The sequence below is a fragment of the Aliikangiella marina genome (assembly GCF_007004765.1).
Taxonomy (GTDB): Bacteria; Pseudomonadota; Gammaproteobacteria; order Enterobacterales; family Kangiellaceae; genus Aliikangiella; species Aliikangiella marina.
In genome coordinates, this window is record NZ_VIKR01000001.1 from 343,886 (window position 1) to 401,556 (window position 57,671).

Here is a 57,671-nt window from a genome sequence, read left to right on the forward strand (position 1 = left end):
GGTTGCAGTATCAAGCAAAACCCTGCGACTGTTACCTTAGATGGTACAAAAGGAATTGGTAGTCCCGACCATGGGCCAATGAGAATTGCGCGTCCTGCTAGATTTAATATTCAAGATAATGATTTATTCAATAATGCGGGATGGTCAAGCGGTGGCCTAGCTCATCAACCTTGTATTCGCATTGGTACGAGTGCAACGCCTGTTAATACAGTTGTATCAGATAATATTTGCGAGGGTGGTTACAACAATATGGAGCTTGTTGTCGCCAATAGTGGTGTCACTGCCAATGGTGCGACGTCATTAATTATTGAGCGAAACAAGTTCAAAGCTACCGCTAACACAGAAACAGCTTTCACGACGTGCTATGGCGGCTATGTCTTCAGAAATAATCTGATGATTAAATCAGATAACGGTGGACCGCCTTTAGGAACTGGAAGTTATTCAGCGGGAATTATGGCTTACTCTGTGGCCATTAACGATCCGTCGAATCTTTCCGCTGTATCGAAGATCTATAACAACACTTTAATCTCTACGGCGACGACGGTGAACGTAGTCGATCAACTTTCTTTTGTTCGAGTGAACACCGTCTTCACTCAATTCGATTTGAAAAACAATATTGTTTATATCGCTAGCACTGACCCAGCCCAGAGCGGGGGCTTATTCAAAATGCGACACGCTGGCGGAATGGCAAACGTCAGTGAAGATAACAATATTCTTTACGCGCCAGACATAACAACTTTTGTTGATGACAATGGAAGTTTCCAAACACTTGCAGCCTGGAGAACAGCATCTTCTCAAGGTGCTAGTTCCAGCACCGCCGATCCTTTGTTTGTTGATCCAGCGAATGAAGACGGCGCACTTCAAACGACAAGTCCGGCGAGAAATTCAGGCTTAGTTCTAGACGGACTAATCAAAGATTTAAATCAGGTTAACCGGGACAGTCAGCCAGACGTCGGCGCGGTTGAGTATGTTTAATTTTAGAGGGTAGGAAAATGTTTAAACCTTGGATTGCAGAAACTTTTACCGGTGATGGCGCGACTATAACTTTAACCGGTGCGCTGAGCGCTCGGCATATTACATTAGCTCAAGCAGGCTTTGGCCAGGATGATATTTTTGCTTATTCGATAGTGGACAATAATGAGGTCATTAAAGCCGAAGGTATTGGGTCATTTGATCTAGCGAATAGCCGAGCTGTTCGTAATGACATGATAACTTGGGACGGCACCGTCTATGACGAAACACCAGATGGTCCAGTTCCTTTAAGTAGTCCGACTAATCCTCACACGATTTATGTGACGCCAATCAGTCAGTCTATTTATCAGACTCATGGGTTGGCGCTCGATAAATATATCTTAACCTCATCAATCGGTGCTCATAACGCTGCTTATGGCTCATGGGTCGCAAACACAGTTTTCTTTACTCCGTTTTTTCCCAAATGTCATGAGCGTTTTACGACTCTCGGAACTCGACTACGTGCGGTAACGGCTGGTGCAAACATCAAGCTAGGTGTGTGGAGAGAAAAGAACGGCTTACCTTTTGGCTTACCCATTGTGACAACAGGCGATTTGTCTGGCGCCACGTTAGGAGATGTTGAAGGAATCATTTCTGGAGGTTTTCACTTTACTCCGAGAAATCACTTTTGGGGTGTCATTGTTGATAACGCTGGTTGCCAAGTTGAATTTGGGACTTCGATTTCAGAACAGCTCATTGGCAGTGAGGACACATATAGCAACGGAACTACACCGGTTGCGTTCTTAACTTGGGCGCCAACTTCATATGCAAATGCATTTACTGAAGCACCGCCAACAACCAAAGCAGGATTCGGAGTCGGCGGAGTTGTTCGAGTTCCATTCGGTTACGCGAAGAAATAAAAAATGAGTATAGGATTATTTTCAATTGGATTAACTGCTATCGGTTTAGGTGTCGCTCCGGCACCACAAACACCAACAGTTAATGGCGTTATCGACGTAGCACTAGATGAAGTGCAAGCTTCATTCAGTGGCACTGTTACGCAATCGACACCTGCTATCAACTCATCATCTTCAATCGGATTGAGTTCAATTGGTATGCAGGCAATTGGTGTACCTGGCCAACAAGCGGCACAACCTGGTAGTCATACAATTGATACTTATCCAACCGATATCGAATTCAATGGCGTTAACTACAACTATTCGACATCCGGACTCGGTGCTATCACTTCATTGACGCTTGATGATAGTGGCGGTAATGGACCGATCGCATTAACAACTTTTACTGACACGACTTTCAACGGACCAAGCCTAGCGGATGCAATCAGGCCGTTGGTTGGTTCGGTAACTTTGACGGCTTCTGATGGTACGAACTCAGCGAGCCAATCAATCAATTTGAATCCAGCTTCATCTTATACGCTTGTGACTATTCAAGCGGGATTCTCAACAGATCCATTGTCTTGGATATATGACTGGCAAGGTACGCCACAAGTCGGCATGCAAGCCCAATTTGTGACAGCGGATTTTAATTCGATTGATGGTCTTGGCAACTTTGAAAAAGTTGGACCTGGTGCATCAACTGGTTACTTGACCGATCCCGCTGATAACCAAATGTATTCGTTCGACATCATCACCGGTCCGTCTGTTGAAGGTGTTATTGATGTCAATCTCGAAGAAATCCAATCTTCTTTTACTGGCAATGTTAGCGGCATCACCCCAACGGTATCTGGTGCCATCAGTGTGGCGTTAGAGGAAATACAGGCGTCATTCGCCGGTTCGGTTTCAGGCGTCTCTCCGACTGTGGAAGGTGGCATCTCTGTGACACTCGATCAAGTTCAAGCGAGCTTTACTGGACAGGCGAGAGGGCCAGCTACAACAGTCTCCGGAAGCTTCAATATCACCTTGGAAGAAGTAACCGCCAGCTGGTCAGCAGAATTCGAATTCCAAGACCTAGAGATTGTTGGCTGTGTCAATTTTAGCGAGGACATGAATTCATGATCATTATGGATGAAAACAATCAACGTTTTGTCGTTCTCTCTAAAAAGCGATTAGGTGGAACAGTAGAACTCGAGTTCTTTACACCAAACAGCTGGCAGTTTACTCGACCGGCTAGCAAGTTGAGTCAGTCAATCGAGCAAGATGGCGTCACTTATGAAGGTGACCAGGTTATCTATTTCGATCGAGGACCAACCGATTTTGAAATCGCGGGGGTCTGGCGAGTTCGAATTATTCATACGCAGGGTTCCAAAAGAACCAAATCCGAATTTATTAACTTTGTTGTAGGGGAATAACATGAGACTTTCAACAGCATGCAGAAACGACGGAATCGCTGCAATAGGCGCGCGATTCAACAACGGTACTTTACAGTTCAGAGTAGGGGCTGCACCAGCTAATGTTGGCGACCCATTATCAGGTGTTTTATTGGGCACTTGTGGCTTTCAAGCAACGGCTTTTCAAGCGGCTGCGAATGGTGGTATTACGGCCAATACAATTTCAAGCGATGTCGACGTTGACGCTACGGGCACATGCGGCTATGCAGCAGTGCTTGAATCTGATGGAACAACCGTTGCAGCACTCTTAAGTGTCGGTTTGACGGGCTCTGGCGCGGACATTGAGCTAGATAGTTTAAGCTTTGAAGCAGGTGGAGTAGTCAACATCACGGGCGGTAATTTGACGCTTCCTATTGGCTCTTGAGATTATCCATTAGTTTTATGAGCTAAGCCCCTAATATAACTGGGGTTTGGTGATAAACTCAAAAGAGCTGCTAGTTAAAGCGGTGTATAAAATACAATCAATTTATTATTGCAAAGTGAGATTAAAAATGACTACAATTCTATTATATATAACATTATTATTTGGCTATAACGCGGATGTTCAAGCAGAAGTTAAAAAAGAAGATCCTGTCATTAGCACATTAGGGAGCGCTGGAGGCGGTTGCCCCGGTGGTCGTACTTGCGACAAAGACGACGGGTAGCAACATGGGGATTGAATGGAATCATATATTAATTTAGGACTATGTTTCTTGCTCGGCTTAATAGCCGGGCTTTTTGTTTGCCGCGGCTTCGGTCGTCGGCAGCTTATCATTTCTTTTATTCTCCTTCTCTGGACACCCTCATTCATAATCTATGAAGACTTTTACAATGCTCCTAAGAGCTGGTGGTCTTGGTGGCCTTACTGGATCGTCTATTCTGGCGCTATCATGGTATTTATCTGGAAGTTAGAGCAGATATCTAAGGCATTTGAGAATTTTGTAAATAAAAAACTTATAAAGTCAGGGAAAAAGTGGAGGCTCAATAAGTACAAAGTCAACCGTCATCAAATCATGCAAGAGCGAGTTTTGGTTGCATTATGCATGGTTAGTATCAGCACTGTTTTTATTCAGATGGTTTTGGCTACTGGGTTCGAGTTCTATGGCTACTCAGTGATTCATGACTTTGTCGAAGGTGCTGTTCTGATAATGATGGTTTTCTTACTAGCGAAACCTGGTGTTGATTTGTGGGCCTCTAAAATAGAAAGTAAAGGAAAAAATAATGAAGAAGGTCGGGATTTGGGCAGTACTCACGCTCACCGTTCTATCTCTGGCAATAATCGCTGAGCTAACTATTTTAAATATCATTGCGACAGGTTTTGGCCTGGTGATGCCTATATTCTATTTAGGCTACATCCTGGTTAAGTACCATGGCGCGCAGTATGAATTTGAAACGGTTACCGAAAATGACAAGAATTTCGAACTCATTGTTAATGAGGATTTCGAAGATCGACGGGTCGAAAAGTTACCACCAAAAGAGCTTTTAATGGAGTTACTTAAACTTGATCAAGAAGCCTCAGAAATTAACGCTACAGATCAAAACGACTTTGTGAAAGCAGGTAAGATACTCGATCTAAAAGTTAAGCGCAGAGAACTCCGGAGCCAGTTTCCAGAGTTCTATCAAAATGAAATTGAATTTAAAAAGAAAGAAGTTGAAGAGAAGATCACGAAACAACGCGAAGTATTTTCTTGGCGAGATCATGAACGCGGCGAGTGATTACGTAACCTTCATTCACAACACCTCTATATAATTCAACTGTTAGTTTTCGTCTTTGCTCTGGTGTGATATCGGTTAATCCTTCCTCAAGTATCGCATCATCGACCATCTTGATTACTTCGTTAACCATTAGCTCATCACGGCTACCGGTGTATTGCTCGAAAATGTTCTCGAGTTCTTCTTGGGTTGCTTCATGAGAATTTTCTAGCTTGCCCCCGTGGCCAAGGTTTTTGATATCTAGAATGTCTGCAGAGCCGAACAGCTCAAACGTTCCCATGTGGCCAAGCGATAGTTTTTCAGCGTCTTCATAGCCCAATTGGCAATGGTAAACTTTATAATCGCGCAGTAGGTTAAGAGCTGATTGGCCAACCGGTCCGCTAACAACTTCACAGCTTATATATTTAAGAATAACGCCGTTGCTGTTTTCTCTTTCCATATCAATGGCAAATATAAAGGTAATGACATCATAGCCAGAAACTAGAAATATTTCGTAGCCGCCGTCTTCTAAATGTGTATTGAGTTCTTCGTAGGTATCTTTGGGGGAGGTTGTTCTGAGGACGTTATAAGGAGAGCCGTAGCCACCATGTAACCAAGTTAAGCTGCAATTTTCTTTATGCATTATCCTGGTGAGGATGTCATTGTTAATCGGTTTGCCCGAAAAAATTCTGGACGTAGTTCCTCTATTCAACCCCAAAGAGTCGCCAAATTCGGTTTGAGTTCTACCTTGCAATAGCTCAGTTAGACGCGATTTTGTCATGTTTGAGTCTTTTTCGTCGTTTTTTATCAAATTATGTTGCATATATTAACATGTTAATATAGGATGCTCAACAAGACCTTAAAATATTAACATATTAATATGATTATTAAGATGTTAATAAAAATGACCTCGAATCGTTATCGTTTATTAATAAGTTAATATGATGGTCCGCTATCTGAAGGTAACTGAAAAGCTATCACAGGTGGTTAAAAGATGAAAATAAATTGTTTTCATGGCTGTTAAAAAGGATTTTGTGGCCAGAGCTTCATAGAGGAATGTATGGAACAAGATCTAATCAAGGATTATCCAGTCGATATCGGATATCAGCTGGACTCACGGTTGGGAAAGTTAGGCCAGGGACGGCGCTTTAATGAGCATGCTGAGTTGTTAGACATCATAGAAGATGTCGCAGTTTTTGAAATCGATGTGCTTGGAAGTAACGATGAAGGCTTAAAAACAATTAGAGAGATACTAAAACTTAGGAGCAAGGACCATGGAAATTAGTCAACCAGTCACAACCGCATTAACCGAGCTTGAGCGTTTAAAACATGTATGCCTCAACAAAGGATATACGAATAGATTAGACGATATAGCGTTCTTAAGAGGCTTCTTACTTGGTTTGAATAAAGGGGCAGAGCATAAGGTGTTAAATGCTCTTAAGAATGTATTGATGATCGAAGCAGAGAAAGCGATCAAACCAGAAAGTCACACAGCATTAATGATGACCGCGATTTCAAATGCATTATTTATCGACGGTTATTTAGAGCCATTGCAGGAAGCAAGCTAACCAGTTCTCACTTTGTGCCGTCGAAAGGCGGCTTTTTTTTGAGATTGACAATTCGCAGGGAAAGCGTTACTTTAAAAGTGCACTGGCAAAATCCAGTGCCGTGATTAGCCTCATGAAACGAAACTACAGAGCGCACAAGTGCTCAATCGAAGCGCTTTTTTTGTGCCCGCAATTTATGGCGGGCTGTGCGGGAGCATCTTCGGATGCGCCGGGTGCTCTGTGACCGGTAAGGCTAATCCTGTACAGTTCGCCACCCAATTTTTTAGCCTAAATTGGTTGGTGATTCCTGAAAACCAAACGCAGAGGGATCCGCCATGGATGCACAACTTCTTTTAGATATGGCAAAAGCACGCGCCAACGCACTTTCTTTCCTTACCGCTGAAATCAAAGAAAACGAGACCGTCTCAATAACTGGCTTTGAGTTATTCGCTTTAGTCGAAGCAATCAGAGAGCCTTTAGAACAGGGGATTGATCAACTCAAGCAGGAGGATAAGTCATGAACGAATTGACTTTAAACTCTGAACTTAAGATGAGTAGTAGAGAAATTTCTAAGCTTACCAATAAGCGCCACGCTAATGTGAAGCGAGACATCTTACACATTCTAGATGAGCTAGGTTTTAATGTGCTCAATTTTGAGCACATTTATTTTGATGCTAGGAATCGCAAGCAAACCGAGTATCTTCTAGATCAAGAACTCACAATGACCCTGGTGTCTGGCTACTCTATTAAACTCCGCAATAAGGTAATCAAGCGCTGGATGGAACTAGAGCAGAATCACCGCAACAATAATGTGGTGTCTGATTTCCTGATATCGATAGATAACCGCATGAAGTCACTCGAGAAGATGCAGGTTCAAATTAACGATCGAATGTCTCAAGTAAACCTTTTGAGTGACTATCAATCGATTAGAGCTTTTACTTCCAAGCGGGGGATTAAGCTCGATTGGAAAGGCTCAGTCGCTATGGCCAGAAAGGCAATGCAACTGTGTAAAGAGAAGGGCAGGGATGTTGTTAAAATACCGGACGAGCGATTTGGGCAGATCAATAGCTATCCGGTTGAGGTGCTCTATCAATTAATATGAGAAAAGCCCTTCGGGGCTTTTACTTAGTATCGTAATTTTTACTCCGACAAGAGTGTTTGAGAGAGCGCAGTTCCTTGAGTTTTTTCTTAAGTCGCTCACCTTCGCTCGTAGTGTATCCAGCTCGAAGGTCTTCTCGAACCTCAGATATCCGTTTGTCGAGGCCTTTACACTTTTTAGGTGTTACATCCGAATCATCAGCTGCGATTACTATTTGTGCAAACAGTAGGCTTGATAATATTGCAGAAGTTGTGGTTCTCATGGTTATCCGTTCCAATAAAAAACCCGCCAATCGGCGGGTTTAGAGAAATTTAGTTCTATGCAGCTTTTTTCTTTTTCATTCCGCTGCTACTTCCGTCTGGGCCATCCCAGTTAAACCAATGACACTCTGACAGTTCTTTGGTGGATTTTTCTGAGAATACCCTATTTAAAGTTTTAGTTAGATGTTCTTTTAACATCTTTTCTGTCTTATTTAGTTTTGTCATATCCGTCTCTTTTATGCTCTGTCTATTATTAACCAACCCGCTTGCCTCTTGAGAGTCATTCCTGTCTTTTTTGGGTCATTAGCCAGTATTAATGCAGGAAACAAACCTTGATTTAGTAATTCAGTGCTACCGAAAACTTTCAATTTACAGTCTTTACTATTTTGTGCCTCTCCGAAGGACTTTACTATTGCATAATTAATAGTTTCTACTATGTCTTCGAGTATATCTCGGCTTATATCATCTTTTTCTCGAATAATTAGTGGAGGTTCAAGATGAAGAGTTAAAAATTTGTATGAAGGATCTCGCCCTCTAGAAGCGTCTGATAACTCAACTAGAGCAGTAGGAGCTCCATTCTTCTTTAGAACCCACAAACTAGCTGGGTCATCACGCTCTACGATTCTTTCACATGTCATAAAGATTCGATGTTCAAGATACTCTAGAAAATCCGAATCATCAATCTCATTTAGCCAAGTATCCTTAATTTGTGATAATTCATCACCAGTGCTAATTTTAGTTAGTTCCCAATCCATGTTAACTCGTACATGTGTTCAAAAGTTTCGCTACGCTAACTTAAGAACATATATAAGTCAACAACTATGGTTATAGAATAAAAGAACACAAAAATCAATCCGTGTTATGGTTAACAAAAACCGATATCCGTTCTAAAACACCCATGTTATATAGACGTACGAGGGCGATAAAGTTTCCAGTTATAAGCGCTAAATTAAGTTAGAAAATGTTTCAAATTTCTTAATTGACAACGAATCGTAATCAAAATTGGTGGCCATTTGGTGGCCAAATCCAGTCCGACCAGTTCCTTTTGGGTCCGTTTGTAAAGTTTTCTAAATTGCCCTGAAGGCCACGGAATACGGCGGATTGAGCGGCTAAACCGGCTCTATCCGGTTGATAACAATTTGTTATCAAGTTGGGTTCGAATCCCTGTCTCTCCGCCAGATATAAAAACCCGCCTTATTGGCGGGTTTTTTGTTTCTCGAGTTCGACCATACGATCAGCCATCCCACTTCTCGCGCGCTAGTATTACACCGTCAATTAGTCTATATAAATAAGACCTATCACCCATAACCAAATGAGAAGTAGATGGAGTTTCCCGCGGATTTTAAAGGCCTAGGTTGTAATCAGTGTTTGAATGCTAATCCCTTGAGCTTCGTTATCACAATGGCATACCAGCCGATTGTTGATGTGTCGACTCAATCGATATTTGCTTATTAGGCCCTTGTCAGAGGCCGGGATGGGGCTGGTGCTGGTGAGGTCTTATCGTGGGTAGATGATAACAATCGTTATAGTTTTGACCAGACTTGCCGTGTAAAAGCCATACAAATTGCCTCGGAGCTGGGTATTCAGAGTAAGTTGAGTATCAACTTTTTACCCAATGCTGTATACAAACCTGAAACTTGTATTCGCGCTACCATTGAGGCCGCAGACAAGTTCGACTTTCCAATCGATAAGATTATATTTGAGGTGACTGAGGCCGAACCAGTCAGGGATCCGCAGCATTTACAAGGAATATTCGATGCCTATCAATCAAGAGGCTTTATTACGGCGATAGACGATTTTGGAGCTGGATTCGCAGGTCTCAACCTGCTTAGTCGATTTAAACCAAACATTATTAAAATCGATATGGATCTCTGTCGCGGCATTGCGGAAGATGAGACAAAAAAAGCAATTACAGCTGGCATAGTCAATACGGCCAGAGCCCTCAAGGTTGATGTAATCGCAGAAGGGATAGAGGAGCTCGACGACTACAAGGTACTTGCAGATTTGGGCATAAAGCTATTCCAAGGCTATTTATTCGCACGCCCCGAAATCGAGAAACTCCCGGTACCCGATTTTTCGTTATTTGAGTGACTTATTAATAATAAAATTAATTAAGAATACTTATAAATAAAATTAATGACAGGCAACATTAAGCTAATCACTCACGACCCGTTGAATAAATCTTTCATTAAACTTAATTGAATGTAGGATATTCGCTACTTGCGTTGTAGGTTAATTGTTGTATTACGCCATTACGCCTGTCTGGATTCATTTAGTTTCTAAATAATAATCTGTGGTCAGCATTAGCTGGAAAAGTCTTTGGAGGGCAGACTCTGGAGAAACTCCACGACCGTGCTTAGTATTTGCCAGACATGAGTACTCAAGGGCTTTAAGTTTATCTAGCACCCCTAGCGACGCTACTTCAATCTCATACTCAGAGTACTCTAGAGGCTCATTGTTTTTAATGTGTTGTTTATAAGCTTCAAACCTATGAAATCCATCTAATATCTTAAGACCCTCAGGGGACTCTAAGACGGTTATACGCTCCAGGGACTGTCCTTGATCCAATAAGTCGGTTAGCCGTTTTATAGAATCTAAAGATTCAGGTGAGCCAATATCAAACCGCTTTTGGAACTCTGAGTCAGCTTGAAGCTCTTGGAACTTGATTGTTAAGGTCTTTGAAGGTAACTGCATATTAAATATCCCTTGAAATCAACCTGGTGGGCTCTGAGTCAACCTTGTAATGTTATTGTTAGCAATCATGCGGCTTAGCGAGGAGAATTAGTCGGGGTTCTTGACTGATTGAGTACGACTTTTCATCTTAGCTGGGCGCTGAATTGAAGTTGATTATAGAGGGACAATGCGTCTAGTGGAATCGTCTGTGTTAATTCAATGCATTGGTTCTCATCTCATAGGTTCTTAAGTTTGCAACGGGCCTTGCATATAGAAATCTAACTATTTTGTTAAATAACGTGATCAATATGAGCGTTTTTGCTTCTAAGTGAACATAATTAAGTTATTGGATCAAATTAAACTAGGTTTAACTTACACGAATAATTAGGCTTTATGGCAGGCTTTGACTCATGAAAAGTAACCGGGTTGTAAATGTATCCAGTTTTAGCTGGTACGGCAAAAGATGATGTAAAGTGAAATGCAAACATGCTGTAAAGGTCGATAAAAAGCAGCTTGATCCGAAAAGCCTTGAGAAATATATTGAAGATATTAGGGGGACTGAACAGGTTAGGACTTTGGCGAGCACAACCTGTCAGCCACATTGTTCAAAGCAATTTTGAGTATTTACTATGAACGAAGATTTTAAAATAGAGCAAACCAACAAATTAATCAAGACCGCCCACAAATATCCAAATGGGATGAAGTGGATAATCGGCGTGATTGTATCTTTATCAATTCCAATAATGGCCTGGAAGTTTGAAAATATAGTGGCTCTAATCGAGGTTTTTAAAACATAACAATAAGTAGAACAAGAGTTTGTCCTAGTACCAGATAAAAGGTTATTCGACTTCTTTTGTTGGTATAGCTTTGTCCATTAATTCTTCAAGCAAGGTTCTAACCGACTGCTCTAGTGAGATTAAACCTTCAGGGGTTAATTTGATTCTATCAGATTTATTTTTGTAGTAGTTTGGTCGCTTCTCAATAAGTTTTAATAACTTTTTAGATTTTGACTCTTGCATTAGGGAGATTCTTCCGGCTGCATGAAGCAAAGAATTTCTGACGAGTTGAGCTTCGCTAATCTTTTGGTAAGCGTTATGACTTCCAACATCGATTCCTAATACAGATTTCATAAACGTTTTGTATTTAGATATCCCGTAGCCTTGTTCAGTACTTATATTGTTAGGATTATAAGTTTTCCAGATTAAATGAAGCATTTCTTCGAGATAACTAAATATGACTAAAAATGTTGTCTTAACTGTATGAGAAGAAAATTGGACCTTATACTCGTGATTCCAATAGTTTTTATCCGCGGCACTTAAATCGTCAAAGCTCAAGATTTCTTCCGCTCTGCCTTTGATAGCCCAGTTAATGTGGCTATGAGCGCGAACGATAAAGTTTAAGTTGGTATTAACCATCCATCTGAACGCATTATCTCTATTCGATAAATCCATCACTTCTTCTTTTTTCATATTTGGTAGCCGAGCTTTAGTTATGTAGAATGATTTGATAGTTTCCCAAAGTATAAAGCTAAGAGCCATGACTAATCTAATAAAAATAATAGCTTTAATTGTGTATGTAGGTAGCTTAAATACAGCCACTGCCGAAGAGTTAATACTTAAAACATACAAGGCTGAATGGACCTTATTTGAAGTTCATGATGAATGTAAAGGGGGAGGCTGTTTTGGTCGGTATAGACATTACCACGATATGACTGGTGGACGCTTTATAGATTTATTCCCAGACTATAAATTTATAGTAATAGATTTTTGTGATATTTGTGAAAACGAAGCGGTCGGTCATGGGACTTACGAAATCAAAGGCTCCAAGATAATCTTTAATTATAAAGTTGAACCGGAAAATAAATTACCAGACATGCATGTGCGATGGGGGTGGCAAGATAAAGGTAGCTACGTTACAGGGCATATTAAAGTTCTATTGTCCGACGAGCAATTAAGCGAACTCATTAAAGAACCTGAATCAAGCGATTATATTTATCAACTTAGACGATATTATGAATGGCGAAAGGTTCAAGGCGAATTGATGCAAAAACTTAAAAAAACGAAGTTAAGTAAAGATATACTCCCAGAGCTTGAGGAAGGTGAGAAGTTTTAGTTGTTTGTACCATTTTCTTGTACCATTAGCTGTGTTATGAAGCCCTATATGTTCGCGCTTTGTGGGGTTTGGATTAGGTTTGTTGAGAGTCCCTGTCTCTCCGCCAGATATAAAAAGTTAATAAGGGGTCAAGTTGCTCACTTAACATTTGACCGGTGATGGCGAGGTTATTCATTGTCTCGCCGGTTTTTAACTTCGTTAAATTCCCAAATAACTAATAAGTTAATAAGGGGGGAAGTTACTCCTTTAACATTTAACCAATAATGGCGAGCCGAGCATTTGACTCGTCGATTTTTTTACTTGGTCAATCTCCCACAAAAACTTCAAATATGGCTTAGTCACTAAACATTAAATCTCTGATAGTTCAACAATTCAATTTCACTCATCATAGGCATAAGTTTAATAGTTTTATGAAAGTCAATGCCAAGACCTGAGCGTATAGAATACGAGAATGCTTATTACCATGTGATGAATCGTGGTCGAGATAGAGGGCGTATCAATCTTTTTCATTCGACATTATATTTTCAAACATTCTTACAAACACTCGAAGAAGCGGTTCATCGGTTTGGTATCATTATCCATGCCTATTGCTTAATGACCAATCATTACCATTTACTCATACAAACTCCACAAGCTAATATTAGTCGGGCTATGCGTCATATCAACGGAGTTTATACTCAACGACATAATCGGCTCGCAAAGTCTGATGGTTCTATATTTCGAGGAAGGTTTAAATCGATATTGGTTGATAGTGACGCCTATTTGCTTCAACTGACACGGTATATCCATCTTAACCCACTTGAGACCAGCAGACCGATGGTTAAAGAACTATTGGATTATAGTTGGTCTAGCTATCCTGCTAATGTGAACGGAGTAAAAAAGCCCGATTGGTTAGAGTGTGAGCAAACCTATCAAATGCTTGGTAGAAAGAAACGCTATGAAGCCTATGCAAGGTTTGTAGCAAAAGGTAACAAAGAGTCGCTTACTTGTTTTTATAACCGAGGTAATATTGCATCGGTTATTGGTGATAAAGACTTTATAGAGTGGTTAAAAAGCGTCAAGATACCAGAGCTGAAATTAAGTGAGCAGATCCGCGCATCAGTTCCACAGGGAGCAACGATAGGTAAGATTGTCGATGGTACTTATGCGTATTTAAATAAGTCGTATGATTTATTCAGACTTTTAAGTAGAGAACAAGATAAGGCAATAAGTAAAAGAAACATTGCAATCTTTATTTGTCAGGATTATGGCGGGTATTCGTTAAGGAAGATAGCAGATTACTTTGGATTAGGCCATGTTGGCTCAGTCAGTCGATTGACTAGTATTATTAGAAGTGAATTAAAGCAAAATAAAAAGCTGAAATGCAAAATTAATGAAATTTGTCAGTATATTGTTAAAAGAGTGACTTGACCCCTTACTTAAAGCTATTCCAAGGCTATTTATTCGCACGCCCCGAAATCGAAAAACTCCCAGTACCCGATTTTTCGTTATTAGAGTGACGTATTAATAATAAAATTAATTAAGAATATTTATAAATAAAATTAATTACAGGCGAAATTAATTACAGGCAACATTACGCTAATCACTCACGACCCTCATTTACTTTGAGGGTCGTTGGAGGAAGTTTGAGTCAATCGCCGCTTATGTTAATCGGTCGAATTAAATCCACAAAAGACAATTCGATTGGCTGAAACATTTAGGTTTCATTGAGTAATAATTTCCATTGTTTCCCTCGGTTGTCTTTTACTAATAGCCAGTTTCGAATCGAATCTTGGGCCAGACAATGTTTTTCTTTGGCCTCTCTCACAAGCGGAATATTTCTTACTCTATTGTGAAAAAAGACAGAACGTAAAGTTCCATCGCTTGACTCTGAGATCAGTTGCCATTGCACGATACATCGCTGGTTTTTGCAGTAATTGTTTGGATTGTCTTTTAAAAACGCCTTCACATTAAAATGAGATTCGTTAGACTTGTCCAAGTTAAAATCTATAACAAGCTCTGAGGCTTCTTGAGTCGGATAGGCTTCGAAACTCGCCGTTGAAACTCGCGGCAGTTGTTGCTGCGGAACTTTGCAGTGAGTATCTTGCGGAATATCTAGATTCGACCAGTTGGTATTAACGACCTTTGCAGTATTGAGTGCTTGGCTCGAATTCGCGCTAGTACGCCATGGCTTGATAGGGTCATAGTAGCAAGCACGGTAGCCGTTTTGGCAACTTCGACCGGTACTTGAGTCTTGAAAATAACCGGATGTTCGCCGCTCAAAATGTAAATGTGCTCCACTACCGCATCCTGAACGCGGGTATTGTGAAATCGTTGCAAGTTGCTGTGATTGAGCGACTCTTGAGCCGGAACTCACGGAAGGTTGGTTCAAGTGGACGTATCGCCAGCGGGTGCCAAAATCATCTTCCAATATCGAAATATAACCGCAAGAAGCGCTAAACGTTGTGCTCACTAGCCGTCCGCTTTGAACGGCAACGGCTCGCATGCCACTGCTTCGAGCAATATCTTGTCCGATGTGAGGGCTGGTGCCGATGTTTCGACAGACACACCAACCACTGGTGTAATAACCGTTTGGCAAAGGAAACGTCCAAGTCGGCTCCGGTGGCGCAACATAGGGCTTTGCCCAGCCAGTATGATCATAGTAAACGTAACCGGAATTGAATGAGCAGTTATTGGGTTTTTCCGCTAAGGTCACTTGATAGTGAGTTGCGCCTGAACTGCTGGCGCCCGAAGCGAGCGGGTAAAGTCCTTTGGGAACTTCACAATAGTCGTTAGGCGGAAGTTGACTCGAATCGGTAGCCGATTTTTTCAATAATGTGTCATAGGTTAGTTGAATGGCAAGTGCGCCTTTGTAACTGTGACCTTCCCAAATGTATCCTTCGGTGAAACTACAACCATTAACTGGTTCTCTGAGATTGACGAAATAGTGACCATCGCTGGTTGATGGGACGTTCGATTGGGTGGCATATACGCCAGGGAAGAGATCGCATTTTTCATTTGCCGGTAATTGCGTAGAGCTTATGGCTCTCTTTTTGAAGACGCTGTTCGCATTCACAGTGATGAGACGATTTTCTCGTGTGGTATGGGGCTCATAGAAATAGCCTTCCGTAAATGCGCAATTAGTTAAATTATTTTGCAGGGACGCACTCAAATGTACGCCACTTGAGTTGATTGAAGTTGTACTCACTAGCGTATTTTTGTCGACTAAACACTTTGAAGAAGCTGGCAAAGTCGAGGCCTGTTGAGTGGTTTTTTTAAAGTAGGTCTCATGATTGATCAATAAGTCCTCGGCAAGACATGCGTCGCCCAAGGTGACTGTCAGTGCCGTCAGTATTAAATAGAGTTTTTTCATTAATGCTCTCCGAAATGTCTGTTTGCGTCACAGTTGCAATAACTACTATTGTTGTTGTCTAAGTCACAGCTAAATTGTTTGGTATGCCACCGAGTGAGTTGCGAATTCACCAGTGTGATTTGTTGGTCACCCTCTACGCCGTTAATCGATGATTCTAAAATTCTTGCTCCAGTATTAGCGCCGGCTTCATTGAAATATCGAATCAGTTGTCGAACAAAGTGGTTGGTATTCAAAACATCTTTGATGGCAGGTAATTCAACGGGCAAATCAATCGGCTCAACGCTATTCTCGAATTTAGGATCGCGTGAGCGATAAAATTCGTACCGATAAAGCGCCGGCATGTCTCTATCCCAAATAGCGACAAACTGAAAGTGTTCATCCCGAAGCTGCCAAAATTGAGTTAGCGTAAAATAAAAAAGATCTTCGGGTAATCTAGTTGTTAGATCGAGGTTGTGATGATCATAAAAATTTTGTTCAATTGAAGTACTTGCATCTAAAGCACTTCCGGAACTACATCCACTATCGAGAGTAATGTCGGTATAGCTTTCGACAAATTTGTCCTCGGTTGCTAAAACCGGTTGGCGATACCACCAGTTTCCTCGGTTCTTTTTAATCGGTAATGATGTATAGAGTTCTTTTTCTGCAAGATTGTCTTTGCTCGATTGTGGAAGATTTTTTTTGTGCTCATTGGACGGAATATTGGAAAAATGTCTAACTACTTTTTCACTGCGGCTAGCTGCAGATAAGGAAGTCTGTTCGGAACTTTGATCAGTGCCACTAGCGGGTTCATCTAAGAACAAGAAAGTCACCCAACCGCCAGTCACTATGGCGATTAACACGGAAAAAATAATCATCTTCTTTTGTGATAAAAAATGTTTTAACACGTTTATCCTCCTTGTTGTATCAATTCATACTCATTTAAAGTCGACATGAGCTGACGAAATTCGAGCGTACTATTGTTCATTTGACTGGCGGAATGGCGATAGCTCTCAATGTTCGAGTTATTGATAAAAGGAAGTAAGTTGGCACTGATAAATTGGCGAACAAAGTGCCCTCCGTTGATCATTAGGGATTGAAAAAGTGCATCAAGCTCCTGGTCAAAACCTTGCTGATGATATCGATGGAGTAGGGTCAGTGATTTCTCAAGAAGTATCGAGTCAAAGTTGTCGCTAAATACTGACTTTAGGGCGCTGAAAGACTCATCAGTAACCGGCAGACTTTCTAGTAAAGCAATCGCTTCGGATTGCACGTGACCATTGGGAATGCGTAGCATATCAAGGGCTATTATTTGCGCTTCATTATCACTAATATTGCCACTTGCAAAATTAGCTGAGGTGACTTTTAGCAAGTGCTTCATGTCGTCGCCAACAGCAAAAAAATACGACTTGGGATCCGACTGCGGGTAGTCGCAATTTACATCGTTGAAACAGTCTATCAGCCTTATTGATTCCAACTCGATTGATTGAAATGAGCGCGTCGCTGGGTTAATGGGCTGTACTATGGGCGTTAAGGATTTCGCCGCTTGCTGCTGCTGGTGAGTTGGCGTTTTTATCTTCGGTGATTCTTGGAGTTCGGCGCTTTCGTATTGACTCGACAAGATAATTACAAGCAAAACAAATAATACGCCAAGCAGGGAATATAAATATTTCATAGTAGATATTTTCTAGGTTGTTGATTCGTTGTCGAGAATTTGAATGGGGTACTCTCGTTTCATGACGCTATGTGAACCTTCGATACCAGTGACTTAATCATTTTGTATCGAAGGCCCGAAGTAGCGGATTAAGGTTGAGACCAATAGAGATATCCGGATGCAGACCAACGATTGAAATAGCACGCAGTGCCGCCGCCTTTCGCTAAACAACGGTTAACTAGTGTTGTTCCGAAAGGTCCGTAGACGTCACTAATTTCGTTTTGAGTGTTAGTCTCGACACAATGCCAGCCGTATTCAGCCTGTCGAAATGTGCCGAATGGACATTGCTTGTTTTCACGAATTTTCATAAACCACGCCGTAGACCAACGAGAAAGAGTTGTATCGCGACCGTCCAGTGTTACGTCAAATTCTGCGCTACATGCGCTACCACCACCCCATTGTTGGCAGCGATCAATCATAGTGCGTGAAAAAGGACCATAGGTGTCTTGTTGATTTTGACAGACCATAAACTGACTATTGTAATACGAGCCTTCGGGACAATAAGCGGCTTGATTAGAGTTTGGCGCAGCCGTGTTGTTCACCCAATAACTTGTGGTTGAATTGGGGATGGTGTATCCCGCATAGATGTAACCTTCATTTTGGTCGGTCTCGATATGCAGAAAACTTTTGTTGGTGGATCCTTGCGTGATCAGCCCTTTAACAATGACTGCTGTATTTTTGTCGAGAACATCAATAATTGCACCACCAGGAGTGGCTCTCAGGTTGAGCTTGTCAACATTAATTAAGACCCAATCACCGTTAACGGGTAAAGGATAGTCAGTGATTTTTTGAAAGCTCAGTTCGTACCAATTCGAAAACTCGTCTTTGTTACCGCCCCAAATGTAGCCTTCGGCATTATTATGGTTTACGCGATAAAACCGATTTAGTTTTTCGCTATCGAAAACGGCGAAATCGGTAACCTGCAAAACGCTATCCTTTGGTATTGTATGAATTAATTCTCCGTTTGGTGTTGCTCTGAGGTTAATGGCTGTTTTCAGTTTGATGAAACTGCCGACAGGCGCTAAATGAGCGACATTATCTAGACACGTCTTATGCGGATCATAAGTGATTTTATTGATACCTGTAATTTCGCTATTTGATAAGCGAGTCGTTGTACTCGTATCATAATTTCCTAAGCTCGTTAAACAAGCGGAGTGCCTCATATCACTCATGCAGTGCAACGACTCGCCATCAAAAACGCAAGCCTCATTGGTTGGCGTTTGTAATAATTTGTTATACCAGCCGCTGGTGTCGGTGCCGCCGCCCGGTGGACAGTTTGTACCACCATTCGCGAGGCAATTCACATTAATTTTCGAAGGCGCGGAGCGGTTTGCAACATAGTTTTCCCATCCACGTCCGTCATACTTTTGCTCAAAACCGCGGTCATTTCTTGCCCATCGGTGATTCGGATTCGTCCATCGGCATGATGCGCTAGGGCCGCCGTTATATTGTGAGTATGCTTCGCGAGACCGGTTTCTCCAGCTACCACCATATTGTTTAATACACCACTTCGAATCGGCCGATCGCCATGCCGTATAATATTCATCAAGCGAGTATAAAATATTCGTGATCAGCTCCCATCCTTTGCCTTGAGTTGTCGCGGTATAGTGCGCTCTGTCATCAACTTGCATTAATCCATGACCGTGGCCAAAGTCGCCACGCATCATTTTGTAACGACCGTCTTGACTGGCTTTTCGATAGTGTGACCAAAAACTTTCTTGGTGTGCTACTGCAAGCGCGGCATGTTGAAATGCGGATAGTTCGCTTTCACTCACATTGGGCTTTCTCGACTGAATATAATAAGTTGCGGCCTCCTTAATCATTGAGTAGGTTTCTTGCATGTAACGGTTACGTTCAGATGAATAGTTTTGACTTTGCTCAAAAATAACCGGTATGTAATTGTTCGTTAGGTGTTGGTCACTGCCGAATGCGCTTGCATTGCAACCATAAGGGGCGATACCGAATGTCCAACTTCCTGACACCCGGTTATAACATTTCCAGTAATCGGGGGTTTCATTCCATTCTGCTTGAATCATTGGACTTTGAATCGCAATTAATAAAATCGCGAGAGACAATGCAAAAGATTTCATGTTTTCTCCAGGTGGTGCATGGGTATAAATTAGCGTGCTGAATATTTAAGTATTTTTGCAAACCAAACTATTGGTTCATCGAGCATATTTGTTATTAATAATTGCGCTGAGCTCGTTTAAGGGAAGCGTATTATTTCGTGACTTTAAAGAGATAATCTATGTCGAAAAGCGTCTCTTCTCAGTCAACAACGGACATATGGGGTTGACTGTGTTTTAGATCACATTTGTTTATCTCATAAAGTTGATAGATTAATTTTTTAGACGTGTTTAAAAAAAATAAAAGGAGTATTAAGGCTCAAAAAAATAATTAGAGAGTTGTTATATTTTTATAAAGTGGTAGTTTATTTTTTCAGTAGAAATGAAGTGACAGCGAATTTTTAAAATTTAAACTGTGAGCCTAAAAATGAATTGGGATTTGCTCTCTTTATTGATCCAACTGGTCAACACGGATAAGCTCAATGTTTCACGACAACAAATTGAAGCTGGCTTCGTCCCCGGTAAACAAGGGACCGTCGAGAAAAATGCAATATTTAACGTTATCGGGAGTATTATTAAGCAGAAAGGACACCCTTCGATAGGCTTAAATGTTGGAAAATTGATCAATCCGAATTCATTTCATGGACTGGGGTACTTGTTCATGACCGCGAGAGATTTAATGCAAGCGTGCGAAAGAATTTGTGAATTCCCGCTGTTTTTTCACAATATTGTCGACATCCGCACCAAAACGACCAATGACAAGTTCCTATTTTATGTTGATAATCAGGCGAAAAACTCGCTTGTTCAAGCGGTTATCAATGAAGCGACATTAGGCATTATTTATCAATATACCAACTGGTTGAATCAACACAAAATACATGTAAATCGAGTAAACTTGAAAAGTGCGCCCTTAAGTGGCGATGAAAAGTATTTAAAGCATTTTGATCAGCGCCCCAATTTTAATTCAACCGAAAATGCCATTGAATTTAGTCATGTTGATGCGAAAGCGCCGTTAATTTCGAGTGAACCAGAATATCATCACGCGCTATATTCTAAATTAAAAGAAAAACATGATTCAATGTCTCATGGATTAATTGCAAGAGCGAGACAATTTATTCGAGAATCATTAAGTAATGGTTTTATTTCTCGTCATGTTTTAGCTAAAAAATTGAGTATTAGTGAGAAGACACTCGAAAGACGACTGGGGCAGCACAATTGCTCCTACCGTGAATTGATTGATACGATAAGATTGGAACTCGCGCAGAAATATCTCTTGAATTCCAACTATTCCATTGAAGACATCGCACGAAAACTAGGATACTCCGACCGAAATACGTTTTCTAAGGCTTATAAAAAGTGGACCGGAACGACACCAAGATCCGGGTTGCACTTGAAAAATTTGGCCTAGAATGACATCCCTTGAGGAACTCGCCAGCGAGTTTATAATCACCCGACAATTAAATTAGGCGTTCATTAAAATAACCAACAACACAATGAACATTTCGTTTTAATCGTGTTGAGGCTTTTGTCGCGCTTAGCTATATTGCCGCGTGTGGTGGTGGAGGTTCCGACAAACCAACAAGCAAATAACTAACAAGCAAAAAAACAATAATAATTAGAAATCATTTAACTTTGCGCGACCAATATTTTACGCCACAAACTGAGGAGTTTAGGCTGTTGGAGGAGAGCATGCGAGAGAATTTTTAAAAAGAAACCTCATTAATTAGAGAAATGACAATCAAGAACGTTTGGCAAAATAATAGCGACTTCAGCACAAAAAACAGAGAAAAAAGCGCTAAAAACGTCAAGTGTCGCACAAAACCCATAAAAAAATTTAGGCTGACCGTGTCGATTTATTGGTTTGCGAGATATTTCGAGGCGTATTCTTGGTACTTTTTAACATCTTACACGCGAATGACCCAAATGGATCAAACAAATCGATTAGTCTGTTTGGGTGCGTCTCGCTTCTATTAGCATTGAAAAGCTGATGAACGATAAAGCCAACCATTATTTTAAAACTAACCACTCATCCGCCAAGTATTTAAGGATTTGATAGCGACTTAAACTGGACAACGCTGTACTTGATCATTCAAGGGGTATCTAGGGTTATGCAGTATCAATCATCCTTACAGTCGTTGGATCTTATTCTTGACGATATCGAAAAAGAAACTGAACAAGTCATCAATCAACTCAATTTATTTTTAGAGTCAAATTCAAAAGATGACGAGGCCCAGTCAGCTATTATTCAAGCTGAAAGTCACTTACACCGTTTAAAAGGCGTTTTTATATTGTTAGAGCTGCCTGGTTGCTTAACATTGACTAATGATTTGCTCGCCGTTGTTAAAAAATTGCCAAGTGTTAAGCCGCGCAATCAATCAAAACTGACCGAAGCGATTTACACAGCAACGGTTCGAATCGTTAAATATGTAAGACATATTAAACATAAACGACATGATTTGCCTGAACTCATTTTACCATTTATTAATGAGTTGCGAACGACTATTAATGCCAAGCAATTACCCGAGTCATTCTTCTTTGAAGCGACCCAAAAAAAGAAAAGAAAGGCTTTCCAATCAGCGGTAATTATCACTGAGCAAAGTGCCTCTAAATCGAGATACTTGAGACAAATGTATCAAATTGGATTGATTGAAGTCTTGCGACGAACGAATGTGAGTGGTGGGCTAAAGATGATGCAAAATGCATTGGCAAAGCTTGATAATGAATGTCGGCCCCCGTTATATCCTGATATTTGGTGGATTGCATCAGCGCTAGTTGATAGCTTGGCGAGTAAAAACTTAAAGCTCACCTTAAAAAGACTCAAGTTGTTTTCGCTCATTGATCGGCAGATAAAGTTTCTTGAGCATAACTCGCAGCAAAATCGCCAAGAAAATAAGGAGTCTATCTCAAGTTTAGCTAACGAACTAATATACTTGATTTCAATATCCAATCAAAAAAGCGAACTATCATGCGAGGTCCTAAGCTACTTTGAGTTAAATAATCAATTAGAAATAACGGATGAGCTGATTCGAAAGGAATTAGTCTTTTTAAGAGGTCCGGGAGAGGATGACTTCGCTTCTTTATCTGAAGCATTGTTAACTGAAATCAAAGAAATTTCTGCTGAGTTACAATTATTAAATGTTGGCAAGGTTAGCCAATCAGATATCGCTCATTTTAAGCAAAAACTCATCAATTTAAATAGTCTGTTGAGCGTGATTCAAGTTGAAGAGCATACATTGCGAATGTCAGTGGCAATCGACTTGCTCGATAAAATTGAAAATCAACAACAAAGCCTCGGCCACTCAGATATGAATATCATTAAAAGAGTTCTTGCCGCCATCGAATCGAGTATTAGCGACCAAGACACTCTTTCCCATGTCAATGACCTGTTTGACTGTAGCTTAAGTCTTTCCGATGAAAAAGAAGCGATAAGAAGTAATACTCATAAAACCATTAAAAGTTTGATTATTAATTTTAGTCGATTTGTTGACAGTGGTAGGCGAGCGCTTTTACTCAAAAATATTCCCGAGTTACTCAAAGAAACTAAAGAGGGTTTTTTACTGTTGGACCTTGGGGAAACAAGCCGGATTTTTGATGATTGTGTTAAGTATGTGACCATTCACCTGATGAATGCCCCCACAAGAACCAGCCAAGAGTCAATGGACTTATTTGCGGATATTGTCGGCAGTTTAGATTTTTACCTAGAGACATTGAAGTATACCAATGCGCCTAGTGCTAAAATTCTCAAGTTTGCTGAAAATAGCTGCTTTGAGTTGCGTAAGCTGATGAAAAATCCCGTTAATAAACGGATTAGTAATTTTTAACTCACGGAGTTTAACGATTGTTTTAGTCGGCCGAGTAACTTCACATCGAATGAATCATGAGCGATAAAGACGAGTGAGCTATCGATAGGGGATTGCTGTGTTTACTTGGCTAATGGAGGCTAATCTTAATTAAGTTTATCGTTCGACGGTATAGGGAGTTAGTTAGGGGGTTAGATAGTGAGTTAGATTGGAAGTTAGATTGGAAATTAGAGAAACAGAGAGTTCAATAGAGAGTCAGATTATGTTGATGACTGTGATTTTAGCGGTTAAGATGCTTCGCAATAGACATCAATTTGGTGAATTCAACTTTGAAAAATATACTCGTCGTAATCTTTTGTCTCGTTTTTGCTAACGTTTCTATCGCTGGTGATGAAAAAACGGTTTTGCCGGAGTTCCAATATCTAGCTAACGACAATGCGCTAGAATCAATCAAAGCGAAACAGTTGAGAGCCAAGACTTCAGGTAAATTATTATTGGTCGCGCTTGGCGGAGAGTGGTGTCACGATAGTCGCGGCTTGGGTCAGCGCTTTTCAGACCCAGAATTGACGACAGCTTTAAAAACTCAATATGAAATTGAATTTGTTGACGTGGGTTACCTAGACAAAGCCTTTGAGGTAGCCAATTACTTTGGTCAAGATGCTTACTGGGGAACACCCAGTGTTTTGATTATTAATCCAGAGTCAGGGAAAGTGATTAATCGTGATTCTGTTTGGCATTGGACCAACGCCGACTCGCTCGATATTTCTGAATATAAAACTTACTTCCTTGAGCAAAGCTTTATCAAAAAAACGGATTCACCATCGACTGAATTGGCTAATGCGCTCTATCAAGGTTATCTAAAACAAATTAAACAATTTGAATCGCAACAGACGGCTAAACTAAAATCAGCCTATCAAGTTGTTGGCCCATTGCTCAAAGATTATAAGGAAAGCGGTCAAAAAGCCTCACAACAGTTCATCAAGACTTGGGATGAAGTGAGGGAGTTTCGAGTGGCTTACAGCAAAGACATAAACGAGTTATACCAAATCGCCAAGAGCAACTCGCAAAAAGGTATAAAAGAACGACTGACTTTCCCGTCCTACGACAGTTTTAGTTGGGAATAAACATTGGGTGGTTGGGAACAAGTACCGGATAGTTAGGAATAAGCATCGGGCTTTCCCTTGATTAAGTGGGAAAGCGATAATGTTTAAGCCCTAAGCCCTAAGCCCTAAGCCCTAAGCCCTAAGCCTCAAATCCATTGCTCTCAATGAGCAGTCTGAGGCTCCTCGTTTAGTAACCAGTGTTGAATACCCATCCCAAAAATGCGGGTTACAAAACCAGTTTGGTTAAATTGTGTCAGGCTTTTTTGACTCGTATTACCAACAGTTATTCCCCAATAGCTGTTAATTAGTGGCTCTAATTTCCTCCTCGGCTCAAAATTTCGACTAATTCTCATAAAGTGAAATAGTCTCGTGAATAGAAAAGTCGATTTCCCGCAATCAGCTTTGCCCCTCGGTGGTGAGCTGTTATCGCAATTACAACAGTTTGAAGCCAAGGAGCTTTATTGGCTGAGTGGTTATGCATCAGGCCTTGCCGATGCAAAAGGCGAGTCAGCGGCTCAGCAGGCTGAAAACAATGTATCAAGCCCTGTAACAGCGCAACCAATGCCTGCTCAGCGGCGCGTGATAAAAAAGAAAGTCGTAAAGCCGGTTGCGTTGAGCACACAAGTTCTCTATGCCTCACAGTCGGGAAACTCACAAAAAGTTGCTGAGTCCCTTCATCAATCATTAGGACAGAAAGGCTTAAAGGCTAATTTAGCGTCGGTGGCTGACTTTAAACCCGCGAAACTAAAAGACCAGCAGGTTATTCTCATGGTCGCCGCTACCCACGGTGAGGGCGAGCCCCCCGATGACGCAATCGACTTTCATGAAGTGGTCCTTGGCAAAAGAGCGCCTAAATTAACCGGCTCAAAACATGCCGTTTTAAGCCTCGGCGATTCAAGCTATGAGTTTTTCTGCCAGACCGGTAAAGATTTTGATAAAGCCTTCAGTCAAGCGGGCTCTCAAGCTTTATTAGCTCGTGAAGATCTCGATGTGGATTTTGAAGCTCAAGCAGATGCTTGGATTCTTAAGGTTGTTGAAAAAGTCTCAGCGCTTGCGAGTCAGGGTGAGACCGTCGAAGTCGAAGAGTTGGTTGATGTTGAAGTTAATGATACTTATGTTGACGGCGATGTGCAGGTGACTGACGAATCTACTCAAGCCAATTCAGTACCTGAAGTTGTTTACGATAAGGATAATCCCTTTACAGCTACTATTCTCGGTAATCAAAAAATCACCGGTCGAGGCTCGTCCAAGCATATTAATCATATTGAAATATCACTCGAAGGATCCGGCATCACTTATCAACCCGGTGACTCCTTGGGAATCTGGCCAAAAAATAATGCTGCTAGCGTTGAGATGATACTCAAGCTAGCAGAATTAACGGGTGAAGAAGAGCTCGAGTACAAAGGAAAAACAGCGTCTATTCGCAAGCTTCTCTCCGAACGCTTAGAGATAACATTGTTGAATAAAGGATTTATTCAATCTTATGCTGAAATCGTCGCTAACCATTCATTAAAAACGATTGCCGAAGAGAACTTTGCTGAGTTTGCAGCAAATAACCAAGTCATTGATGTGTTGAATATCGCACCGACTAAGCTAACTGCAGAACAGCTTGTCAACTTATTGAAGCCGATCAAGCCGCGGATGTATTCCATTGCATCAAGTTTGTCGGCAACACCTGATGAAGTGCACCTAACTGTCGGCTTAAAGGTTGCGGAGAATCAAAATGGTGAGCGTTTTGGCGCAGCCAGTCATTTCTTGATCGACTCGCTTAAAGAAGACGATCAAGTGTTAGTTTTCGTTGAAGCGAACCGCCATTTTAAATTACCCGATGACCAACGGCCAGTAATTATGATTGGCCCTGGCACAGGTATTGCGCCATTTCGTTCATTTTTGCAAGAAAGACAAGAATCTGAGGCGGACAGTGATAGCTGGCTGTTTTTTGGAAATCCACATTTTAATACCGATTTTCTTTATCAAACCGAGCTTCAAGATTTTTTAAAGGATAAGACATTATCTAAATTAGATGTTGCGTTCTCCCGAGATCAACACGAGAAAATCTATGTACAGGATAGGCTACGAGAAAATGCCGAAGAGCTGTGGAAATGGATTGACCAAGACGGTGCTGCGATTTATGTGTGTGGCGATATGAGTCGAATGGCCAAAGATGTTGAGGCTGAATTATTAAAAACCTTTATTGAGCAAGGTTCGCTCAATCAGGACCAAGCGAAAGATTATTTGAAGTCGTTGAAAAAAACGAATCGTTACCAAAGAGATGTGTATTAATCATGGCAAGTGAAGAAACCTTATTAGATGTTGTCGAAAGCAGTGTAGACATGGAAATTATTGAGCCGAACAGCGTCACCGTGGCTGAGCAAAGTCATCAAGATTCGTTTATTCAACCAACAGTTTATGATCCAAGTACGCACACGGATGTTGAACGGATTAAAGTTGAGAGTGAGTATTTACGGGGCACCATTACGCCCAGTTTAAAAAATCCATTGACTGGTGCGGTGGCTGACGACGACTTGATGCTGATTAAGTTTCATGGCATCTACCAGCAAGATGATCGCGATATCCGAAATGAGCGACGTAAGCAAAAATTAGAACCTTTGTATTCGTTTATGATTAGAGCTCGGGTACCAGGTGGCGTCGCTACCGCTGCGCAGTATCTACAAATGGCAGAACTTGCAACTCAGTATTCTTCAGGCTCGTTACGTTTGACGACTCGACAAGCTTTTCAATGGCACGGCGTGTTTAAGCGAAATTTAAAAACGACCATCGCAGGGATCAATAAAAGCATGCTTGATACCATTGCTGCTTGCGGTGACGTCAATCGAAATGTTATGAGCAATCCATTGCCTGAGACGTCTGCGATTCACGCTGAAGTTTATGAATGGGCTCAGAAAATTTCTGAGCATCTTTTACCGCAGACCAAGGCGTATCACGAGATCTGGCTTGATGGCGAAAAAGTTGAGTCGAGTGAAGTTGAACCGGCGAAAGAAGGACCTCAAGGGCAAGGTTTCAAAGAGCCTATTTATGGAAAGACTTACTTACCGAGGAAGTTTAAAACCGCACTTGCGATACCGCCCTACAATGATGTTGATGTGTTTGCCAATGATTTAGGGTTTATTGCGATCGTCGAAAATGAGCAATTAGTGGGTTTTAATGTCACCGTCGGTGGCGGGATGGGATCAAGTCATGGCGATGAATCAACTTACCCGCGAGTCGCCGATGTTATCGGTTTTTGCTCATTGGACCAAGTGCTGACCGTCGCGGAAAATGTTGTCAAAGTACAACGTGATTTTGGTAACCGCGAAGTACGTAAATTAGCTCGTTTAAAATATACGATTGATCGTTTAGGTTTAGCGGGTTTTAAAGAGAAGCTGTTCGCCTATCAAGGGTTTGAATTAGCAGAAGCGAGAGCCTTCGAATTTAAGCACAACGGCGACCGTTATGGTTGGTACCAAGATGAAGTCGGTAATTGGCATTTGACTCTATATATTCACAGTGGTCGAATCGCGGACTTTGATGATAAACTGTTGTTCACCGGTTTAAAGGAAATTGCTAAAGTCCACCAAGGTGAGTTCAGAATTTCGCCCAATCAGAACTTGATCATCAGCAACGTCACTCGCCAAACTAAGCCAGTGATTGAAGCATTAATTAACCGCTATGGCATTAGTATCGGAGAAGTTGAATCTCCGGTGAGAAAAAACTCATTGGCTTGTGTGGCTTTTCCAACTTGCTCGCTAGCGATGGCCGAAGCAGAAAGATACTTGCCGAGTTTTATTGATAAGTTTGAAGAGCTTTTAGCAAAGTATGATTTGAGTGAACAGGCCATCAATATTCGAATGACAGGCTGTCCAAATGGTTGCGCACGACCCTTCTTAGGCGAAATTGGTTTAGTGGGCAAGGCACCAGGAAAATATAACCTTTATCTTGGTGCGAGTCACATTGGCAGTCGACTGAATAAACTTTATCGGGAAAATATTAATGAGGCACAGATTTTGTCTGAGCTGGAACCGATAATTCAAGATTATGCGAACGCTAAAAATGAAGATGAATATTTTGGCGATTTTGTGATCCGTAAAGGCTATATCAAAGCGGTTCAAAATGGTTTGGACTTTCATTCCTGATTGTTGTTGATGAGGTAGGCGATGTTAAATCTAGAAAAACTTAATTTGCAAGTCGCAGATGACTTTGACGCAGTTAATCGCTTTTTAGAAAACCAAACTGCGCAACAGCGAGTGGCTTGGGCGATTGAGAATCTTCCGGGAGAGTTTGCGTTGTCGTCAAGCTTTGGCGTTCAGTCAGCGGTGAGTTTACATCTGTTAACCCAGATAAAGCCTGATATTCCTGTTTTATTAGTTGATACGGGATACCTGTTTCCTGAAACTTACCAGTTTGTGGAACAGCTTACAGAGCGTCTTGATTTAAACTTGCATGTATTGCGACCCAAAGTTTCCAGTGCATGGCAAGAGGCGAGGTTTGGTCGATTGTGGGAAAAGGGGCTCGATGGACTGAATCAATATAACCAAATGAATAAAGTTCAGCCTATGGAGGATGGATTGAGCGAGCGAAATGTGTCTACTTGGTTTGCAGGTATAATGCGAAGCCAATCCGATACGCGCAAACGCATTAATGTGGTTCAAAAAATTCGCGGGCGATATAAGGTGCACCCGCTAATTGACTGGAACAACAGGAAGGTCCATCAATACTTGAAAGCTCATGACTTACCTTATCATCCGCTTTGGGAAAAAGGGTATGTGTCAATTGGAGATACTCATAGCACGGTACCGCTGAGCTTGGGCATGAGCGAGTCGGACACGCGTTTTGGCGGTCTTAAGCGAGAATGTGGTCTTCATGAGGAAACATCGTCGAGCTTATGAAAAGGAACTGTTGAGCGGCTAGAATCAGAGTTTGACAATCTATGCTTAAGTCATCAAGATTGGCAAAACTCAAACTTAAAATCTAGTGTCAATGACCAACCTTTTGTTAATAACGCTCATTAACATCGCCGTAATGGCTCTGGCGGTGCTTATTCACTATGAGTTCCTTTATAAGCTCACTTCACTAATTCCAAAATTAAAAATTGTTCACCGTTTTAGGATCGTTATCGGTGTAATGGGAGCGCTCGTTGCTCACGTGATCGAGGTTTGGCTGTTTGCATTTGTTTATTACCTACTGATTAAGAGCGGCAACTTTGGGTATTTACAAGGTAATTTCGATGGCTCGTTGCTCGACTGCGTTTATTTTTCCTTCACTAATTACACAACCTTAGGCTATGGGGATATTGAACCAATGGGGCCGATCCGATTCTTAACCGGCATAGAGTCGCTTACGGGTCTAGTGATGATTACTTGGACCGCTTCGTTTCTTTATTATGAAATGCAGCGTCATTGGCAAGGGCGTTAAAAATTAACCAAGTGGACGACTGTAAGTTATTCATCCAGTCGTTTGTGATTTGTTTTTGGGGCTGTTTTTTGTCTCAGTATTTTTTGTCTCAGTATTTTTTCTCGTTTTTTTAATTTAGTTTTTTAGGCTAGCTTCATAGCCTCTAGCTTGTGGCGATGGCTCGCAAAAGATAGACGCGATAATCGATTAACACAACTTAGTCAATATTAATGGTTTTATATCGACTAATCTCTATTTCATCACTCCAAAAAGACTCAGACAAGCCCGCTTTTTTTTTGAGGTGGTTTATAAAGCTTTGCGGCTCGGGAAGTTGCTCCCAAACCGTCGGTAAGAATGTTGCCTTGAAACCATTATATCGTAGTACGAGACCATCCTCGCCGGGGACAAGTTGGTTGAGGCAATCCGCTTCGCTACTAAATGTCATCGCCTCGGCTGGCATTAAGATTGACACAGAGATATGAATCATAGGCTCTTCAATGGGGTTGACTTTTGGGAACCTGGGATCTTTAAATGCTGCCGCAAATGCATGATCGGCAACGTCTTGTATAAGCGGTTGCTTTGCTTCTAACCCGCCGATACAACCTCGAAGCTGGTTGGTTTCTTTAAGGGTAACAAAACAAGCGCCAATTTGTTGGAGCGTTTCGGAATAGCTATTGAGCTCTAAAATCGGGGCTTTGCTGTAAGTTAAACCATATTGAATGGCATGCCGAGCTGTTTGCAAGATTATTTGTTTATCTTTTTGAGTCAGCTTAGTAAATGGCATAGGCAGCGTATCCAACAACCCTCGATTTATCTCCGGCGGTATCACCGGAATTACATTGTTTTAATAATGATACATTGAGTGATTTTTCGCTAGCAACTTCTAGTAACCCTTGAATTGGCGTGCAACCACAGGCCATATGGTGATCGAGGGCTTGATAGTTTTTATCGAGAATCTTTCGGGTTGTTAAATGGTCAATAATATTAGCGTCATCATAAGAAAGGAAATGACTCAAATCTGAGCTGACAACAACAATCGTGTTTTCTAGTTTCCAAAGAGTCTCGATTACCTCGGCGACTTCTTCTGGGGTTGCATCACCCACCGCTAACGGTATTAATTGAAATTCATCAAGGGCTCGTTGAAGAAAAGGCAGTTGTACTTCGAGTGAGTGCTCTTCTTTATGCGCTTTATCAGAGACTGATACCTGCGGAAGTTTAGCCAGTAGGTTAATGGCTTCAATATCTAATGGGATATCACCAAGCGGCGATGAAAACTTATCACAAGAAGGAACCGCAATTCCCGCTATCCATTCTCTGTGACATGGTCCGAGTAAGACGACTCGTTTTATCTCAGCTTTTTGTTTTGCAATCAATGCGTAAGCTTCTGCCGCTGTGCTTCCCGAATATTGATAGCCAGCGTGGGGCACAATGAATCCACGAGCATTATAACTAAAATGAGATTCGCTATGGGATATTAAGTCATCAACCAAGTGGCTTAAATTTACTTGGTCACCAGGATAAAAGCTACCGGCAACGGCGGGCGGTCTAACTCGATCCATTCTGTTCTCCTGCAGTTAGCGACTAAGCGCTTCTTGTATTGAAGAGACAACCGAACTCATCAATTATCAGTTGATGTCTAAAATAAGTATGCTCGCAATTCTCAAAATTTCCAGTAACCGAGAGTTTTTGTCATAAAAGTCTTCAGAAATTAATATTTGAGATACAAAAAAGGCTACTTAGATTAAGTAGCCTTTTTATTGACGTTTTATGACTACTTGATGTCAATTCGTGTTTGGGATGCTTGTGGGACTTCAGTTTTTCTTAAGTGAAGTGTTAACAAACCATCTTTAAATTCAGCGTTGATATCTTCTTCTCTGACGTCGTCGGGTAAATTGAAACTACGCTCGAAGCTGCCATAAAAACGTTCCATGGTGTGTAGCTTTTTATCTTCTTTCTCAAATTTTCTTTCACCGCTAATCGTTAAATAACCATTATTACTGGTGACGTGAATATCTTCTTTTTTGACTTCTGGCAACTCAGCTTTTATCAAGTATTCTGATGCGTCTTCAGTAACATCTACTAATGGCTTCCAGCTGGTTTCAACATTTTTCATTTCTGGTGTGCTAAAGAAACGGTTAGTCGGCGTGAAAAAACTATCGAAGTCTCTTAACGGATTCCATCTTACTAAACTCATCGCATATCTCCTCATCAATTGGGATGTTAATAAGGTTAAAAACAGTAACTGCTCAGCGACAACTTGCTGCCTACTTTTATATACTAAACCAAGATTAATGACGCTGTTTTGACACGAATCAAACAATATTGAGATTCTTAGAAGGAAAGGAGTTGATAGCGTGATTTTTCATATGAAAAAAACACCTTAGCCAACTTTGACTTGAAATTTTTCAATCAAGCCTCATGCTTAACCTATGAGTGCTTTTATTCATCCAACTAATTATTGGCACACGTTAGCCGATAACCGGGTTCAATGTGATCTTTGTCCTCGCTTTTGCAAGTTGAAAGAAGGTCAAAGAGGGCTGTGTTTTGTTCGCCAAAATCTAGGTGATAAGATATGTTTAACTTCTTATGGTCGGTCAAGCGGATTTTGTATCGATCCGATTGAAAAAAAGCCACTCAATCATTTTCTACCGGGTACTCCAGTATTATCTTTCGGAACGGCTGGTTGTAACTTAGCCTGTAAGTTTTGCCAAAACTGGGATATCAGTAAATCGAGAGAAATAGATAGCCTGGCCTCCCATGCTTCTCCAGAACAAATCGCTGAGGCAGCATCACGCTACGGTTGTCGGAGCATTGCTTATACCTATAATGACCCGGTGATTTTTCATGAGTATGCGATTGATATCGCGCAAGCTTGCCGGGAAAAAGAGATTAAAAGTGTTGCAGTTACCGCGGGATATATTTGCGAAGTGCCAAGACGAGAGTTTTTTAAATACATGGACGCCGCTAATATCGATCTTAAGGCGTTTACAGAACAGTTTTATTACAAACTCACTGGCGCACATCTACAGCCAGTTTTAGATACACTAATCTATTTAAAACAGGAAACAAACGTCTGGTTTGAAATTACGACCTTATTGATTCCAGGGCATAATGACTCAGACACAGAAATAGAAGCGCTAACCCAGTGGGTTGTCGATAATCTTGGTGGCGATATTCCCCTGCATTTCACCGCATTTCATCCTGACTGGAAGATGAATGACATCCCCGCGCCCCCCCTGAAGACGCTATTGCGAGCGCGTGAAATAGCGCTAAAAACTGGACTCTCGTATGTTTATACTGGCAATGTGCATGACAAAAAGACTCAAAGCACATACTGTGCTAGCTGTAATCAGCGAGTGATTGGCAGAGATTGGTATGAACTGAGTGATTGGCACATAGACGCCAATGGCACATGTGATCAATGTGGAAATAAAATTCCAGGTGTATTCGAATCGAGCGTGGGCGCTTGGGGCGCGAGTCGCTTACCCATCCGTGTCAGTTAAACCTTATTACTTTTTATTATTGTTTTACACCAATCTCAGCTTGTTTTAGCGGCGAGATTGAGTAGGATTTTAGGTTAATCTGAACAAGTTTGTTGATAGAGTAGCTTTGGTTTTTCATGCAGGATTTTTGTCATTTTCAGAAAGTGGTTATTAAAGTTGGCAGTGCGCTAATTGCCCCAGAGGGACGGGGAAGTAGTGTTCGCTATTTGTTATCACTAGCTGATTTCGTTCATCATTGCTTGCAACAAGGTAAAGATGTTGTCATCGTCTCCTCGGGTTCTGTCGCGGCCGGTTCTGGCTTAACTAATCATCATCTGGCACAAAAGTTATCTATCCCACAGAAGCAGGCACTCGCTTCAATTGGTCAAACTCATTTGATGCAACATTGGCAAAAACTGTTCGATAATCATTGCGCACAGATTTTACTAACGCGCTCTGACTTGGAAAGCCTGCAACGACGCGCTAATGCAAAAAATACCATTAATACATTATTGTCGATGCAAGCGATACCCATTATTAACGAGAATGATTCAGTCGTTGTTGATGAGTTAGTTGTTGGTGACAACGACAATCTAGCCGCGCAAGTGGCAGAAATGTGTAATGCAGATTTATTAATTATTTGTAGTGATGTGGAAGGGTTGTTCGATAAGAATCCGAAAACTCACGATAAAGCTCAGTTGATACCGCTGGTGGAAAAAATTGAGGACTCTCATTTTGCGATTGCTGGCGCCACCGATAATCCAATAGCGACCGGTGGAATGCAAACCAAATTACAGGCCGCTAAGTTTGCCAGTGATGCTGGTATTGATACGCTAATTGTTAACGGCAGAAATGTAGAAACTTTTGAGCGATTAAAGCGCAATCAAACGACTGGAACCTGGTTTAAAAGCCAAATTAATAAGGAATCGCACAATGGATGATACCGCGCTACTCGGGTTAAGTGATTCACTTTTCTCGCAATGTCAAGCCGCTAAGTCGGCTGCTCGTTCTCTGGTAACTAAAAAAACTGCTCAAAAGAATACGCTGCTAATTAATATGGCGAATATTCTCAAAAAGAGAGAAGCGGAAATCATTCAGGCTAATCAGCTCGACTGTCAGCATGCTAAAGAGAGTGGCTTGTCGAATGCGATGATTGATCGACTGACCATCACGCCAGTGCTGATTCAACAAATGCAATCTGTACTAGAGTTTGTCGCCGGTTTAGACGATCCACTAGTAAAAGACTATCCGATTAAAAGGCAACCTAGCGGTATCAATGTTACCAAGAAACGGATACCGATTGGTGTGATTCTGATGATTTATGAATCGCGTCCTAATGTGACCGTAGAAGCTGCGGCTTTAGCTTTGAAAAGTGGTAATCAAATTATTTTACGAGGTGGCAAAGAAGCGTTTAATTCAAATCAAGCGATCGGTAGATGTTGGCGAGAGGCACTCGAACTGAGTGGTTTTCATCAAGATTCGATAATCGTACTTGATACGACCGATCGAAGCGCACTCGATGCGCTGTTGAAATTTGATGAGTTTATTGATTTAGTGATTCCTCGCGGTGGAGAGGGACTTATCAGACATGTTGTTGAACATAGTCATATTCCTGTTATTAAGCATTACAAAGGGGTTTGCCATTTGTTTGTTGATGAGTCCGCGAATCTGGATAACGCATTAGCACTAATCGTTAACGGCAAAACGCAAAGACCGGGTGTGTGTAATTCGCTAGAAGGTTTGCTGGTTCATCAAAATATCGCTCAAGCGTTTTTACCCAAACTCTATGATTTACTGGTTAGTAAAAACGTAACGATTTATGGCTGTGATCGGTCAGTTGATATTCTACAAAACATAGAGGCTGCCGATGATGATTTATTTCATTGTGAATTCTTAGATTTAAAAATATCTTTAAAAATTGTGGACGACTTAGACGAAGCCATTCAGTTCATCGATGTTTTCGGCTCTAACCATACCGAAGTCATCGTTACCGAAAAACAAGAGAATGCTAATGAATTTATTAATCGCGTTGATGCCTCTGTGGTTATGGTCAATGCCTCCTCTCGATTTTCAGATGGTGGTGAACTGGGGCTTGGTGCAGAAATTGGTATCTCAACATCAAAGCTACATGCCTATGGTCCCATGGGATTAGAATCATTAACTAGTGAGAAGTTTATTGTTTTAGGAGACGGGCAAGTACGCAAATAATCAGCGAGTTCCGCTTCTTTAGACAATAATTTTTAAATTTTGCATTCCAATGAAAATTCACCTACTCAGTGACCTTCATCTTGAGTTTCATGACTTTTCCTATCAGGATATTGGCGCTGATGTTTTGGTATTGGCTGGAGACATTCATACCAAAGATAGAGGTGTCCGTTGGGCTCTAAACAACATCATTAACAGACCCGTTATTTATGTTTTAGGTAATCATGAATATTACGGTAAAACCTACCCAAAGCTGCTCGCGGAGCTAAAAAAGCTAACTAAGCATACTAACATCCATGTGCTTGAAAACGAGGTGCTTAAGGTTGGTCATGTTAACTTTTTGGGCTGTACGCTATGGACCGATTTTAAGCTGTTTGGTGATCCCAAAATAGCGGGGTATCACTGTCAGCAAAAAATGAATGACTATAAAAAAATAAAACGTCTTCCAAATTATTCGAAACTACGCTCGATCGACACCGCAATAATTCATAAACGTTCCCTCGATTGGCTCGGAAAAAGTCTAGAGCGTCATCGGGGCGAAACTAATGTTGTGGTTACTCATCACGCTCCTTCGATTCATTCAGTCCCCGGTGATTGTCGAGGAGACTTTACGACTGCTGCGTATACTTCTGCGCTTGACGATTTTATAAAAACACATTCTCCAAAATTTTGGCTCCACGGTCATCTACACAACACCTCAGATTATTTTATTGGTGAAAGCAGAATCTTATGCAACCCGCGTGGCTATCCAGACGAGGAAAACGTTCAATTTGATCCCGGGTTTTGTTTTATTGCCTAATATCGATAGCATAAGGAAAAAAGGTTTCGATAAGTGATTGACGCAAACCATTCAGAAAATCGATACCACCAGCGCACTCAATCAAATTGAGTCTTTTGGGAATATCCAATAAGTCAAGATAGTGAAATAACTCAAACAATTGTCTTTTTCGCCAAATTATATCAAACGTGTTACTTTATCTTGTTGATAACATTGAAGTTTTATTTTGGCATGAGGTTTGCTCAAACAACTCGATAAACAAAGTACTTAAACCAAAATAATCTGGTTACAAATCGCAACAAATGCAATGCTCTTGTAATCATTTGACGATGGTAGGGACTACTTTTTAACGTTACACTAGTTGCAAAAATAATAGATAAAGGAATCCAGCATGCCAGTAGAAACTGCAGATAGACCGCTCGAACAAGTCAGAGAAGAAGTGATTGATCAATTGGTTATGAACTACGGACACGGAAAAATTTCTTTGGAGGCATTTGAGCGGCGGTTAGACAAGGCAATGGCTTCTCAAGATCCCGTCTCCCTGAAACAACTAACCGAAGATCTTGATTTAATGGTTGATCAAAATTACGTCGACATTAAAAAGCGAGAAATGTCGATGAAAACCGGTTACGCCTCTCAAGGTGAGTTTGATACTCGGAAAGAAGAAGAGCAAATGATTCATATTTTTGGAGGTGGTGATCGCACCGGCATGTGGAACGTTCCCAAGGTACTCAACATTTTGAACGTGTTTGGTGGTGGAGATATTGATTTTACCGAAGCGCGTTTTGCGTATCCGACAGTGAAAATTAAGATTCATAGTATTTTTGGTGGCTGTAATATTTACGTTCCCGAAGATGTTAACGTTCAGGTCAACGTTTTCAGCATTTTTGGTGGTGTAAGCAACTCGGCACCATCGAGTGTTTCCGCGGATGTACCGACGATTATTATTGAAGGGATGTGCTTGTTCAGTGGCGTTGACGTTAAAGTCCGACGAACTTTCAAAGAGCGAGTCACGCGTTTCGCTGATAGCATAAAGAATATGTTGTCCTAAATCAGTGAAAATTATCTAAAATCAAACACAATAACAGCGAATTTGTGAATTCTTACATTTATAAGAAAGTCATAAGTTCGCTTTGTTTTTTCTTATCTTTATGATTTCAAAGGAAAAAATAACTCACTAGTCATATTTTTCTAATGTTGTTGAATTCAAACAAACGTTTGAATTAATTGGTCGGATGAGTTAAATTCAGCGCATTGCCTGTGAATAGTGTAGCGCTTACCGTGATTTAGTGGTTAGTCGCCGTTTATAACGCCGCTGACTGAAGTTTTGAGTGTTTTGCGATAAACAACTGCAGTGTTCACTACATTCGTGAGAATAAGAGAGAAGAACTTATGAGTAATAAAACTGAAGTGGCTGAAAAAGAAACAAAAACAACAACAGCCAAAAAAACGACTGCAAGAAAAGCGACCAAAGCTAAAAAAGTGGGTTCTGGAGATAGAGTTGCCGTCGTCGCGGGTTTACGCACTCCATTTGCAAGACAATTAACGCATTTCAAAAGTACCAATGCCATTGATATGGGGAAAATGGTCGTTTCGGAAATGCTAAATCGTGCCGATATAGAGCTTTCCCTTATTGATCGAGTGGTATTTGGACAGGTTCTCATTCAGCCAGAAGCGCCTAATATTGCGCGTGAAATTGTCTTAGGCTCTGGCATGGACGTTAATACTGATGCGTATAGCGTGTCGCGAGCCTGCGCTACAAGCTTTCAATCAACGGTTAATATCGCCGAGTCAATCATGGCTGGGGCGATTTCTGTTGGTGTTGCCGGCGGAGCCGATACCTCTTCAGTCGTGCCAATTGGTGTTACCAAAAAGCTGTCGGCGATGCTTTTGAATCTGTCAAAAGCAAAAACGCTCGGTCAACGTTTAAAGATTTTAAGCCAATTACGACCAAGCGACTTAGCGCCAGTGCCACCTTCTGTTAAGGAGTATTCAACAGGTCTTACCATGGGGCAAAACGCTGAGCAGATGGCTCGAGATCATGGGATTAGTCGTGAAGAGCAGGATGCATTTGCACACCGCTCGCATACACTAGCGGCCAAAGCATGGGAAGCAGGTCTGTTGGACGATGAAGTCATGACCGCTTATGTTGAGCCATTCAAAGAGTCACTATCGCGAGATAATACCGTTCGTTTTAACTCAGAACTTGATGCATACAAAAAGTTGCGTCCCGCGTTCGATAAAAAGCATGGTACGCTTACCGCTGCAAACTCGACCGCTTTAACCGACGGTGCGGCTTCTCTATTGATGATGAGCGAGTCACGAGCCAAGGAACTCGGTTATGAGCCGCTCGGGTTTATCAAGAGCTACGGGTTTGCGGCAATCGATGCGACTCACGATATGTTGATGGGCCCATCTTATGCAACTCCGATTGCCTTAGACCGAGCGGGTATGAAATTATCTGACCTAGATTTAGTCGACATGCACGAAGCATTTGCGGCGCAGACTTTATGTAATGTAAAAGCCTTCGCGAGTAAGCAATTTGCTGAAGAAAAATTAAATCGCTCGAGCGCTATTGGTGAGATTGATATGGACAAATTTAATGTCCTTGGCGGCTCGCTGGCATATGGACATCCTTTTGCGGCGACAGGAGCAAGAATGATTACTCAAACATTGAGAGAGTTAAAACGTCGAGGTGGCGGAACGGCTTTGACAACTGCTTGCGCGGCAGGTGGATTAGGTGCGGCAATGATCTTGGAGGCTGAATAAATGAGTAGCAAAAAAGAATCAGTTTTTAGTCTTGAAGTTTCCGAGTCGGGGATTGGCTGGGTCACTATCGATGTCAAAGGCGAATCTCAAAATACTTTGAAAGCCGAGTTAGTCGACGATATCAACGCGTTGTTTGATGAAATCAAAGCCAATAAAGATGTTAAGGCTTTGGTATTAATTAGCGGAAAAGAGACCAACTTTGTTGCCGGTGCGGATATAAGCCAATTAGAAAAGATAACTAAGGCAGAAGAAGCGGTCGAACTGGCCAAAAAAGGCCACGTTATTTTTGGACAATTAGAAGATCTCAACATGCCTGTTATTGCTGCTATTCATGGCGCTTGTTTAGGCGGCGGGCTTGAATTAGCAATGGCCTGTAGTCATCGAATTTGTACCGATGCCAAGATCACTCGGCTCGGCTTACCTGAAGTTCAGCTGGGTGTACTACCGGGCGGTGGTGGAACACAGCGTTTGCCGCGTTTAGTAGGAATAGCAACCTCACTCGATATGATGCTGACGGGTAAGCAGTTAGTGGCAAAACAAGCCAAGAAAATTGGTTTAGTTGATGAGGTAGTCCCTTTAGCGAACTTAAGAAAAGCGGCGGATAAGTTAGCCCATAAATTGATTGGTAAACGCAAACGAAAAGTGCGCGATTTAAAGCCCGACTTCTCTGCTAAATCGTTATTTGATATGAGCCAACTACAAAAGCTGGCTTTGGAAACGAGTAGCTACGGTCGCAATATTATTTTTGATAAAGCGTTGCAAACGGTAACCAAAAAGACCCGAGGTAATTATCCTTCGCCGCCTAAGATCATTGAATGCGTTAAGGTCGGTATGGAACAAGGATTTAATGCGGGTTTAGAAACTGAAGCAAAACTTTTTGGAGAGCTTGTCGTTTCAAAAGAATCTCAGCAGCTGATGAATATATTCTTTGCGACTACGCAAATGAAGAAGGACACTGGCGTTGATTCGGAAGTTGAAACGAAAGCGATCGACAAAGTTGCTATTCTCGGGGGCGGTTTAATGGGGGCAGGTATTGCCTACGTCACTGCCAATAAAGCGGGCAAAAAAGTTCGAATTAAAGATATTAGTGAGAACGGCATCAACAATGCCCTTAAGTACTGCTGGGAAATTTTCCGCAAACAAGTCAAACGTCGCAGAATGTCATTAAATGAAGCGAGTAAGCGTTTTGCGGGGATCAGTGGGACCACTCAATACCAGGGGTTCAAACGCACTGATTTGGTCATTGAGGCGGTGTTTGAGGATTTGTCACTTAAGCAGCAAATGGTCAAAGATATTGAAGAAAATTGTCCAGAAGATGTTATTTTTGCAACCAATACTTCGTCAATCCCAATTACTGATATTGCGAAAGGCGCTAAGCGCCCAGAGAGAATTGTTGGCCTTCATTACTTTTCTCCAGTTGAAAAGATGCCATTATTAGAAATCATCAAAAGCGACAAAACGTCGGATGAAGTCATCGCCACATCAGTCGAATTTGGTAAGCAACAAGGCAAAACCGTCATTGTTGTTGACGATGGCGCTGGATTTTATGTAAACCGTATTTTAGCACCTTACATGAATGAAGCTGGACAGTTGTTGGTTGACGGTGTCGCAGTCGATAAAATTGATAAAGCTCTGGTGGACGCTGGATTCCCTGTTGGCCCGATGACATTATTGGATGAAGTTGGAATTGATGTTGCGACAAAAGTCTCTCCAATTCTCGAAGCGGCTTTTGGTGAACGCATGACGCCTCCCGCAATGTTTGATAAGTTAGCAAAAGATGATCGAAAAGGCCGTAAAAACAAAAAAGGTTTTTACCGCTATGACGTTAAAGGCAAAGGTAAGAAGCCAGTTGATGAGTCTATTTATTCGCTACTGGGAATTCAGCCGAGCAATCAAATGGCGGCCGATCAAATTGTCGAAAGATGTTTGTTAATGATGGTCAACGAAGCGGTTAAATGTTTAGAAGACAAAATTATTCGCAACGTTCGCGATGGCGATATTGGCGCGATTTTTGGAATTGGATTCCCGCCGTTCTTGGGAGGTCCCTTCCGTTACATCGACGCGATGGGTGCACAAACCGTTGTTGATAAGCTCAAAGGATTCCAAGATGCCCACGGCAATCGCTTTGAACCGGCCAAGTTATTGGTTGAAAAAGCGGCGGCGGGTGAATCTTTTTACGACTAATTGATGGTATTATTTTGTTTTGCGCTTTGAGTAGAGGGTTAAAACAAAAAGCCGCTTGAACAAAAAGCACACATAAAAAAACGGCGATAATACTATCGCCGTTTTTTGTTTTACATGCTTAACAGGAGAGGTTAAGCGGTCCAACAATGGGACAGATTGAAAAGGGCTATTAAGGTCGAACTACGACGCGATTTCGACCTTCTTCTTTTGCTTGGTACAACGCTTTGTCAGCGTGATATAGCGTATCATTTACATCACGAATAACATCCGTAGCAGAGACACCAATAGAGGCCGTCACTTTAATTTCTGAATGGCTTTCAACGGTCATTTTACTGATGTTTTTACGAATGCGATCGGCTATAAATTTAGCGCCATCCAAGTCGGTATTAGATAGCATTACCACAAATTCCTCGCCACCATAGCGAAAAACTTCATCTGAGCGGCGTAAGGTATTTTTAATTTCTTTAGCCACCGACTGAAGTACACCGTCGCCCGCAATATGACCGTAGGTGTCATTAACTTTCTTAAAATGGTCAATATCGATGACCATCAGTGAGAAACTCGTAAGGTGTCTTTTGAACGAACAGATTTCTCTGTTCAGAGCTTCATTAAATGCCGCGCGATTACCGATTTGTGTCAAAGGATCGCGGTAAGAGTCATCGACCGCTTTTTGATAGAGTAACGAATTTCTCAACGGATAAATTAAGAGACTGAGTAGTCGTTCAATTAAGTCCGTCTCTTTCATCGTAAAAGGTTTAGATCGACTGCATTCTATATGACCCAAATAATCGTTCTCTAACTCTAGTTGATAACGACATCGGTGAGCGCGTAGCTCGCCGGTGTGATATTTGAATGCGGTATGCGCATTGCGATAGCTGACAGAGTCACAAGGAATTGAAAATGCAAGCTCATCACAAAAGGTTTGTAGAAGCGGCGCAATTTCTAAAGTCTGTTGAAGCCTCAGGGCAAGACCAGTGACGTCTAAAGGTTCTTTGTTACCTTTAGTTGCGTTGCGGTAGCCCTCAATGCCGATAACTTTTGATGTTGAAAATGCGTTCATGTTTTGCCTCTAATTACTACAGTTTCTCTCTAAACAACCGTGGTTTTCCTCAACCTATGGGGGATTTTGGTCACATTCGATATGACTGTAGCAATGGCTGTGCCAGTTTTCTTAAGTCTAATTAATTCAATAACTTATGGCAACTACTTAAAGTTATATTTAATAAGTGTTGTTTTTATGGCGCTTTTGCTTCTTTTAAAATCAATAACTTAGCTTTGTTTTTGCGGGAGTGTCAATTTTATGAGCGAGAAAGAATTAGGGCTGGAAAACTGCCAAAAAAGTGACAATTATTGATTCACTGATGTTTAAACGCCCGGATATTGACAGTGTTTTAAGCATGAGCATAGGAAGGAATGCTTAAAACACGGTCTATTTTTTCGCTTTATTGCGTTCTTACGGTTGCTGTAGATGAGCTTTTTCTTGGTTCAAACGCGATTACTTGGGTTGGGCATCGATCGATTGACCGTGAACGTCTAGACTATCATCGCCCATTAAATAACAATACAAGGGGGCAATTTGTTCGGGCGCGACAATGCTGTATTTGTCTTCGGCAGGGAAGGCTGTGGCTCTCATTTTAGTTCGTGTTGCGCCAGGGTTTATGGCGTTGACCCGGATATTCGAGTTGTCCAATTCATCCGCTAACACCTGATTAAATCCCTCAATCGCGAACTTTGAAACGGCGTAAGGTCCCCAAAAAGCACGACCCTGGCGGCCGACTCCCGAAGAGGTCAAAATTATTGATGCATTTGGCGCTTCTCTGAGTAAAGGCAAACATGCCTTTGTAATCAAGAAAACTGAGTTGATATTGACTTGCATCATCTGCTGCCAGGTTTCAACAGCAGTATATTCAATCGGTGCAAGCTCGCTAATCATTGCTGCATTATGAACAATTCCGTCAAGACGCCCCAATTCTTTAGCGATTGTCTCCGCAAGACTCGCGTATTGTTCCATCGTCGCATTAACTAAGTTTAATGGAATAATCGCTGGCTGTGGACATCCAGCTTCTACCATTTCGTCGTACACTTTCTCCAACTTGTTCGTATCTCGCCCGTGGAGTATCACTGTTGCGCCAAGTCGGCCATATTCTTTGGCGATAACCTTGCCAATCCCATCACTTGCGCCGGTTACTAATATAACGCGATCTTTCAGTAAGTTTTCTGGTGCTTGGTAGTCGAGCATAATCAGTTCCGTTTTAACCTGTCGATTTTGAGGCGCGATTTTACCAGTCAAATTTGTCGAATGACATAAAAAATCGTTTTAATAATCTGTTGGCGTTCTATCAACCAGTATAGACTGATTTTTAAGCAGGTTCCTCGGATGTTGCCGACTTATAACAAGCAATTCCCAGTATTTGCGATTTAATTTATTTTTTTGTTCAAGTTAAAGTGGTAAGCTCTATTCGTTAGGGAGGTAAGCGCAATAATTCCGGAGGGGACGATTGATTAAAGTAATGATTGTGGATGATCACGAGTTGATCAGAAGCGGCATAAGTCGTTTACTAGCAGATGAAGACAAGATCACTGTTGTGGCAGAGGCTGAGAGCGGCGAAGATGCGGTTGCAAAAGCTCGCGAGCTGAGACCTGATGTGGTGTTAATGGATGCGAATATGCCTGGTATCGGAGGGTTGGAAGCAACTCGCCGGTTAGTGAGATTTGATCCCGATGTAAAAGTGGTGGCGGTAACAGTTCATGGTGATGAACCCTATCCCACACGCTTTATGCAAGCTGGTGCTGCGGGTTATGTGACTAAGGATGCTGGAATCGAAGAAATGATTATCGCGATTCGCCAAGTCGCCAGCGGTAAACGATATCTCGCGCCAGACATCGCTCAGCAAATGGCGCTTAAAGCTGTAAACCCCGAAGAGGGCAGTCCATTTGATGATTTATCCGATCGGGAAATGCAAGTAATGTTGATGATTACCCGAGGCCAGAAAGTGCAGGATATTTCGGAGCAGCTTTTTTTAAGCCCGAAAACGGTTAATAGCTATCGATATCGACTGTTTGAAAAACTCAAAATTGAGAACGATGTTGAGTTAACGCATATGGCCATTCGCCACGGTGTAATCGAACCCGAAAAGCTTTAAGCGAGATTGCGGCTTTAATACCACAAAGCCGCGCTTTAGCTTTAGCGGTAAGTTTTGGACATCGGTTAAGTCTCATTTTCGTCATCGCTGTACTAGATACATTTATGCGAAAAAACACATTTATTCGAAAAAACACATTTATTCGAAAAAACACATTCATTCGAAAAATGTCAGACCCACTTTTGCGTGCTGTATTCGCTCGCCAAGATATTTTACAATCCTAAAAGTCACTTTCCGCGCTCGCCCGATGATCAAATGATAGTTCTTGTACTTTTACAGCGACTTTTATTTTGGCGCTTTTATCATTTTTCTGCGTATCTTCTTATGCACAACAAATCAAAAATGAAAATGATGTGCAACTGCTGTTAAAATAAGTTCAGCAATTTTTTTGACAAGGTAAGCATCATTTCCAGCTCGAAATTTGATCACAAATCGTTTCTAACCAACCTGACTCAGCGGCCGGGCATTTATCAAATGCTTAATGAGACACAAGAGATCATTTACGTTGGCAAAGCCAAGAATCTCAAAAAACGCGTCTCGAGTTATTTTCAAAAACAAGATCATTCGCCGAAAACTCGGGCTATGGTTGCACAAATTCGCGATATTCAGACGGTTATTACCGATAGCGAAAATGAAGCGCTGATTTTAGAAAACCAGTTTATTAAAAAATACCGTCCTCGATACAATGTTATTTTTCGTGACGATAAAACATACCCTTATATCTTTCTATCTAATGAGGCCTTTCCTCGATTAAGTATTCATCGTGGTCGTCAAACGCGCAAAGGCAATTACTTTGGTCCATTTACGGGGTCTACTGCGGCTAGATATAGTATCTCAATGATGCAAAAACTTTTTTTAATTCGTCAATGCGAAAATAGCGTTTTTAAGTATCGAACTCGACCTTGCCTTCAGTATCAAATAAAACGATGTAGCGGCTCATGTGTCGGCATAATTTCGCAAGAGGAATACGCTAAAGATGTTGAGCTTGTTCGGCTTTTTTATCAAGGAAAAAATGATTCAGTGATCAAGGTACTTAACGAGCGAATGATGAAAGCCTCGGAGGCGCTTGAGTTTGAAAAAGCCGCACAAATACGCGATCAAATTATCCAATTAAGACGGGTGCTAGAAAAACAAGCCGTTCAAGGCAGTGACTCCGATGTCGATATTATTGCTGCTGGGATAAAAGAAAAAACCGGTGCCATTTTTATGCTCAATATTCGAAATGGCATGGTTCAGGGTAGTAGAAACTTTTTTCCCAAGGTGCCAAAGGATACGAGTGCAGAAGAAATCCTTGAGTCTTTCATTAGTCATTTCTATACCGCTCCGCAAAATGAGTTACCTTCTGAAATAGTAACCAGTCACGAATTGCGAGAGGCAAAGGCCATTGCAGAACAATTAAGCGAAATGAGAGAAAGTAAAGTTCGTCTTGCGCACAAAGTTAAAACGAGTCGTGCGGGATGGCTAGCGATGGCGAAGAGAAATCTTAACGAAATGATAATTGCTAAGTTGGCGAGTAAAAACCATACCCAAAAGCGCATGCAAAGCTTAATGGATGAACTCGGTTTAGACAGGTTGCCCCTGAGAATGGAGTGTTTTGATATTAGCCACTTCCAAGGAGAACAAACCGTTGCTTCCTGTGTCGTTTTCGATCAAGGGCAAGCCAAAAAGAGTGACTATCGACGTTTTAATATTAAAGATGTCAAAGAAGGAGACGATTACGCGGCCATTCAACAGGCGGTCAGACGACGGTTTGAACGGTTGGTGCGTGAAGAAGCTCGACTCCCAGACTTGCTCATTATTGACGGCGGCAAAGGACAGCTCAACCAGGCACAAAAAGTCTTAGAAGATTTGGATTTGGCGCAAGAGATTACATTGATTAGCGTTGCAAAAGGAACCGAACGTAAGGCAGGTATGGAGCAAATATTTTTTCCGAGTGAAGCAATCGCACGCAGACTAGAAGAAGATTCTTTAGGGTTGCACTTGATTCAGGCGATTCGCGATGAGGCTCACCGCTTTGCGATCACTGGGCACCGAGGCAAACGCGATAAGCAACGTCGAACATCTGTGTTGGAAGGGATCCCCGGGGTTGGTGCTAAACGGCGACGAGCCATTATTCAGCACTTTGGTGGTATCCAAGAAGTCTTACGTGCGGGTGTTAACGATCTCAAACAGGTCGACGGGATTAGTGAGTCACTCGCGCAAACGATTTATGACCAATTGCATTGATAATTGCTTTGACTAATGCGTTAACTATTGCATTACATCACTGAGTCGTATTGAAGATAGGATGAGCGTGTTGTTATTGGTGTCTAAATTTTCACCAGGAAACCCAAAAAGATAATTAATGACATCTTAGTTTCGGATGTTAAAATAACTTTCATCGAGCGCATCTACAACAAATAAAATGAATATTGCAAATCTCCTCACGTCTTTTCGAATCATCTGTATTCCCTTACTAGTTTTTTTCTTTTACTTGCCGGTGCCTTGGGGACAAACGACTGCCGCGATTATTTTCGCCATAGTCGGGTGGACAGATTGGTTTGACGGATGGGTTGCGCGAAAATTCGATATGCAATCTCCGCTCGGTGAGTTCTTGGATCCGGTCGCCGATAAACTCATGGTCGCGGCTTCACTCGTATTATTGGTTGAACAGCACGCGACAATATGGATTGCAGCGCCAGCGCTGGTGATCATTAGTCGAGAAATAACCGTGTCGGCACTCAGGGAGTGGATGGCTGAGTATGGAGAGCGCTCGGCGGTGAAAGTGGTCTTTATCGCTAAAATTAAGACTTTGATGCAGTTATCAGCAATATTCTTCTTGTTGTTGGCGGGCGCAGAAGCAGATGTCACCAATATTTGGGATCATTCTTGGTTATATATTTGGGGTTATATATTCTTGTATATAGCCGTAGCACTGACGCTCTGGTCGATGTTTGTCTATTTACAGGCAACCTGGCCATTGATGGCTGCTGCCAAATATGAGCCAGGCAGTACCAAGGTCGTAAATACTGACCAAAAGTCGCAAGACTAACTGCGCTGTAGGCCCCTAAAATTAAGAGAATTGGCTATATTTTCAGCAAATTAACGTGATACTAAAAAAGTTTAAAAACTATCGATAATCGCGCTTGACAGAACATAATCTTGCTGTAAAATGCCTGTCCACTTGAAGCGGGAATAGCTCAGCTGGTAGAGCACAACCTTGCCAAGGTTGGGGTCGCGAGTTCGAATCTCGTTTCCCGCTCCAATTATTTTGGGCGCTTCGAGTTAAAGCTTTGACGAGAACGTTCAAAAGTTAAACCTCATCAGCACGTACTTGAGCTTTTAAAAAGTATATGCCTTGAGGTTTTTTTAGCGCTAAGGGTTGGATTGAGTTATCCTTGGAGCGAACGAAGGCTGGATGGCAGAGTGGTTATGCAGCGGACTGCAACTCCGTGGACGCCGGTTCGATTCCGACTCCAGCCTCCATTTTTACTCTTAAAGAGTAAGAAAAAAGCCCAATGCCTGGGTGGTGAAATTGGTAGACACACAAGACTTAAAATCTTGCGACTTAACGGTCGTGCCGGTTCGATTCCGGCCCCAGGCACCATTAATCAAAACATCGTTTTGATTTCTCTATGCGGGAATAGCTCAGCTGGTAGAGCACAACCTTGCCAAGGTTGGGGTCGCGAGTTCGAATCTCGTTTCCCGCTCCAAATATCTTTTATGCCAGAAAGTGTTAGGTCCTTTTGTTGAGGAAAGCCTCAAAATTGAGGGTCGCGAGCTGGAACGCCAGCCCGGTCGAATCACGTTTCCCGCTCCAAATATTTTTTACACGAGAAAGTGTTAGGTCCTTTTGTAGAGGAAAGCCTCAAAATTGAGGGTCGCGAGCTGGAACGCCAGCCCGGTCGAATCTCGTTTCCCGCTCCAAATATCTTTTATGCCAGAAAGTGTTAGGTCCTTTTGTTGAGGAAAGCCTCAAAATTGAGGGTCGCGAGCTGGAACGCCAGCCCGGTCGAATCACGTTTCCCGCTCCAAATATTTTTTACACGAGAAAGTGTTAGGTCCTTTTGTAGAGGAAAGCCTCAAAATTGAGGGTCGCGAGCTGGAACGCCAGCCCGGTCGAATCACGTTTCCCGCTCCAATTATTTTGGATGCTAGAAAGTGTTAGGTCCTTTTGTTGAGGAAAGCGTCAAAATTGAGGGTCGCGAGCTGGAACGCCAGCCCGGTCGAATCACGTTTCCCGCTCCAAATATCTTTTATGCGAGAAAGTGTTAGGTCTTCTTGTTGAGGAAAGCCTCAAAATTGAGGGGCGCGAGCTGGAGCGTCAGCCCGGTTGAATCACGTTCCTGCTCCAAATATCTTTTATACGAGAAAGTGTTAGGTCCTTTTGTTGAGGAAAGCCTCAAAATTGAGGGTCGCGAGCTGGAACGCCAGCCCGGTTGAATCACATTCCTGCTTCAGTTTTTTCTTGATGTATTTTCCTTGTTAAAATCGTAAATTGCGCCCCTCGATAAGATGGTTTTTGTTTAAACCAACCGATCGTTTTACAGCAATGAGTTTTCTGATAAAACAACGAGTTCTATAGACCGAGCTTTAGTTCTGCTGGTCCTCTACAAACCCTGTTATTTTTCGGCAATTAAATCCATATAATGTTTGTAGCAGACAGGGATATAGCTTTCTTCACAGCCTAATTGTACTTGCGGTCCATCGACAGTTGGTACGCCATTGGTGAGCTTGAGGTTTATAATCGCTTTGCGGCCACATTTAGCGCAGACCGTTTTAATTTCTTCAATCGAGTCTGCAACTTCAAATAATCGCCTAGCGCCTTCAAATAAATTAGTTCTAAAGTCGGTTCTCAACCCATAACAAATAACGGGAATATTGTAAGTGACAGTGATTTTTCTGAAGTGGTCGATGACTGCTTCGGATAAGAATTGTGCTTCGTCGACAACGATGCAAGCGACATTTGCAAGTGCATCGCCCCAAAATTCATCAAGGTTATCATTATCAATCAAAAAATCTGCGGCTCGTTCCAAGCCTGCTCTCGATTTGACCAATTTTTTTCCAAATCGATCATCCATGATAGGTTTAACCAAGAGCGCGCGTTGATCTTTTTGCTCATAATTATGCACAACGGCGAGTAGGTTTAATGTTTTTGCGGAACTCACTGTTCCATAGCGAAAATACAACTTTGCCATTTAGGTTTTCCTTATTGGCTATCTTGCTTAATGAAGCAAAGGCTTGCAGCGAAATAAAGTTTACAGCGAAATAAGATTGCTTTAATTGCCAATCGCCAACGCGGAACAACATCATTGAAATGAAGATGTCCCGCTTAATTATTCGCAGTCTCGATTAATGGAGTAGTCGTTTTTAAAGATCTAGCTCAGGCAAGTTAAGTTTTTTATTATTTTTTATTTCTGCCGGAGTACAACCGATTAATTCATGTGGAAAGACTAACCAGTCATCTGTTTCCTTGAGGTAAAAATCAGGTTTTAGATCAGTAACGTTTCTCTTCGGTTTGTAATACACCGTCGCTACTCGAATATCATTTGGCGTATTGCGACGGCACTTGTGCCGTAACTCTTTAATGAGAGCTTCAATTGAACGTCCACTATCAAAGACGTCATCGATAATCAGTAGACTATCTTCTGCATTGATATTGTTAACGATATATTCTAAGCCATGAACATTAACTTCTTTTTGCTGTTGCATGCCGATATAGCTGCTAGTTCGAATCGAAATATGATCGGTTTTAACGCCGTAATAATCCATGACTTCCTGAACGGCAATACCGACAGGGGTACCGCCACGCCAAACTGCTACGATAAATTTAGGACTAAAGTCACTTTTTAAAATTTGAATGCCTAGCTCGAAAGACATGTCGAGTAGTTCCTGTGCGGTAATGAATGTTTTTTCCATTTGACTAAAGCTTTTGTAAAAAAATTAATCGCTAATTATATCGTTAATTGTGTCGGTTTGGCTATGGATAGAAGCGAGATAACGCATACCTTTTAGCAAAAAACCACGGTATAATGGTGGCCGTTTTGAACAGCGAGAGTTGATCAGTTTTGCCAAGAGCAATAATTTTAGTTTTAGACAGTTTGGGAATAGGTGCAGCGCCTGACGCTGAAAAGTTCGGTGACACTGGTTCCAATACTTTGGGAAGTATTGCCTCGTGGTGTGCCAGTAATACTGATGACGCTATCCGATCGGATGGAGCACTTAGTATTCCCAATTTAATGTCGCTCGGTTTAGGTGAGGCTAATTTTGTAGCGTCTGGGATAAAGCCTGATGTTGCAAAATGGAATGAGAAAATTGTGGCTAATTACGCTGCTTGTGCAGAGGTTTCTACTGGTAAAGATACGCCTTCTGGCCACTGGGAAATAACCGGCGTACCAGTTCGGTTTGATTGGGGATATTTCTTTGATAAAACCAACAGTTTTCCGCCAGCCTTTATCCGAGCGTTTAAACAACGGTGTGGAATCAAAGATATTTTAGGAAACTGTCATAGCTCTGGAACTGAAATAATCAATCGGTTTGGAGAGGAGCATATAAAAACGGGTTATCCTATCTGTTACACGTCAGCGGATTCTGTGTTTCAAATAGCGGCTCATGAAGTTCACTTTGGTCTTGAACGATTATATGAAATCTGTGAAGTTGCGCGAGAACTATTAAATGAGTTTAATATTGGAAGAGTTATTGCGCGGCCATTTGTTGGAGAAGCTGGTGAGTTTACTCGTACCGGCAATCGTAAAGACTATACAACACCTCCCCATGAAGAAACCTTGCTCGACAAGCTAGTCGCTGACGGCAGAGAAGTGCATTCGGTTGGCAAGATAGCCGATATATTTGCACATCGTGGAGTGACTCATAAAACCAAAGTCTCAGGGCACGACTCATTGTTTGATACAACAATTGCCGCACTTAATTCGGCTAAAGACGGAAGTTTAATTTTTACTAACTTTGTAGAATTTGATCAGTCTTTTGGACATCGCAGAGACGTTGCTGGATATGCGAGTGCGCTGGAACATTTTGACCAAAGGTTACCTGAAATTATCGATGCCATGAAGGCTGATGATTTATTAATCCTCACCGCGGATCATGGTTGCGACCCGACTTGGCACGGTTCCGACCATACTCGAGAGTATGTCCCATTTTTGGCTTATATACCCAACCAAGACTCAGCAAAAAATTATGGCGTACGTCAAAGCTTTTGTGATATCGGTCAATCGATAGCGGACTATTTAGAGATTTCGCCACTCGCCGAAGGAGTTTCAATTTTCGGCGAGTGACTGCTGGTCAAAAGTTTTTATTGAACTGTAAAACGGTTGTTATTTAGTTCCAAAAATTTTATCGCCTGCATCTCCTAAACCTGGAATGATATAACCGTTTGAATCAAGTTTTTCATCGATGCTAGCAGTATAAATATCAACATCTGGGTGACTCGACTCTAGTGCTTTGATTCCTTCAGGCGCGGCGACTAAAACAAGTGCTCGAATATTTTTGCTGCCAGCTTTTTTGAGTAAATCGATAGTAGCAATCATAGAGCCACCAGTAGCCAGCATGGGATCAATGATCAGTGCCATGCGCTCTTCAATGTTGCTGGTTAACTTTTCGAAGTAAGAGACGGGTTGCAAAGTTTCTTCATCGCGATAGAGACCAACGACACTTATTTTTGCGCTGGGCATCATCTCTAAAACACCGTCAAGCATTCCAATACCGGCTCTTAAGATCGGTACAACGGTTGCTTTTTTTCCTTTGATTTGTTCGCCTGTTATTGGACCTTGCCAACCTTGCATAGCGTAGTCTTCCAATTCAAGATCTTTGGTTGCCTCGTAGGTCAGTAAAGCCCCTACTTCTGCAGCAAGTTGTCTAAAACTTCGCGTACTTCTTCCATCTTGTCTCATTAGACTAAGCTTATGTCTTATAAGCGGATGTTTAATTTCGTAGACCGCCATTGTTATTCCTCATATGTCCATTTTTCGCGGCGCGCATTGTCACACACCAGTTAAAAGTTTGTCTATCATAAAACTCACGACACAAACAATTTTATTGACAGCGCCCTTCAGCAAATATTTTTGCTCTTTCAGGGTAGGCTGTCTGAATAAACTCATCGAGTTGCTGTTTAATTTCATTTGATTGCGTGATTTCTGACTGACTGATTGACTTATCGACGCGAGTGTAATGCAAGTTTCTGACTAGCGCGCCTTTATTTTGCCAAGCTTCGTGCATTAACTTAATATTTTTTCGACTGTCATCAATAAAGTAGATGTAGTCGTATTGTTTGTTTGCACGAGATAGTACTTCTGCTAAAACTAATCCTTTATTCAAGCCAGATGACAACACAACGCCATTTTGATAAGTCACTTTAGCCGTTCTTCGACCATCGTTGAGGTCAAATATCATTCCGACATTTTTTTCGAGTAAATGCTCATCGGAAAAGTCTAATTTAAAACGGGAGAGTTCGCGTTCAGTTGGAATTCGATAACTGGTTGTTCTTGCCGTGAGCATGATTAAATCAAACGCTCTTAGACTGTTAACTATTTCAACGGTGTTGGCTTGAGTAAGATGAGTTGAGCCTAATTCAAAAAATGTGCTCAAGAGACTAGAAATACAACCATATTCTTCAGAAGGATTTATGGTGACCGGCTGCCCTTTTGGATCAAAAGAAGCACGGCCTTTTTGCCAGTTATACCATTTGTCGCTGCCGACAAAATGATTGGCTTCCAACAGTGTATCGTCGATGTCGAAAACGATTAAAGTTTTACCGACCTTTGCGTTATCTTGTTTGGCGAGTATACCAATTTCTGCTAAATCGGTTACCTCGTCAATGATAGTCGACTTGGCGGAAGCATTATTGGTCAATGTCACTAGAATGCCGATAAATAGGCAGTATTTAAGTAATTCTTTTTTCATTTGTTAATCTTTGGTTTGGGCAAATATTTCGTTTAAGTAAAGAGCGATCCTGACACCAGCTTGTTGCATGCGAACTTTCAAAGTCGGTAAATGCTTATGAGGATAGGAAAAGCGCAGATTAGTGTCTTTAGGGTAGATATCGGCACGAATCGCTTGGCTCTCTTCAATCCAAACGAGCGGATCAGTCGCTTGCCATTGTTTGACCTGTTGTTGGGTGATTTTTCGCGCCAACCAGTTGGTAAATTCTGAGTAGCTCAAGCCAAATCCTTCAATCATTTCAGTGTCCCAAACGCTATGTAAGTTGGTTTCTTTGCCAAAGTAAGTGACTTTGAAGTTGTTGCCACCTCGATCTAAGCCATTACCGACATGCAACGGTTGATGTAAGTCAGCGATGATGTGCACAATCCATTTAATCGCTAAAGCTTTGTCTTCTCGTGAACTTTTCGAATCGAGTAATACGGTTTTGTATTTTTCGAGTGCGGTAACGGCGTCGCCTTGTGGCGGAGCGCCAACCTGCGCATAGGTTTTGCCATCGGGAACCGTTACATAATGGAATGGTCTAGAGGTCTTTCGCCAAAAGGTAGTCGGTTCTGAGCGCATTTGATCGACATAGGTGGATATTTCAGCGAGTGATTCATTATCAAGGATCGCGTCTATCTGATTTTTTGCATCCTCAGTAAGGTATATTTCAGCAAGTTCACCAGTGATACGGTGACCATTTTGACCGAGGGCTGAAACGGGCGTAGTGGTGACCTGTGCTGCTAAGAATAGCCCACACCCGTAAACAATCAATTGCTTCATTTAATCGTCTCCTAACGATAAAGTTAACTTCGCTTCACCTTTGGCATTGAGAACCTCGATAGTGCCCTTAAGCCTTTCGTCACCGGTCAGTGTTAAAACGCCAAAATTGTTATCCAATAAAGGATTGCCAAAGCGATACTGATTTGGGGCTGCAGGATAGATGGCTGCATCAAGACCACTGCTCGATACATCGGTAAAGATTTTTCCGTTATAGGTTCGTTGCGAGATTTCAGCTTTGTGGATATCCCCAGAAATGATAACAAGGTTTCCTTGGTTAACCGGGTGTAGCAAGGCGAGGAGTTTCTCAAGTTCATGCGGGTAATTCGCCCATGAATCCCAACCAGTGTGTTCCGCTAAGACTGCGATACTGGAAACCACGACTCTGAAATCCGCTGGCTTTTTTAGCTCATTAGCAAACCATTCCCACTGGATTTCACCCAATAAGGTCTTACTTGTATCGACGTGTTCCTTGTAGGGGCCAACACCAAGCTCGACTCGCTGGGCTTCGGTGAGATCCGCAAATACCATCGGGTCGCGATACCAGCGCGTATCCAGCAAGATTATTTGGACTTTTTTGCCTTTGTGTTCGGTCCAGTAAGTATGAAAGATACCCTGAGGTTTATGTCGCAGTTGCTCGATTTCTGGATAACGCCAGAAGTTAATGAACTCTGTTTTCGCCGCTTCTTTCGCCGTAAAGTATTTGTTGCCATCTTGCATACCGTAATCATGGTCATCCCAGGTCGCCAGGATAGGAGTCGATTGACGGAATTTACTAAAATTTGGGTTACTTCCTAGCATTTTGTAAGCGTGCTGCATTGCATCAGTTTGGTCGCTGTCAATGTAGACATTATCGCCAGAAAAAATAAATAAATCGGGATTTTGCTCGCCGATTTTTTGCCATACAAACTGTGGTCGGTCTTGTTTCGCACAAGAACCAAAAGCGATTTTCAGTTCAGATTTTACTTGTCCGAGAGCACTCTTTGAGGTCAAAAAGAGGCATAAAGTTATCAAAAAGAATAACTTGTATCGGATTTCAAGAAATGACTTCATCTGTCAATTACCATGTGTTCTTCCCAAAAGCGGGGCAGAGTATAAATCATTTTTTTGACCGTAAGTAAAGCGAAACTATCGATCATTTTAATGGAATTATTATCTCAAAATTGAAGGTGTCATAGATCTGTAATTAATTACATCTTGACCTAATGGTCAAGTTTAAATAGAGTACGCTCGCTTGAAAAAATTTAAAGCGCCTAACTAACCGAATTAAATCGATTTGCTGCGAAAATCGGTCTTTTGATACCGAACGTGCTAAAAATCGTCAGTATTATTCATTTGGGGAATACAATGAAAAAGAAACTACTCGTAGCTGCATTAGCTTTGGGGATGAGTCAATATGCGGTTGCTGAAGATACCTCTTCGAGTATTCGCGGAAAGATTCTTGACCCGCAAGGTAACGCTGCAGCCAATACCACCATCATCATCGTTCACGAGCCTTCAGGTACTCGTAAAACGGTTACTACTAATGAGTCAGGTACTTTCAATGCGACAGGTCTTCGTGTTGGCGGTCCTTACCGTGTAACAGTCGATTCTGACGTCCATGCTGACCAAGAATATGATGGTATTTACCTAACACTAGGTAATGTTGAAAGATTAGACGCGCAACTTGAAAGCGCTGATACCAATACCGTTGTTATCACTGGTGCTCGTTTGCCAAGCACGCTTTCTAGCGGTTCAGGTAGCGTATTTGGTGAACAAGCAATCAGAACACAATCTGGTGTGACTCGTGACATCAAGGACGTTGTTCGCGCTAACCCATTAGTGACTATCTTACCTGGTTCAGATGCACCAATCTCGATCGGTGGTTTGAATCCTCGTTTTAACAGTTTCACCGTTGATGGAATCAGCCAAAACGATGACTTCGGTCTTAACTCAGGCGGTTACCCAACTCAACGTTCTCCACTTCCTATTGACTCACTTGACCAAGTTACAGTTGACGTCGCGCCATTTGACGCAAAAGTGTCTGGATTTAGTGGTGGTCTTGTCAACGCGGTTTTCAAATCGGGTACAAACGATTTTGAAGGAAGTGTTTTCTGGGAAAAACTGGATTCTAAAAATGCGGGTGAAGCGCGTGATGTTGACGAGTTTGGTCAAGTTGTTGTTCCGGTAGAGTTCGAAGAAGAGACTTACGGATTCAACTTCAGTGGTCCAATCATGAAAGACAAACTATTCTTCATGGTTTCTTACGAGTTCTTTGATTCTCCACAAACCTTAGAGTGGGGCGCAGCAGGCTCTGGCGCTGCCAACGAAACAGAAGCGACTTTAGCGGAAGTTTCAGAAGTTCAACGTATAGCACAAGAAGTCTATGGCTTATCGGCAGCCCAAGTGGGTGAAGCGACAGGAAGCCCAGTCGAAGAAGATGAGAAATATGTTCTTAAGTTTGACTGGAACATCAATGATTTCCACCGCGCTTCTTTTGCTTACCAATTCAACGAAGGTAACCGTACTCGTAACCTTACTAGCAGCGCCGGTGAACTTCGTTTGTCATCTCACTGGTATAACGTTACTGAAGAATTAAACAACTTCTCAACCAAGCTTTACTCTGACTGGAACGAAAACTTCTCTACCGAGATTAGCTTAACTAAGAAGGATGTTGCGAACCGCCAGGTTTCTTTCGGTGACTTTGCTGATGTGACTATCGACAACTTGCCTTCAGGTGGTCGTATAGCTTTTGGTTCTGACCAATTCCGTCATGCGAACATTTTGGATACTGGCACTACCGTTGCTAAGTTCGATGCAGAATACTTAATGGGTGACCACCAAATTCAATTCGGTTTTGAATACCAAGAAATCTCAATTCAAAACTTATTCGTACCAAGCTCTAAAGGGGTCATCGAGTTTGACGGTTTAGATAACTTCGAAAACCGTATTGCTGATAACTACACTTACTCAAACGGTACAGGTAATGACCCGTTTGCAGTTGGTGCAGATTTTGACCGTGAAACGTTAGCGCTTTATGTACAAGACAGCTGGGATATTACTGCTGACTTAAACGTTAACTTCGGTCTTCGCTATGAGCGCTTATCTTCGAGCGACAGACCTCCCTTCAACGCTAACTCTTTAGCAAGAACAGGTTTGGACAACTCTGAAAACTTAGACGGCATCGATATCATTCTTCCACGTGTTAGCTTTGAATACTTGTGGACTGACGATGTGACTTTACGCGGTGGTGTTGGTCGTTTCGGCGGTGGACAACCTAACGTTTGGATCTCAAATGCTTACTCTGAAAACGGCGTAAACAATGGTTTTTATGACGAAGATGATGTCACAATCGGTGCTGACTCTATCTTAAACA

General features: G+C 41.8%; 54 protein-coding genes, 4 tRNA genes and 1 pseudogene (2 of these 59 running past the window's edge). 38 read left to right on the forward strand and 21 right to left on the reverse strand.

Annotation, left to right across the window (positions count from 1 at the left end; genetic code table 11):
• The 8 genes from FLL45_RS01595 to FLL45_RS01625 form a co-directional block, all read left to right on the forward strand.
• On the forward strand, nucleotides 1-975 hold the 3' end of the coding sequence (locus FLL45_RS01595; protein WP_142888041.1) for a PKD domain-containing protein. The gene continues 1,002 nt to the left of window position 1, outside the view; 975 of the gene's 1,977 nt are visible here — the last part of the coding sequence; the start codon falls outside the window, past its left edge; its stop codon occupies nucleotides 973-975.
• Between the two features lie 17 nt (nucleotides 976-992).
• Entirely contained in the window at nucleotides 993-1,871 is an 879-nt protein-coding gene (locus FLL45_RS01600) for a hypothetical protein (RefSeq protein WP_142888042.1), read from the forward strand.
• A 3-nt stretch (nucleotides 1,872-1,874) separates the two neighbouring features.
• Complete coding sequence (locus tag FLL45_RS01605) at nucleotides 1,875-2,966, forward strand: hypothetical protein (protein ID WP_142888043.1); 1,092 nt, start codon at nucleotides 1,875-1,877, stop codon at nucleotides 2,964-2,966.
• The gene (locus FLL45_RS01610; protein ID WP_142888044.1) at nucleotides 2,963-3,259 is read left to right on the forward strand and encodes a hypothetical protein; all 297 of its coding nucleotides are present in this window, start codon (nucleotides 2,963-2,965) and stop codon (nucleotides 3,257-3,259) included. The genes FLL45_RS01605 and FLL45_RS01610 overlap by 4 nt, the downstream gene beginning before the upstream one ends.
• Nucleotide 3,260: 1 nt before the next feature.
• A complete protein-coding gene (locus FLL45_RS01615; protein ID WP_142888045.1) occupies nucleotides 3,261-3,662 on the forward strand; it encodes a hypothetical protein in 402 nt (133 codons plus the stop codon).
• 127 nt (nucleotides 3,663-3,789) lie between these two features.
• Nucleotides 3,790-3,942, forward strand: a complete 153-nt coding sequence (locus FLL45_RS22695; protein ID WP_185964285.1) for a hypothetical protein — start codon at nucleotides 3,790-3,792, stop codon at nucleotides 3,940-3,942.
• Between the two features lie 15 nt (nucleotides 3,943-3,957).
• Nucleotides 3,958-4,563: a hypothetical protein gene (locus FLL45_RS01620; protein ID WP_142888046.1), complete on the forward strand. Its 606-nt coding sequence runs from the start codon at nucleotides 3,958-3,960 to the stop codon at nucleotides 4,561-4,563.
• Nucleotides 4,499-4,993 carry a hypothetical protein gene (locus tag FLL45_RS01625; RefSeq protein ID WP_142888047.1) on the forward strand — a complete coding sequence of 165 codons (495 nt, stop codon included), beginning with the start codon at nucleotides 4,499-4,501 and terminating at the stop codon, nucleotides 4,991-4,993. The genes FLL45_RS01620 and FLL45_RS01625 overlap by 65 nt, the downstream gene beginning before the upstream one ends.
• On the opposite strand, the gene FLL45_RS01630 is transcribed toward FLL45_RS01625, so the two are convergent.
• A complete protein-coding gene (locus FLL45_RS01630; protein WP_142888048.1) occupies nucleotides 4,941-5,750 on the reverse strand; it encodes a hypothetical protein in 810 nt (269 codons plus the stop codon). The two genes, FLL45_RS01625 and FLL45_RS01630, sit on opposite strands and share 53 nt — an antisense overlap.
• 279 nt (nucleotides 5,751-6,029) lie before the next feature.
• Between FLL45_RS01630 and FLL45_RS01635 the strand changes: the two genes are divergently transcribed.
• The 4 genes from FLL45_RS01635 (at nucleotide 6,030) to FLL45_RS01650 (ending at nucleotide 7,618) form a co-directional block, all read left to right on the forward strand.
• Nucleotides 6,030-6,254 (forward strand): hypothetical protein, encoded by a 225-nt coding sequence (locus FLL45_RS01635; RefSeq protein WP_142888049.1) that lies wholly within the window; start codon nucleotides 6,030-6,032, stop codon nucleotides 6,252-6,254.
• Nucleotides 6,244-6,537, forward strand: coding sequence for a hypothetical protein (locus FLL45_RS01640; RefSeq protein ID WP_142888050.1), 294 nt, complete (start codon nucleotides 6,244-6,246; stop codon nucleotides 6,535-6,537). Before FLL45_RS01635 ends, FLL45_RS01640 begins: the two co-directional genes overlap by 11 nt.
• A 314-nt stretch (nucleotides 6,538-6,851) precedes the next feature.
• Entirely contained in the window at nucleotides 6,852-7,037 is a 186-nt protein-coding gene (locus FLL45_RS01645; protein ID WP_142888051.1) for a hypothetical protein, read from the forward strand.
• A complete protein-coding gene (locus FLL45_RS01650) occupies nucleotides 7,034-7,618 on the forward strand; it encodes a Rha family transcriptional regulator (protein ID WP_210247088.1) in 585 nt (194 codons plus the stop codon). The genes FLL45_RS01645 and FLL45_RS01650 overlap by 4 nt, the downstream gene beginning before the upstream one ends.
• A 19-nt stretch (nucleotides 7,619-7,637) precedes the next feature.
• On the opposite strand, the gene FLL45_RS01655 is transcribed toward FLL45_RS01650, so the two are convergent.
• The 3 genes from FLL45_RS01655 to FLL45_RS01660 are packed head-to-tail and all read right to left on the reverse strand — an operon-like array spanning nucleotide 7,638 to nucleotide 8,630.
• A complete protein-coding gene (locus FLL45_RS01655) occupies nucleotides 7,638-7,877 on the reverse strand; it encodes a hypothetical protein (RefSeq protein WP_142888052.1) in 240 nt (79 codons plus the stop codon).
• 55 nt (nucleotides 7,878-7,932) lie between these two features.
• The gene (locus FLL45_RS22700) at nucleotides 7,933-8,100 is read right to left on the reverse strand and encodes a hypothetical protein (protein ID WP_185964286.1); all 168 of its coding nucleotides are present in this window, start codon (nucleotides 8,098-8,100) and stop codon (nucleotides 7,933-7,935) included.
• Nucleotides 8,101-8,111: 11 nt separating this feature from the next.
• Nucleotides 8,112-8,630 carry a hypothetical protein gene (locus tag FLL45_RS01660; RefSeq protein ID WP_142888053.1) on the reverse strand — a complete coding sequence of 173 codons (519 nt, stop codon included), beginning with the start codon at nucleotides 8,628-8,630 and terminating at the stop codon, nucleotides 8,112-8,114.
• Nucleotides 8,631-9,417: 787 nt separating this feature from the next.
• Between FLL45_RS01660 and FLL45_RS01665 the strand changes: the two are divergent.
• Nucleotides 9,418-9,966, forward strand: a pseudogene (locus FLL45_RS01665) (EAL domain-containing protein); the annotation flags it as partial.
• A 177-nt stretch (nucleotides 9,967-10,143) separates the two neighbouring features.
• On the opposite strand, the gene FLL45_RS01670 reads toward FLL45_RS01665, so the two are convergent.
• Both FLL45_RS01670 and FLL45_RS01675 read right to left on the reverse strand, forming a co-directional pair.
• Nucleotides 10,144-10,569 carry a hypothetical protein gene (locus tag FLL45_RS01670; RefSeq protein WP_142888054.1) on the reverse strand — a complete coding sequence of 142 codons (426 nt, stop codon included), beginning with the start codon at nucleotides 10,567-10,569 and terminating at the stop codon, nucleotides 10,144-10,146.
• An 818-nt stretch (nucleotides 10,570-11,387) separates the two neighbouring features.
• Entirely contained in the window at nucleotides 11,388-12,017 is a 630-nt protein-coding gene (locus FLL45_RS01675) for a hypothetical protein (protein WP_142888055.1), read from the reverse strand.
• A gap of 67 nt (nucleotides 12,018-12,084) precedes the next feature.
• Between FLL45_RS01675 and FLL45_RS01680 the strand changes: the two genes are divergently transcribed.
• Entirely contained in the window at nucleotides 12,085-12,660 is a 576-nt protein-coding gene (locus FLL45_RS01680) for a hypothetical protein (protein ID WP_142888056.1), read from the forward strand.
• Nucleotides 12,661-13,080: 420 nt separating this feature from the next.
• A complete protein-coding gene (locus FLL45_RS01685) occupies nucleotides 13,081-14,070 on the forward strand; it encodes a transposase (RefSeq protein ID WP_142888057.1) in 990 nt (329 codons plus the stop codon).
• A gap of 286 nt (nucleotides 14,071-14,356) precedes the next feature.
• Here FLL45_RS01685 and FLL45_RS01690 read toward each other — a convergent pair whose 3' ends face one another.
• The 4 genes from FLL45_RS01690 to FLL45_RS01705 form a co-directional block, all read right to left on the reverse strand.
• Nucleotides 14,357-16,012: a M23 family metallopeptidase gene (locus tag FLL45_RS01690; RefSeq protein WP_142888058.1), complete on the reverse strand. Its 1,656-nt coding sequence runs from the start codon at nucleotides 16,010-16,012 to the stop codon at nucleotides 14,357-14,359.
• Complete coding sequence (locus FLL45_RS01695) at nucleotides 16,012-16,896, reverse strand: hypothetical protein (protein WP_142888059.1); 885 nt, start codon at nucleotides 16,894-16,896, stop codon at nucleotides 16,012-16,014. The genes FLL45_RS01690 and FLL45_RS01695 overlap by 1 nt, the downstream gene beginning before the upstream one ends.
• Nucleotides 16,897-16,898: 2 nt before the next feature.
• Nucleotides 16,899-17,663, reverse strand: coding sequence for a hypothetical protein (locus tag FLL45_RS01700; RefSeq protein WP_142888060.1), 765 nt, complete (start codon nucleotides 17,661-17,663; stop codon nucleotides 16,899-16,901).
• A gap of 128 nt (nucleotides 17,664-17,791) precedes the next feature.
• Nucleotides 17,792-19,792, reverse strand: a complete 2,001-nt coding sequence (locus FLL45_RS01705) for an SH3 domain-containing protein (RefSeq protein WP_142888061.1) — start codon at nucleotides 19,790-19,792, stop codon at nucleotides 17,792-17,794.
• A gap of 403 nt (nucleotides 19,793-20,195) precedes the next feature.
• On the opposite strand from FLL45_RS01705, the gene FLL45_RS01710 reads away from it, so the two are divergent.
• The 7 genes from FLL45_RS01710 to FLL45_RS01740 all read left to right on the forward strand — a co-directional run bounded on the left by FLL45_RS01710 (nucleotide 20,196) and on the right by FLL45_RS01740 (nucleotide 30,083).
• Nucleotides 20,196-21,176: an AraC family transcriptional regulator gene (locus FLL45_RS01710; protein WP_142888062.1), complete on the forward strand. Its 981-nt coding sequence runs from the start codon at nucleotides 20,196-20,198 to the stop codon at nucleotides 21,174-21,176.
• A gap of 700 nt (nucleotides 21,177-21,876) precedes the next feature.
• Nucleotides 21,877-23,589: a FimL-related protein gene (locus FLL45_RS01715; protein ID WP_142888063.1), complete on the forward strand. Its 1,713-nt coding sequence runs from the start codon at nucleotides 21,877-21,879 to the stop codon at nucleotides 23,587-23,589.
• Nucleotides 23,590-23,897: 308 nt separating this feature from the next.
• Nucleotides 23,898-24,692, forward strand: a complete 795-nt coding sequence (locus FLL45_RS01720; protein WP_142888064.1) for a thioredoxin domain-containing protein — start codon at nucleotides 23,898-23,900, stop codon at nucleotides 24,690-24,692.
• Nucleotides 24,693-25,040: 348 nt separating this feature from the next.
• Nucleotides 25,041-26,954, forward strand: a complete 1,914-nt coding sequence (locus tag FLL45_RS01725) for an assimilatory sulfite reductase (NADPH) flavoprotein subunit (RefSeq protein ID WP_210247089.1) — start codon at nucleotides 25,041-25,043, stop codon at nucleotides 26,952-26,954.
• A 2-nt stretch (nucleotides 26,955-26,956) separates the two neighbouring features.
• On the forward strand, nucleotides 26,957-28,804 hold the full coding sequence (gene cysI / locus FLL45_RS01730) for an assimilatory sulfite reductase (NADPH) hemoprotein subunit (RefSeq protein WP_246075727.1): 1,848 nt from the start codon (nucleotides 26,957-26,959) through the stop codon (nucleotides 28,802-28,804).
• A 21-nt stretch (nucleotides 28,805-28,825) separates the two neighbouring features.
• Nucleotides 28,826-29,557, forward strand: coding sequence for a phosphoadenylyl-sulfate reductase (locus FLL45_RS01735; protein ID WP_142888065.1), 732 nt, complete (start codon nucleotides 28,826-28,828; stop codon nucleotides 29,555-29,557).
• Nucleotides 29,558-29,660: 103 nt separating this feature from the next.
• On the forward strand, nucleotides 29,661-30,083 hold the full coding sequence (locus FLL45_RS01740) for a potassium channel family protein (protein ID WP_246075729.1): 423 nt from the start codon (nucleotides 29,661-29,663) through the stop codon (nucleotides 30,081-30,083).
• Nucleotides 30,084-30,279: 196 nt separating this feature from the next.
• Here the strand turns inward: FLL45_RS01740 and amrA are convergent, their stop codons facing one another.
• The 3 genes from amrA to FLL45_RS01755 form a co-directional block, all read right to left on the reverse strand.
• Entirely contained in the window at nucleotides 30,280-30,846 is a 567-nt protein-coding gene (gene amrA, locus FLL45_RS01745; protein WP_142888067.1) for an AmmeMemoRadiSam system protein A, read from the reverse strand.
• Entirely contained in the window at nucleotides 30,833-31,621 is a 789-nt protein-coding gene (amrB, locus tag FLL45_RS01750; RefSeq protein ID WP_142888068.1) for an AmmeMemoRadiSam system protein B, read from the reverse strand. Before amrB ends, amrA begins: the two co-directional genes overlap by 14 nt.
• A gap of 212 nt (nucleotides 31,622-31,833) precedes the next feature.
• The gene (locus FLL45_RS01755) at nucleotides 31,834-32,256 is read right to left on the reverse strand and encodes an Hsp20/alpha crystallin family protein (RefSeq protein WP_142888069.1); all 423 of its coding nucleotides are present in this window, start codon (nucleotides 32,254-32,256) and stop codon (nucleotides 31,834-31,836) included.
• 235 nt (nucleotides 32,257-32,491) lie between these two features.
• Here FLL45_RS01755 and amrS point away from each other — a divergent pair, with 235 nt between their 5' ends.
• The 7 genes from amrS (at nucleotide 32,492) to fadJ (ending at nucleotide 41,480) form a co-directional block, all read left to right on the forward strand.
• Nucleotides 32,492-33,565: an AmmeMemoRadiSam system radical SAM enzyme gene (amrS, locus tag FLL45_RS01760; protein WP_142888070.1), complete on the forward strand. Its 1,074-nt coding sequence runs from the start codon at nucleotides 32,492-32,494 to the stop codon at nucleotides 33,563-33,565.
• Between the two features lie 116 nt (nucleotides 33,566-33,681).
• A complete protein-coding gene (proB, locus tag FLL45_RS01765; protein ID WP_142888071.1) occupies nucleotides 33,682-34,485 on the forward strand; it encodes a glutamate 5-kinase in 804 nt (267 codons plus the stop codon).
• The gene (locus tag FLL45_RS01770) at nucleotides 34,478-35,752 is read left to right on the forward strand and encodes a glutamate-5-semialdehyde dehydrogenase (RefSeq protein WP_142888072.1); all 1,275 of its coding nucleotides are present in this window, start codon (nucleotides 34,478-34,480) and stop codon (nucleotides 35,750-35,752) included. Before proB ends, FLL45_RS01770 begins: the two co-directional genes overlap by 8 nt.
• A gap of 49 nt (nucleotides 35,753-35,801) precedes the next feature.
• Nucleotides 35,802-36,548: a metallophosphoesterase gene (locus tag FLL45_RS01775; RefSeq protein WP_142888073.1), complete on the forward strand. Its 747-nt coding sequence runs from the start codon at nucleotides 35,802-35,804 to the stop codon at nucleotides 36,546-36,548.
• A gap of 370 nt (nucleotides 36,549-36,918) precedes the next feature.
• Nucleotides 36,919-37,578, forward strand: a complete 660-nt coding sequence (locus tag FLL45_RS01780; protein WP_142888074.1) for a LiaF domain-containing protein — start codon at nucleotides 36,919-36,921, stop codon at nucleotides 37,576-37,578.
• A 341-nt stretch (nucleotides 37,579-37,919) separates the two neighbouring features.
• Entirely contained in the window at nucleotides 37,920-39,296 is a 1,377-nt protein-coding gene (gene fadI / locus FLL45_RS01785) for an acetyl-CoA C-acyltransferase FadI (protein WP_142888075.1), read from the forward strand.
• Nucleotides 39,297-41,480, forward strand: a complete 2,184-nt coding sequence (gene fadJ, locus FLL45_RS01790) for a fatty acid oxidation complex subunit alpha FadJ (RefSeq protein WP_142888076.1) — start codon at nucleotides 39,297-39,299, stop codon at nucleotides 41,478-41,480.
• A gap of 169 nt (nucleotides 41,481-41,649) precedes the next feature.
• On the opposite strand, the gene FLL45_RS01795 is transcribed toward fadJ, so the two are convergent.
• Entirely contained in the window at nucleotides 41,650-42,540 is an 891-nt protein-coding gene (locus FLL45_RS01795; RefSeq protein ID WP_142888077.1) for a GGDEF domain-containing protein, read from the reverse strand.
• A 435-nt stretch (nucleotides 42,541-42,975) separates the two neighbouring features.
• The gene (locus FLL45_RS01800; protein WP_142888078.1) at nucleotides 42,976-43,719 is read right to left on the reverse strand and encodes a YciK family oxidoreductase; all 744 of its coding nucleotides are present in this window, start codon (nucleotides 43,717-43,719) and stop codon (nucleotides 42,976-42,978) included.
• Nucleotides 43,720-43,978: 259 nt separating this feature from the next.
• Here FLL45_RS01800 and uvrY point away from each other — a divergent pair, with 259 nt between their 5' ends.
• From uvrY to FLL45_RS01835, 7 genes are all read left to right on the forward strand, one after another.
• On the forward strand, nucleotides 43,979-44,623 hold the full coding sequence (gene uvrY / locus FLL45_RS01805) for a UvrY/SirA/GacA family response regulator transcription factor (protein WP_142888079.1): 645 nt from the start codon (nucleotides 43,979-43,981) through the stop codon (nucleotides 44,621-44,623).
• 405 nt (nucleotides 44,624-45,028) lie between these two features.
• Nucleotides 45,029-46,849 carry an excinuclease ABC subunit UvrC gene (gene uvrC, locus FLL45_RS01810; RefSeq protein ID WP_142888080.1) on the forward strand — a complete coding sequence of 607 codons (1,821 nt, stop codon included), beginning with the start codon at nucleotides 45,029-45,031 and terminating at the stop codon, nucleotides 46,847-46,849.
• A 178-nt stretch (nucleotides 46,850-47,027) separates the two neighbouring features.
• On the forward strand, nucleotides 47,028-47,654 hold the full coding sequence (pgsA, locus tag FLL45_RS01815) for a CDP-diacylglycerol--glycerol-3-phosphate 3-phosphatidyltransferase (RefSeq protein ID WP_142888081.1): 627 nt from the start codon (nucleotides 47,028-47,030) through the stop codon (nucleotides 47,652-47,654).
• A gap of 137 nt (nucleotides 47,655-47,791) precedes the next feature.
• Nucleotides 47,792-47,867, forward strand: a tRNA-Gly gene (locus FLL45_RS01820).
• A gap of 147 nt (nucleotides 47,868-48,014) precedes the next feature.
• Nucleotides 48,015-48,088 (forward strand) — tRNA-Cys (locus FLL45_RS01825).
• A gap of 34 nt (nucleotides 48,089-48,122) precedes the next feature.
• Nucleotides 48,123-48,209 (forward strand) — tRNA-Leu (locus FLL45_RS01830).
• A 30-nt stretch (nucleotides 48,210-48,239) separates the two neighbouring features.
• Nucleotides 48,240-48,315 (forward strand) — tRNA-Gly (locus FLL45_RS01835).
• 909 nt (nucleotides 48,316-49,224) lie between these two features.
• Here the strand turns inward: FLL45_RS01835 and FLL45_RS01840 are convergent.
• Together FLL45_RS01840 and FLL45_RS01845 are read right to left on the reverse strand one after the other, a co-directional pair.
• Entirely contained in the window at nucleotides 49,225-49,800 is a 576-nt protein-coding gene (locus FLL45_RS01840; protein ID WP_142888082.1) for a thymidine kinase, read from the reverse strand.
• A 172-nt stretch (nucleotides 49,801-49,972) separates the two neighbouring features.
• Nucleotides 49,973-50,521, reverse strand: coding sequence for a phosphoribosyltransferase (locus FLL45_RS01845; protein ID WP_142888083.1), 549 nt, complete (start codon nucleotides 50,519-50,521; stop codon nucleotides 49,973-49,975).
• 149 nt (nucleotides 50,522-50,670) lie between these two features.
• Here FLL45_RS01845 and FLL45_RS01850 point away from each other — a divergent pair, with 149 nt between their 5' ends.
• Nucleotides 50,671-51,894 carry a phosphopentomutase gene (locus tag FLL45_RS01850; RefSeq protein WP_142888084.1) on the forward strand — a complete coding sequence of 408 codons (1,224 nt, stop codon included), beginning with the start codon at nucleotides 50,671-50,673 and terminating at the stop codon, nucleotides 51,892-51,894.
• A gap of 39 nt (nucleotides 51,895-51,933) precedes the next feature.
• On the opposite strand, the gene upp is transcribed toward FLL45_RS01850, so the two are convergent.
• The 4 genes from upp to FLL45_RS01870 all read right to left on the reverse strand — a co-directional run bounded on the left by upp (nucleotide 51,934) and on the right by FLL45_RS01870 (nucleotide 55,369).
• The gene (gene upp / locus FLL45_RS01855) at nucleotides 51,934-52,560 is read right to left on the reverse strand and encodes a uracil phosphoribosyltransferase (RefSeq protein ID WP_142888085.1); all 627 of its coding nucleotides are present in this window, start codon (nucleotides 52,558-52,560) and stop codon (nucleotides 51,934-51,936) included.
• A 91-nt stretch (nucleotides 52,561-52,651) separates the two neighbouring features.
• A complete protein-coding gene (locus FLL45_RS01860) occupies nucleotides 52,652-53,518 on the reverse strand; it encodes a DUF2608 domain-containing protein (protein ID WP_142888086.1) in 867 nt (288 codons plus the stop codon).
• Nucleotides 53,519-53,521: 3 nt separating this feature from the next.
• Nucleotides 53,522-54,319 (reverse strand): S1/P1 nuclease, encoded by a 798-nt coding sequence (locus FLL45_RS01865; protein ID WP_142888087.1) that lies wholly within the window; start codon nucleotides 54,317-54,319, stop codon nucleotides 53,522-53,524.
• Nucleotides 54,320-55,369, reverse strand: a complete 1,050-nt coding sequence (locus FLL45_RS01870; protein ID WP_142888088.1) for an alkaline phosphatase D family protein — start codon at nucleotides 55,367-55,369, stop codon at nucleotides 54,320-54,322.
• Between the two features lie 294 nt (nucleotides 55,370-55,663).
• On the opposite strand from FLL45_RS01870, the gene FLL45_RS01875 reads away from it, so the two are divergent.
• Nucleotides 55,664-57,671, forward strand: partial view of a TonB-dependent receptor gene (locus tag FLL45_RS01875; protein ID WP_142888089.1) — the 5' portion only. 1,133 nt of this gene lie beyond the right edge of the window; the window shows 2,008 of its 3,141 coding nt (coding positions 1-2,008); the start codon lies at nucleotides 55,664-55,666; its stop codon lies beyond the right edge, outside the window.

Coding starts and splice junctions, on each gene's coding strand:
- FLL45_RS01605 (WP_142888043.1), top strand. CDS start 1,875: ATGAGTATAGGATTATTTTCAATTGGATTAACTGCTATCGGTTTAGGT.
- FLL45_RS01650 (WP_210247088.1), top strand. CDS start 7,034: ATGAACGAATTGACTTTAAACTCTGAACTTAAGATGAGTAGTAGAGAA.
- FLL45_RS01625 (WP_142888047.1), top strand. CDS start 4,499: ATGAAGAAGGTCGGGATTTGGGCAGTACTCACGCTCACCGTTCTATCT.
- FLL45_RS01840 (WP_142888082.1), bottom strand. CDS start 49,800: ATGGCAAAGTTGTATTTTCGCTATGGAACAGTGAGTTCCGCAAAAACA.
- FLL45_RS01860 (WP_142888086.1), bottom strand. CDS start 53,518: ATGAAAAAAGAATTACTTAAATACTGCCTATTTATCGGCATTCTAGTG.
- FLL45_RS01615 (WP_142888045.1), top strand. CDS start 3,261: ATGAGACTTTCAACAGCATGCAGAAACGACGGAATCGCTGCAATAGGC.
- FLL45_RS22695 (WP_185964285.1), top strand. CDS start 3,790: ATGACTACAATTCTATTATATATAACATTATTATTTGGCTATAACGCG.
- FLL45_RS01620 (WP_142888046.1), top strand. CDS start 3,958: ATGGAATCATATATTAATTTAGGACTATGTTTCTTGCTCGGCTTAATA.
- FLL45_RS01715 (WP_142888063.1), top strand. CDS start 21,877: ATGCAGTATCAATCATCCTTACAGTCGTTGGATCTTATTCTTGACGAT.
- cysI (WP_246075727.1), top strand. CDS start 26,957: ATGGCAAGTGAAGAAACCTTATTAGATGTTGTCGAAAGCAGTGTAGAC.
- FLL45_RS22700 (WP_185964286.1), bottom strand. CDS start 8,100: ATGACAAAACTAAATAAGACAGAAAAGATGTTAAAAGAACATCTAACT.
- FLL45_RS01755 (WP_142888069.1), bottom strand. CDS start 32,256: ATGAGTTTAGTAAGATGGAATCCGTTAAGAGACTTCGATAGTTTTTTC.
- amrB (WP_142888068.1), bottom strand. CDS start 31,621: ATGGATCGAGTTAGACCGCCCGCCGTTGCCGGTAGCTTTTATCCTGGT.
- FLL45_RS01670 (WP_142888054.1), bottom strand. CDS start 10,569: ATGCAGTTACCTTCAAAGACCTTAACAATCAAGTTCCAAGAGCTTCAA.
- FLL45_RS01735 (WP_142888065.1), top strand. CDS start 28,826: ATGTTAAATCTAGAAAAACTTAATTTGCAAGTCGCAGATGACTTTGAC.
- FLL45_RS01680 (WP_142888056.1), top strand. CDS start 12,085: ATGACTAATCTAATAAAAATAATAGCTTTAATTGTGTATGTAGGTAGC.
- proB (WP_142888071.1), top strand. CDS start 33,682: ATGCAGGATTTTTGTCATTTTCAGAAAGTGGTTATTAAAGTTGGCAGT.
- amrS (WP_142888070.1), top strand. CDS start 32,492: ATGAGTGCTTTTATTCATCCAACTAATTATTGGCACACGTTAGCCGAT.
- FLL45_RS01770 (WP_142888072.1), top strand. CDS start 34,478: ATGGATGATACCGCGCTACTCGGGTTAAGTGATTCACTTTTCTCGCAA.
- FLL45_RS01780 (WP_142888074.1), top strand. CDS start 36,919: ATGCCAGTAGAAACTGCAGATAGACCGCTCGAACAAGTCAGAGAAGAA.
- FLL45_RS01640 (WP_142888050.1), top strand. CDS start 6,244: ATGGAAATTAGTCAACCAGTCACAACCGCATTAACCGAGCTTGAGCGT.
- fadI (WP_142888075.1), top strand. CDS start 37,920: ATGAGTAATAAAACTGAAGTGGCTGAAAAAGAAACAAAAACAACAACA.
- pgsA (WP_142888081.1), top strand. CDS start 47,028: ATGAATATTGCAAATCTCCTCACGTCTTTTCGAATCATCTGTATTCCC.
- FLL45_RS01645 (WP_142888051.1), top strand. CDS start 6,852: ATGGATGCACAACTTCTTTTAGATATGGCAAAAGCACGCGCCAACGCA.
- FLL45_RS01635 (WP_142888049.1), top strand. CDS start 6,030: ATGGAACAAGATCTAATCAAGGATTATCCAGTCGATATCGGATATCAG.
- upp (WP_142888085.1), bottom strand. CDS start 52,560: ATGGCGGTCTACGAAATTAAACATCCGCTTATAAGACATAAGCTTAGT.
- fadJ (WP_142888076.1), top strand. CDS start 39,297: ATGAGTAGCAAAAAAGAATCAGTTTTTAGTCTTGAAGTTTCCGAGTCG.
- FLL45_RS01865 (WP_142888087.1), bottom strand. CDS start 54,319: ATGAAGCAATTGATTGTTTACGGGTGTGGGCTATTCTTAGCAGCACAG.
- FLL45_RS01660 (WP_142888053.1), bottom strand. CDS start 8,630: ATGGATTGGGAACTAACTAAAATTAGCACTGGTGATGAATTATCACAA.
- FLL45_RS01610 (WP_142888044.1), top strand. CDS start 2,963: ATGATCATTATGGATGAAAACAATCAACGTTTTGTCGTTCTCTCTAAA.
- FLL45_RS01700 (WP_142888060.1), bottom strand. CDS start 17,663: ATGAAATATTTATATTCCCTGCTTGGCGTATTATTTGTTTTGCTTGTA.
- FLL45_RS01710 (WP_142888062.1), top strand. CDS start 20,196: ATGAATTGGGATTTGCTCTCTTTATTGATCCAACTGGTCAACACGGAT.
- FLL45_RS01690 (WP_142888058.1), bottom strand. CDS start 16,012: ATGAAAAAACTCTATTTAATACTGACGGCACTGACAGTCACCTTGGGC.
- FLL45_RS01800 (WP_142888078.1), bottom strand. CDS start 43,719: ATGCTCGACTACCAAGCACCAGAAAACTTACTGAAAGATCGCGTTATA.
- FLL45_RS01600 (WP_142888042.1), top strand. CDS start 993: ATGTTTAAACCTTGGATTGCAGAAACTTTTACCGGTGATGGCGCGACT.
- amrA (WP_142888067.1), bottom strand. CDS start 30,846: ATGCCATTTACTAAGCTGACTCAAAAAGATAAACAAATAATCTTGCAA.
- FLL45_RS01675 (WP_142888055.1), bottom strand. CDS start 12,017: ATGAAAAAAGAAGAAGTGATGGATTTATCGAATAGAGATAATGCGTTC.
- FLL45_RS01870 (WP_142888088.1), bottom strand. CDS start 55,369: ATGAAGTCATTTCTTGAAATCCGATACAAGTTATTCTTTTTGATAACT.
- FLL45_RS01685 (WP_142888057.1), top strand. CDS start 13,081: ATGCCAAGACCTGAGCGTATAGAATACGAGAATGCTTATTACCATGTG.
- FLL45_RS01705 (WP_142888061.1), bottom strand. CDS start 19,792: ATGAAATCTTTTGCATTGTCTCTCGCGATTTTATTAATTGCGATTCAA.
- FLL45_RS01795 (WP_142888077.1), bottom strand. CDS start 42,540: ATGAACGCATTTTCAACATCAAAAGTTATCGGCATTGAGGGCTACCGC.
- FLL45_RS01775 (WP_142888073.1), top strand. CDS start 35,802: ATGAAAATTCACCTACTCAGTGACCTTCATCTTGAGTTTCATGACTTT.
- FLL45_RS01630 (WP_142888048.1), bottom strand. CDS start 5,750: ATGACAAAATCGCGTCTAACTGAGCTATTGCAAGGTAGAACTCAAACC.
- FLL45_RS01655 (WP_142888052.1), bottom strand. CDS start 7,877: ATGAGAACCACAACTTCTGCAATATTATCAAGCCTACTGTTTGCACAA.
- FLL45_RS01845 (WP_142888083.1), bottom strand. CDS start 50,521: ATGGAAAAAACATTCATTACCGCACAGGAACTACTCGACATGTCTTTC.